Annotated in this window: 52 protein-coding genes and 1 pseudogene (1 of these 53 cut by a window edge); 29 read left to right on the top strand and 24 right to left on the bottom strand. The window is 70.5% G+C overall.

Going from position 1 to position 55,383, the window contains the following annotated elements; translation table 11 throughout:
• From ACIHAA_RS24020 to ACIHAA_RS24010, 3 genes are all read left to right on the top strand, one after another.
• Positions 1 to 682 carry the 3' portion of an endo alpha-1,4 polygalactosaminidase gene (locus ACIHAA_RS24020; protein WP_399820437.1) on the top strand. It extends 179 nt beyond the left edge of the window, so 682 of the gene's 861 nt are visible here — the last part of the coding sequence; the start codon falls outside the window, past its left edge; its stop codon occupies positions 680 to 682.
• A 35-nt stretch (positions 683 to 717) separates the two neighbouring features.
• Positions 718 to 1,275, top strand: coding sequence for a GNAT family N-acetyltransferase (locus ACIHAA_RS24015; RefSeq protein ID WP_399820435.1), 558 nt, complete (start codon positions 718 to 720; stop codon positions 1,273 to 1,275).
• A 203-nt stretch (positions 1,276 to 1,478) separates the two neighbouring features.
• Positions 1,479 to 2,054, top strand: coding sequence for a hypothetical protein (locus ACIHAA_RS24010; protein WP_399820433.1), 576 nt, complete (start codon positions 1,479 to 1,481; stop codon positions 2,052 to 2,054).
• Positions 2,055 to 2,085: 31 nt separating this feature from the next.
• Here ACIHAA_RS24010 and ACIHAA_RS24005 read toward each other — a convergent pair whose 3' ends face one another.
• Entirely contained in the window at positions 2,086 to 2,712 is a 627-nt protein-coding gene (locus ACIHAA_RS24005) for a hypothetical protein (protein ID WP_399820431.1), read from the bottom strand.
• A 344-nt stretch (positions 2,713 to 3,056) separates the two neighbouring features.
• The gene (locus ACIHAA_RS24000) at positions 3,057 to 3,488 is read right to left on the bottom strand and encodes a response regulator (protein WP_399820429.1); all 432 of its coding nucleotides are present in this window, start codon (positions 3,486 to 3,488) and stop codon (positions 3,057 to 3,059) included.
• Positions 3,489 to 3,697: 209 nt separating this feature from the next.
• On the opposite strand from ACIHAA_RS24000, the gene ACIHAA_RS23995 reads away from it, so the two are divergent.
• From ACIHAA_RS23995 to msrA, 3 genes are all read left to right on the top strand, one after another.
• A complete protein-coding gene (locus ACIHAA_RS23995) occupies positions 3,698 to 5,269 on the top strand; it encodes an ATP-binding protein (RefSeq protein WP_399820427.1) in 1,572 nt (523 codons plus the stop codon).
• Entirely contained in the window at positions 5,266 to 6,474 is a 1,209-nt protein-coding gene (locus ACIHAA_RS23990; RefSeq protein WP_399820425.1) for a PP2C family protein-serine/threonine phosphatase, read from the top strand. Before ACIHAA_RS23995 ends, ACIHAA_RS23990 begins: the two co-directional genes overlap by 4 nt.
• A gap of 556 nt (positions 6,475 to 7,030) precedes the next feature.
• The gene (gene msrA / locus ACIHAA_RS23985; RefSeq protein WP_399820423.1) at positions 7,031 to 7,543 is read left to right on the top strand and encodes a peptide-methionine (S)-S-oxide reductase MsrA; all 513 of its coding nucleotides are present in this window, start codon (positions 7,031 to 7,033) and stop codon (positions 7,541 to 7,543) included.
• On the opposite strand, the gene ACIHAA_RS23980 is transcribed toward msrA, so the two are convergent.
• Positions 7,486 to 8,433: a helix-turn-helix domain-containing protein gene (locus ACIHAA_RS23980; protein WP_399820420.1), complete on the bottom strand. Its 948-nt coding sequence runs from the start codon at positions 8,431 to 8,433 to the stop codon at positions 7,486 to 7,488. The two genes, msrA and ACIHAA_RS23980, sit on opposite strands and share 58 nt — an antisense overlap.
• Before the next feature lie 144 nt (positions 8,434 to 8,577).
• Between ACIHAA_RS23980 and ACIHAA_RS23975 the strand changes: the two genes are divergently transcribed.
• Positions 8,578 to 9,312: an SDR family oxidoreductase gene (locus tag ACIHAA_RS23975; protein ID WP_399820419.1), complete on the top strand. Its 735-nt coding sequence runs from the start codon at positions 8,578 to 8,580 to the stop codon at positions 9,310 to 9,312.
• An 88-nt stretch (positions 9,313 to 9,400) separates the two neighbouring features.
• Complete coding sequence (locus ACIHAA_RS23970; protein ID WP_399820417.1) at positions 9,401 to 10,987, top strand: Na+/H+ antiporter; 1,587 nt, start codon at positions 9,401 to 9,403, stop codon at positions 10,985 to 10,987.
• A 9-nt stretch (positions 10,988 to 10,996) separates the two neighbouring features.
• On the opposite strand, the gene ACIHAA_RS23965 is transcribed toward ACIHAA_RS23970, so the two are convergent.
• The 3 genes from ACIHAA_RS23965 to ACIHAA_RS23955 form a co-directional block, all read right to left on the bottom strand.
• Positions 10,997 to 11,230 (bottom strand): hypothetical protein, encoded by a 234-nt coding sequence (locus ACIHAA_RS23965; protein ID WP_399820415.1) that lies wholly within the window; start codon positions 11,228 to 11,230, stop codon positions 10,997 to 10,999.
• Positions 11,231 to 13,408: 2,178 nt separating this feature from the next.
• The gene (locus ACIHAA_RS23960) at positions 13,409 to 14,683 is read right to left on the bottom strand and encodes an IPT/TIG domain-containing protein (RefSeq protein WP_399820413.1); all 1,275 of its coding nucleotides are present in this window, start codon (positions 14,681 to 14,683) and stop codon (positions 13,409 to 13,411) included.
• A 149-nt stretch (positions 14,684 to 14,832) separates the two neighbouring features.
• Positions 14,833 to 15,579, bottom strand: coding sequence for an IPT/TIG domain-containing protein (locus tag ACIHAA_RS23955; RefSeq protein WP_399820411.1), 747 nt, complete (start codon positions 15,577 to 15,579; stop codon positions 14,833 to 14,835).
• A 1,043-nt stretch (positions 15,580 to 16,622) separates the two neighbouring features.
• On the opposite strand from ACIHAA_RS23955, the gene ACIHAA_RS23950 reads away from it, so the two are divergent.
• Complete coding sequence (locus ACIHAA_RS23950) at positions 16,623 to 17,696, top strand: alcohol dehydrogenase catalytic domain-containing protein (RefSeq protein WP_399820409.1); 1,074 nt, start codon at positions 16,623 to 16,625, stop codon at positions 17,694 to 17,696.
• A gap of 158 nt (positions 17,697 to 17,854) precedes the next feature.
• Here the strand turns inward: ACIHAA_RS23950 and ACIHAA_RS23945 are convergent, their stop codons facing one another.
• Positions 17,855 to 18,583 carry a GntR family transcriptional regulator gene (locus ACIHAA_RS23945; protein WP_399820408.1) on the bottom strand — a complete coding sequence of 243 codons (729 nt, stop codon included), beginning with the start codon at positions 18,581 to 18,583 and terminating at the stop codon, positions 17,855 to 17,857.
• Positions 18,584 to 18,997: 414 nt separating this feature from the next.
• On the opposite strand from ACIHAA_RS23945, the gene ACIHAA_RS23940 reads away from it, so the two are divergent.
• The 3 genes from ACIHAA_RS23940 (at position 18,998) to ACIHAA_RS23930 (ending at position 21,200) form a co-directional block, all read left to right on the top strand.
• Positions 18,998 to 19,186, top strand: coding sequence for a hypothetical protein (locus ACIHAA_RS23940; RefSeq protein WP_399820406.1), 189 nt, complete (start codon positions 18,998 to 19,000; stop codon positions 19,184 to 19,186).
• Complete coding sequence (locus ACIHAA_RS23935) at positions 19,183 to 20,577, top strand: MFS transporter (protein ID WP_399820404.1); 1,395 nt, start codon at positions 19,183 to 19,185, stop codon at positions 20,575 to 20,577. The genes ACIHAA_RS23940 and ACIHAA_RS23935 overlap by 4 nt, the downstream gene beginning before the upstream one ends.
• 203 nt (positions 20,578 to 20,780) lie before the next feature.
• Positions 20,781 to 21,200, top strand: a complete 420-nt coding sequence (locus ACIHAA_RS23930; protein WP_399820402.1) for a hypothetical protein — start codon at positions 20,781 to 20,783, stop codon at positions 21,198 to 21,200.
• A gap of 131 nt (positions 21,201 to 21,331) precedes the next feature.
• Here the strand turns inward: ACIHAA_RS23930 and ACIHAA_RS23925 are convergent, their stop codons facing one another.
• Genes ACIHAA_RS23925 through ACIHAA_RS23915 form a run of 3 tightly spaced genes read right to left on the bottom strand, consistent with a single transcriptional unit; the run spans position 21,332 to position 23,036 of the window.
• Positions 21,332 to 22,141: an SMI1/KNR4 family protein gene (locus tag ACIHAA_RS23925; protein ID WP_399820400.1), complete on the bottom strand. Its 810-nt coding sequence runs from the start codon at positions 22,139 to 22,141 to the stop codon at positions 21,332 to 21,334.
• A 35-nt stretch (positions 22,142 to 22,176) separates the two neighbouring features.
• A complete protein-coding gene (locus tag ACIHAA_RS23920) occupies positions 22,177 to 22,581 on the bottom strand; it encodes an ACT domain-containing protein (protein ID WP_399820398.1) in 405 nt (134 codons plus the stop codon).
• The gene (locus ACIHAA_RS23915; protein ID WP_399820396.1) at positions 22,578 to 23,036 is read right to left on the bottom strand and encodes an OsmC family protein; all 459 of its coding nucleotides are present in this window, start codon (positions 23,034 to 23,036) and stop codon (positions 22,578 to 22,580) included. The genes ACIHAA_RS23920 and ACIHAA_RS23915 overlap by 4 nt, the downstream gene beginning before the upstream one ends.
• 65 nt (positions 23,037 to 23,101) lie before the next feature.
• On the opposite strand from ACIHAA_RS23915, the gene ACIHAA_RS23910 reads away from it, so the two are divergent.
• The 3 genes from ACIHAA_RS23910 (at position 23,102) to ACIHAA_RS23900 (ending at position 25,293) form a co-directional block, all read left to right on the top strand.
• Positions 23,102 to 23,809: an ArsR/SmtB family transcription factor gene (locus ACIHAA_RS23910; protein WP_399820394.1), complete on the top strand. Its 708-nt coding sequence runs from the start codon at positions 23,102 to 23,104 to the stop codon at positions 23,807 to 23,809.
• A 150-nt stretch (positions 23,810 to 23,959) separates the two neighbouring features.
• Entirely contained in the window at positions 23,960 to 24,544 is a 585-nt protein-coding gene (locus ACIHAA_RS23905) for a sigma-70 family RNA polymerase sigma factor (RefSeq protein WP_399820392.1), read from the top strand.
• Positions 24,541 to 25,293: an anti-sigma factor domain-containing protein gene (locus ACIHAA_RS23900; protein WP_399820391.1), complete on the top strand. Its 753-nt coding sequence runs from the start codon at positions 24,541 to 24,543 to the stop codon at positions 25,291 to 25,293. The genes ACIHAA_RS23905 and ACIHAA_RS23900 overlap by 4 nt, the downstream gene beginning before the upstream one ends.
• A 295-nt stretch (positions 25,294 to 25,588) precedes the next feature.
• Here ACIHAA_RS23900 and ACIHAA_RS23895 read toward each other — a convergent pair whose 3' ends face one another.
• The 3 genes from ACIHAA_RS23895 to ACIHAA_RS23885 all read right to left on the bottom strand — a co-directional run bounded on the left by ACIHAA_RS23895 (position 25,589) and on the right by ACIHAA_RS23885 (position 28,810).
• Positions 25,589 to 26,248: a fasciclin domain-containing protein gene (locus tag ACIHAA_RS23895; RefSeq protein WP_399820541.1), complete on the bottom strand. Its 660-nt coding sequence runs from the start codon at positions 26,246 to 26,248 to the stop codon at positions 25,589 to 25,591.
• A gap of 97 nt (positions 26,249 to 26,345) precedes the next feature.
• The gene (locus ACIHAA_RS23890; protein WP_399820389.1) at positions 26,346 to 27,959 is read right to left on the bottom strand and encodes a sulfite oxidase; all 1,614 of its coding nucleotides are present in this window, start codon (positions 27,957 to 27,959) and stop codon (positions 26,346 to 26,348) included.
• Positions 27,960 to 28,183: 224 nt separating this feature from the next.
• Positions 28,184 to 28,810, bottom strand: a complete 627-nt coding sequence (locus ACIHAA_RS23885) for a CGNR zinc finger domain-containing protein (protein WP_399820387.1) — start codon at positions 28,808 to 28,810, stop codon at positions 28,184 to 28,186.
• 111 nt (positions 28,811 to 28,921) lie between these two features.
• Here ACIHAA_RS23885 and ACIHAA_RS23880 point away from each other — a divergent pair, with 111 nt between their 5' ends.
• Entirely contained in the window at positions 28,922 to 29,854 is a 933-nt protein-coding gene (locus ACIHAA_RS23880) for an alpha/beta fold hydrolase (RefSeq protein WP_399820386.1), read from the top strand.
• 87 nt (positions 29,855 to 29,941) lie between these two features.
• On the opposite strand, the gene ACIHAA_RS23875 is transcribed toward ACIHAA_RS23880, so the two are convergent.
• Positions 29,942 to 30,370 carry a YidB family protein gene (locus tag ACIHAA_RS23875; RefSeq protein ID WP_399820384.1) on the bottom strand — a complete coding sequence of 143 codons (429 nt, stop codon included), beginning with the start codon at positions 30,368 to 30,370 and terminating at the stop codon, positions 29,942 to 29,944.
• 188 nt (positions 30,371 to 30,558) lie between these two features.
• Here ACIHAA_RS23875 and ACIHAA_RS23870 point away from each other — a divergent pair, with 188 nt between their 5' ends.
• The 5 genes from ACIHAA_RS23870 to ACIHAA_RS23850 all read left to right on the top strand — a co-directional run bounded on the left by ACIHAA_RS23870 (position 30,559) and on the right by ACIHAA_RS23850 (position 35,936).
• Positions 30,559 to 32,142, top strand: a complete 1,584-nt coding sequence (locus ACIHAA_RS23870) for an FMN-binding glutamate synthase family protein (RefSeq protein ID WP_399820383.1) — start codon at positions 30,559 to 30,561, stop codon at positions 32,140 to 32,142.
• Positions 32,143 to 32,156: 14 nt separating this feature from the next.
• On the top strand, positions 32,157 to 33,917 hold the full coding sequence (locus tag ACIHAA_RS23865) for a thiamine pyrophosphate-dependent enzyme (RefSeq protein ID WP_399820381.1): 1,761 nt from the start codon (positions 32,157 to 32,159) through the stop codon (positions 33,915 to 33,917).
• A 180-nt stretch (positions 33,918 to 34,097) separates the two neighbouring features.
• Positions 34,098 to 34,571: a GNAT family N-acetyltransferase gene (locus tag ACIHAA_RS23860; RefSeq protein WP_399820539.1), complete on the top strand. Its 474-nt coding sequence runs from the start codon at positions 34,098 to 34,100 to the stop codon at positions 34,569 to 34,571.
• Between the two features lie 60 nt (positions 34,572 to 34,631).
• The gene (locus tag ACIHAA_RS23855; protein WP_399820378.1) at positions 34,632 to 35,402 is read left to right on the top strand and encodes a glycosyltransferase family 2 protein; all 771 of its coding nucleotides are present in this window, start codon (positions 34,632 to 34,634) and stop codon (positions 35,400 to 35,402) included.
• 198 nt (positions 35,403 to 35,600) lie between these two features.
• Positions 35,601 to 35,936, top strand: coding sequence for a WhiB family transcriptional regulator (locus ACIHAA_RS23850; RefSeq protein ID WP_399820376.1), 336 nt, complete (start codon positions 35,601 to 35,603; stop codon positions 35,934 to 35,936).
• Between the two features lie 84 nt (positions 35,937 to 36,020).
• On the opposite strand, the gene ACIHAA_RS23845 is transcribed toward ACIHAA_RS23850, so the two are convergent.
• The 4 genes from ACIHAA_RS23845 to ACIHAA_RS23830 form a co-directional block, all read right to left on the bottom strand.
• The gene (locus tag ACIHAA_RS23845) at positions 36,021 to 36,809 is read right to left on the bottom strand and encodes an SAM-dependent methyltransferase (protein ID WP_399820375.1); all 789 of its coding nucleotides are present in this window, start codon (positions 36,807 to 36,809) and stop codon (positions 36,021 to 36,023) included.
• Between the two features lie 120 nt (positions 36,810 to 36,929).
• Positions 36,930 to 38,171: a DUF2993 domain-containing protein gene (locus ACIHAA_RS23840; RefSeq protein ID WP_399820373.1), complete on the bottom strand. Its 1,242-nt coding sequence runs from the start codon at positions 38,169 to 38,171 to the stop codon at positions 36,930 to 36,932.
• Between the two features lie 915 nt (positions 38,172 to 39,086).
• The gene (locus tag ACIHAA_RS23835; protein ID WP_399820371.1) at positions 39,087 to 39,938 is read right to left on the bottom strand and encodes an NAD(P)H-binding protein; all 852 of its coding nucleotides are present in this window, start codon (positions 39,936 to 39,938) and stop codon (positions 39,087 to 39,089) included.
• The gene (locus tag ACIHAA_RS23830) at positions 39,935 to 40,360 is read right to left on the bottom strand and encodes a nuclear transport factor 2 family protein (protein WP_399820369.1); all 426 of its coding nucleotides are present in this window, start codon (positions 40,358 to 40,360) and stop codon (positions 39,935 to 39,937) included. Before ACIHAA_RS23830 ends, ACIHAA_RS23835 begins: the two co-directional genes overlap by 4 nt.
• 132 nt (positions 40,361 to 40,492) lie before the next feature.
• Between ACIHAA_RS23830 and ACIHAA_RS23825 the strand changes: the two genes are divergently transcribed.
• Positions 40,493 to 41,101 carry a TetR family transcriptional regulator gene (locus tag ACIHAA_RS23825; RefSeq protein ID WP_399820367.1) on the top strand — a complete coding sequence of 203 codons (609 nt, stop codon included), beginning with the start codon at positions 40,493 to 40,495 and terminating at the stop codon, positions 41,099 to 41,101.
• A 19-nt stretch (positions 41,102 to 41,120) separates the two neighbouring features.
• Here ACIHAA_RS23825 and ACIHAA_RS23820 read toward each other — a convergent pair whose 3' ends face one another.
• Positions 41,121 to 42,206, bottom strand: a complete 1,086-nt coding sequence (locus tag ACIHAA_RS23820; protein ID WP_399820365.1) for a DUF5937 family protein — start codon at positions 42,204 to 42,206, stop codon at positions 41,121 to 41,123.
• Between the two features lie 100 nt (positions 42,207 to 42,306).
• Between ACIHAA_RS23820 and ACIHAA_RS23815 the strand changes: the two genes are divergently transcribed.
• The 3 genes from ACIHAA_RS23815 (at position 42,307) to ACIHAA_RS23805 (ending at position 45,449) form a co-directional block, all read left to right on the top strand.
• Entirely contained in the window at positions 42,307 to 43,491 is a 1,185-nt protein-coding gene (locus tag ACIHAA_RS23815) for an MFS transporter (RefSeq protein ID WP_399820363.1), read from the top strand.
• A gap of 107 nt (positions 43,492 to 43,598) precedes the next feature.
• Positions 43,599 to 44,597: a 1-aminocyclopropane-1-carboxylate deaminase/D-cysteine desulfhydrase gene (locus ACIHAA_RS23810; protein WP_399820361.1), complete on the top strand. Its 999-nt coding sequence runs from the start codon at positions 43,599 to 43,601 to the stop codon at positions 44,595 to 44,597.
• A gap of 147 nt (positions 44,598 to 44,744) precedes the next feature.
• Positions 44,745 to 45,449, top strand: coding sequence for a hypothetical protein (locus ACIHAA_RS23805; RefSeq protein ID WP_399820358.1), 705 nt, complete (start codon positions 44,745 to 44,747; stop codon positions 45,447 to 45,449).
• 140 nt (positions 45,450 to 45,589) lie between these two features.
• Here ACIHAA_RS23805 and ACIHAA_RS23800 read toward each other — a convergent pair whose 3' ends face one another.
• The gene (locus tag ACIHAA_RS23800) at positions 45,590 to 47,152 is read right to left on the bottom strand and encodes an FAD-dependent monooxygenase (RefSeq protein ID WP_399820357.1); all 1,563 of its coding nucleotides are present in this window, start codon (positions 47,150 to 47,152) and stop codon (positions 45,590 to 45,592) included.
• 56 nt (positions 47,153 to 47,208) lie between these two features.
• Positions 47,209 to 47,601 (bottom strand): nuclear transport factor 2 family protein, encoded by a 393-nt coding sequence (locus ACIHAA_RS23795; protein WP_399820356.1) that lies wholly within the window; start codon positions 47,599 to 47,601, stop codon positions 47,209 to 47,211.
• Positions 47,602 to 47,969: 368 nt separating this feature from the next.
• On the opposite strand from ACIHAA_RS23795, the gene ACIHAA_RS23790 reads away from it, so the two are divergent.
• Positions 47,970 to 49,499, top strand: a complete 1,530-nt coding sequence (locus ACIHAA_RS23790; RefSeq protein ID WP_399820354.1) for an FAD-dependent monooxygenase — start codon at positions 47,970 to 47,972, stop codon at positions 49,497 to 49,499.
• Between the two features lie 42 nt (positions 49,500 to 49,541).
• Here the strand turns inward: ACIHAA_RS23790 and ACIHAA_RS23785 are convergent, their stop codons facing one another.
• The gene (locus ACIHAA_RS23785) at positions 49,542 to 50,012 is read right to left on the bottom strand and encodes a hypothetical protein (RefSeq protein WP_399820352.1); all 471 of its coding nucleotides are present in this window, start codon (positions 50,010 to 50,012) and stop codon (positions 49,542 to 49,544) included.
• Positions 50,013 to 50,440: 428 nt separating this feature from the next.
• On the opposite strand from ACIHAA_RS23785, the gene ACIHAA_RS23780 reads away from it, so the two are divergent.
• The gene (locus tag ACIHAA_RS23780) at positions 50,441 to 51,718 is read left to right on the top strand and encodes an alpha/beta hydrolase family protein (protein WP_399820350.1); all 1,278 of its coding nucleotides are present in this window, start codon (positions 50,441 to 50,443) and stop codon (positions 51,716 to 51,718) included.
• Positions 51,719 to 51,837: 119 nt separating this feature from the next.
• On the opposite strand, the gene ACIHAA_RS23775 is transcribed toward ACIHAA_RS23780, so the two are convergent.
• Positions 51,838 to 52,185 (bottom strand): VOC family protein, encoded by a 348-nt coding sequence (locus ACIHAA_RS23775; RefSeq protein WP_399820348.1) that lies wholly within the window; start codon positions 52,183 to 52,185, stop codon positions 51,838 to 51,840.
• Positions 52,186 to 52,394: 209 nt separating this feature from the next.
• On the opposite strand from ACIHAA_RS23775, the gene ACIHAA_RS23770 reads away from it, so the two are divergent.
• On the top strand, positions 52,395 to 53,579 hold the full coding sequence (locus ACIHAA_RS23770; protein ID WP_399820346.1) for a ferritin-like protein: 1,185 nt from the start codon (positions 52,395 to 52,397) through the stop codon (positions 53,577 to 53,579).
• A gap of 114 nt (positions 53,580 to 53,693) precedes the next feature.
• A pseudogene (locus tag ACIHAA_RS23765) lies at positions 53,694 to 54,280 on the top strand (ABC transporter ATP-binding protein).
• A gap of 166 nt (positions 54,281 to 54,446) precedes the next feature.
• Here the strand turns inward: ACIHAA_RS23765 and ACIHAA_RS23760 are convergent.
• Entirely contained in the window at positions 54,447 to 54,974 is a 528-nt protein-coding gene (locus tag ACIHAA_RS23760) for a hypothetical protein (RefSeq protein ID WP_399820344.1), read from the bottom strand.
• Positions 54,975 to 55,383: the final 409 nt, after the last annotated feature.

Genomic DNA, 55,383 nt, shown 5'->3' with positions numbered 1-55,383 from the left:
CCAGCTCGGCGGGGCCTACCCACCCGCCCCGGGCGTCCGCGCCGTGTCCCGCGACCGGTCCGCGAAGCCGGTGCCCGGGCTGTACAACATCTGCTACGTCAACGCCTTCCAGGCCCAGCCCGACGCCCTGGGCTGGTGGCAGAAGAACCATCCCGACCTGATCCTCAAGAACAAGAACAAGCGCCCGGTCATCGACGAGAACTGGGACGAGGCACTGCTCGACACCTCCACGGCCGACAAGCGCGGCCGTCTGGCCGCGATCGTCGGCGGCTGGATCGAGGGATGCGCCAAGAGCGGCTTCCAAGCTGTCGAACCGGACAACCTCGACTCCTACCAGAGGTCCGGCGGCCGCCTCACCCAGGCGGGGAACGCCGCCTACGCCACACTCCTCGCCCGCACGGCTCACGCCTCGGGGCTGGCCATCGGGCAGAAGAACACCGCCGAGATGCTCCCCGACCGCAAGAAGACCGGTTTCGACTTCGCCGTCGCCGAGGAGTGCGCCGAGTACAACGAGTGCGGCGCGTACGCCAAGGCGTACGCCGACCGGGTCTTCGTCATCGAGTACGACACCCGGAATTTCAAGAACGCCTGCACCCGCTGGGGCAGTTCGCTGAGCATCGTCCAACGCGACCTCGACGTCACCCCCCGCGGCTCCGACGGCTACACCTACCGGTCCTGCTGACACCCCGTCCGGCCGCCGCGCGTATCCTCCGGGGTGTGACGATCACCGTGCGCCGGTCGCGTCCCGACGACCATGCCGCGATCCTGTCCCTGATGGACACGGCGCGCGGAGAGGGCCTCAGCGACGAGGAACGCGCGCGGCGGGGCTTCGTCCAGGGCGCCATGGACCAGGAGGTCCTCGATCGTCTCCAGGCGGGCCCCGGCATCTTCGTCGCCGAAGTGGCGGGCGAGTTCGCCGGGTTCGCCATGACGAGCGAGCCGACCGGCCTTCCCCCCGGACACCCGGCCGCGGCGGCCGTCGAGGCCGTCCGGGAGGCGTCCGAGAGGCGCGACCCCGGAAGGCTCTTCCTCTACGGCCCGGTCGCGGTCGACGAACGCTTCCAGGGCCGTGGACTCCTGACGGCACTGCTCACGGCACTCGGCCGGGCACTGGAGGACTCCTACGACCTGGCCGTCGCCTTCGTCGAGCTGTCGAACGAACGCTCCCTGGCCGTGCACCGGCACTACGGGATGACCGAGGCCGCGCACTTCGAGACGGGCGGCCGGTCCTACGCGGCCTTCACCTTCGCACCCGGGACCTTCGCACGGCGATAGCCCGAGGCGTCCGCCCCCGCTGCGCCCGTTGTCCGCGCCCTGCGCGCCCTCCGAACCGGTGGAATCGGTGGATGTGCCCGTCGTACGGGTGCGGCCCGCGGCAAGCTCGGAAAGGCGACCGCGCGGGTGCCGCCCCGGCACCCGCGCGCGGGGCGCCGAGGAGCGGGCGGGTCCGCGGCCGACCGCGGGAGGGACAGGGCGAGGTGGGTTGGCGGACTGAGGACTTCGGAGAGTCCCACGAGGGCATCGCGGGAGCCGTCCTCGCCGACGGCTCCGAACCCGGACCCGTGTATCTGGACATCGGCGGCGGGTTCGCGGGACACCCCACGAGCGAATGGTGGGCGTACGACGGCCGGTTGCACCGGCCCAGGGCAGCCGCCTGCCGGGGTGCCTGCGCCTGCGGCTGGCGCGGTCGCAGCCATCGGATCGACTGGGACCGGGTGACGGACGGCCGACTGGACGAGGTGGATGTCTCGGGCCCCTACGACGACTGGTGCGAGCACATCCGCGCCGTCGAACGCCGGACGGTGCCGCTGCCCAGGGATCTCGACGAGACCATCGAGCAGTTGGAGACCCGGCTGACCACGCTCGTCCGGCAGGCACCGATGGCCGCGCTGAGGGCGGTGGTCCGGCTGGAGCGCCTCGCCGCCTCCGCCGGCCGGGACGCCGCCTGCGCCGCGGAGGCCGACGAGGTGCCGCCCGAGACCGTCGGTGAGGCCCTCGGCCTCAGCGCCGACTCGGCCGGATCCCTGCTGACCGCCTACCTCCAGTGCTTCTGACCGGCCGCCAGGTCCCGGAGAAGGCCCCCGCTCACAGCCAGCCCAGCGCGCCGAACAGGACCAGGGCCAGGGCGTCGACGCCGAAAATCGCTCCCACCGTGATGACCTTGGTCCGCACCCGGGGCATGTCGTGGACGACGAAGCACGCCACGAAGAACGGGGCGTACCCGATGAGGAAGATCAAGTAGGGGACACCGGCCCGCCACCAGCTCCAGTCCCAGGTGAGCACACCGGCCCGGTGCAGCAGCACCTCCACACCCACCGCGGCGGCGGAGTTCACCGCGACCAGCACCGGCCGGTTCGGCAGCCCGAGCAGACGAGTCCCGCGCGGCGGAAGGAACTTCGCCGCCACGACACCCATGACCGCGAACATGAAGCAGATCTCGATGTTCAGCCCGATGAGGATCTGGTACGCCGTGTGCCCCCGGGCACCCCAGACCGGCGCGCGCCCGCTGAAGTGGAAGACCAGCGCGTTCCCTATCTCGTTGAACCAGTCCATGCCCCACAGGGCGAGACCGGCGAACAGCACGTTCCAGTTTCTGCGTTCGGCTTCCACCGCGTACACGTACAGCACGAGCAGGAGCAGCGGGATCACGTACCACTGGAACTGGCTCGCATCGCGCAGATGCTCCAGTGCCGCCCGGGCGTTGTCCGTCATGCTCTCCCTCTCGCATCGGCTTCGCCCTGCACATCACCGGTGCGAGCGCGCCGGACATGGGCGGCGCGGCGACGGCGGACGTGACGCGGATGGCGAGGACCGGCCTGTTACTGGCCGGTAAGAATGATGCCGGGGGAGGTGGCCCGTCAAGATGTCGATCACGCCCGGGTCCGCTGCGGACCTCTGTTCCGGTGTGATCTGGAGCACACCACATCGGGTCTTCCGATCGGGCCGCGGGAGGCGTACGTTCCGGTTTACCTCGCGATGGCGTCCTTCGGGGCGCCGGTCCGCCGGTTCCGGGACGGCGGGCCACGCGGGGCCCAACTGAAAGCGAGCCCTCCGCGCTACTCCTTCGGGGGCTTGACCGCGATGTCGAGGTAGAAGGCGTCGATGCTGCGGACCGCGGCCTCGAATTCCTCCAGGTTCACCGGCTTGGTGACATAGGCGTTGGCGTGATGGCGGTAGGCGCCGGTCACGTCGTCGGGGGCGGCGGACGTGGTCAGCACGACGACCGGAATGGTGCGCAGATCCGCGTCCTCCTTGACCACCGCGAGGAATTCCCGTCCGTTCATGCGCGGCATGTTCAGATCCAGCACAATGAGGTCGGGCCGCTCGTTGTCCGGATCGTGCAGATAGTCCAGGGCCGCGATGCCGTCGGCGACCTGGGAGAGATTGCGGGTACCGCGCTCGGTCAGGGCGTCCTGGATGAGCATGGCGTCGGCGACGTCGTCCTCGACCAGTAGCACGTGGTACGGGCGGATTGCAGCGGCAGCCATGATCACGAGCTCCGGTGTGTGAGAAGGGAAGCCGGGCGGCCGCGACAGTCTCCCCGCGGGACGGCGGAGGCGGAGAGCGGACCAGGCATGACAGCACCCTACGGCGTTGATCTCCTCCGGGACAACATGCGTTGTCAGGTCACGGGTAGAGTGTGCTGGCCGCGCACCCCGTCGTGGCCCGGATCGCCGAGGGAGAGATTCGAACCGCGATGAACAGCAAGCCGTCCGACAGCGAGGGTGTCGTCTCCGGCTGGACCACCCGGCGCTGGCTGCGGGCCGGGGTGGCCACCACCCTGGTCGTCCTGGCCGTGCTGGGGTCGCTGGGTGGCTGGGCCATGTGGCGCACCTCACAGCTCACCGGTGAACTCGTGGACAAGCGTTCTCCCGCCCTGATCAACGCGATGCGCGTGGAAGAGGCGCTGGTCAACCAGGAGACCGGAGTCCGCGGCTACGGACTCTCCGGCCGTGCCGACTTCCTCCAGCCGTACACCCAGGGCGTGGCCGACGAGAAGGCCGCCCTCGGCCGTCTGCGGCCCCTGACCGCTGGCGACGACCACGCCCGCGCCGACCTGGCCGAGGTGGAGAAGCGCGCCGACATCTGGCAGAACCGCATAGCCCTGCCCATTTCGTCCGCCTCCCCCCAGGAGGCCGTCAAGGTGGCCGCGCAGCGTACCGACGAAGGCAAGGCCGCCTTCGACGCGCTGCGCGGCGCCATGGCCCGGCAGCAGTCCCACCTCCAGAGCGCCCGCTCCGACGCCACCCGGGAACTGCGCCGGTCGATGACGCTGCGCAACTGGACGTTCGTCATCATCGCTGCCGTCATCGCTCTGGTGGCCGCCCTGGTCTTCGAGGGACTGCGCCGCGGCATCACCAGCCCGCTCACCCGGCTCGGCTCGGCGGCCCGTGAGGTGGCGCAGGGCCGCTTCGACCGCTCCCTCACCGGCACGGGCCCCGCGGACCTCCGCCAGCTGGCCGCGGACGTGGAGTCCATGCGCCGCCGCCTGGTGGAGGAGCTCCAGTTCAGTGAGGCCTCCCGCCGACTGCTGGACGAACAGGCGACCGACCTGAAGCGGTCGAACACAGAACTCGAACAGTTCGCCTACGTCGCCTCGCACGACCTCCAGGAGCCGCTGCGCAAGGTGTCCAGCTTCACCCAGCTTCTCCAGCGACGGTACGGGGGCCAGCTCGACGAGCGGGCGGACCAGTACATCGGCTTCGCCGTCGACGGCGCCAACCGCATGCAGGCCCTCATCAACGACCTGCTGGCCTTCTCCCGGGTCGGCCGCGTCCACAACGACCACCAGACCGTCGACCTGGAAGAGGTGCTGGACCGGACCCTCGACACCCTCAGTGTGTCCGTCGAGGAGAGCGGGGCCGAGATCACCCACGAGGCACTGCCCACCGTGGTCGGGGACGCCGCCCAGCTGAGCATGCTCTGGCAGAACCTGCTGTCCAACGCGGTCAAGTTCCGCAGCCCCGACCGGCTGCCGCGCATCCACATCGGCGTGGTGGCCGAGGGCGACCTGTGGGAGTTCGCCGTGACCGACAACGGCATCGGCATCGCCCCGGAGTTCCAGGAGAAGATCTTCGTGCTCTTCCAGCGCCTGCACACCAAGGACGCCTATCCCGGCACCGGAATCGGCCTCGCGATGTGCAAGAAGGTCGTGGAGTTCCACGGCGGTACGATCAGGATCGACTCCGACTACAAACTCGGCACCCGCGTTGTCTTCACCCTTCCCGCCAACGCGCCCGCGCTCCAGAAGAGAGAGGCGCACCAGTGACCGAGCAGCACCTCGCGGGCGCGGAGCAGTACCACATCCTGCTGGTGGAGGACGACGACGGGGACGCCCTCCTCGTGGAGGAACTCCTCCACGACACCGACCTCCCGCACACCCTCGCACGCTGCCGTACCGCCGCAGAGGCGCGCACCGCACTGCTGGCGGGCCCCGTCGACTGCGTCCTGCTCGACCTGCACCTGCCCGACGCGTCCGGAGTGGACACGGTCCAGGCGGTCCAGACCGACACCCCTGCCGCCATCATCGTCCTGACCGGACTGGACGATGCCCGCGCCGGAGTCGACTCCCTCGCCGCCGGCGCCCAGGACTACCTGATCAAGGGCAAGGTCGAACCCGACCTGATGCAGCGCGCCGTCCGGTACGCCGTCCAGCGAAAGCAGGCCGAACGCGCGAACGCGGCCCTCCAGATCGGCCGGCTCCGCGCCGAGGAGAACGCGCGCCTGGAGCGCGGCCTGCTGCCCGAGCCGCTGCTGTCCTCCGCGTCGGTGAGGGCATCCAGCCGCTACTACCCCGGCCGCGCCCAGGCTCTGCTGGGCGGTGACTTCCTGGATGTCGTCCAGACCGAGGACGGCCAGGTTCACGCCATCATCGGCGACGTCAGCGGCCACGGTCCGGACGCCGCGGCCCTCGGCGTCTGCCTGCGCATCGCCTGGCGCGCGCTGACCCTCGGCGGCCACCGCGACCGGCAGCTGCTGCATCTGCTGGAACAGATCCACACGGCCGAGCGTGCTGTGAGCGACCTGTTCACGACCTGCACCCTCATCACCCTCGAACCCGACGCGGCCACCCTCACCCTGCACCTGGCCGGCCACCACGAGCCGCTCCTGCTCACCCCGGACGGCGCCCAGGAGGTCTCCGCGGGCCACGGAGTGGCCCTCGGCATCGCCCCGGGGCTCGGCAAGTGGCCGCGCACCACCCTCGAACTGCCCCGGCGCGGCGCCCTCATCGCCTACACCGACGGCCTCGTCGAAGGCTATGCGGGCAACACCGGCCACCGCCTCGGAGTGGACGGCCTCCTGAGCATCGTCGGCTCCGTCACCACCGCGGACCCCGACGCCCACCTGGACCGGCTCATCGCCGAGACCCGCACCCTCAACGCCGACCGGCACACCGACGACCTCGCCGTGCTGCGCCTGGACTGGAACCTGGACGCACACATCCCCGTGGCAGCGGCGGGGAACGCCGTGTGAGAGAGGCCCTTCCGGGCGGCTGCGGTCACGAAAGCAACTCCCCTCCCGGGAAGCTGACTTCGTGACCGCAGCATCCGGCGGGACTGGCGCACTGCGGCGCGACGGGAGAGCAGAGAGCACCCGGCCGGGCATGGCTATGCCGACCACCGGGGCGGTGCGGGGCCGCAGCCCTCAGCCCGCCAGCACATGCCCCTCACCGAAGTCGAACGCCCGTGTGGCCTCGCTGAGGGGCGAAGCCCCACTTGATGTAGAAGCGCCGCCCCAGCCGTCGGGGTGCCCGTAGAGACTGTGGATCTCGGCCAGCCCCGGCCGGGTGGCGGACGGCGCGAAGGCGCACAGCTCCAGCGCCCCGTCCGTCCTGCGGGACCGTAGGGTCACCCTGCGTGGCCCGGCGGGCGCACGCACTCACCGGACGCTCCCGCCGGGCCCGGAATTCCTGGACACCTCTGTGCGCTGATGAAGCCAGAGAACGCCGATCAAGCCAGGCACCCGGGAACGCCGCCGTACGGCCGAGCAGCCCGAGTGACCGGGGCACGAGATTTTTGGAGGGGCCGACATGGCAGCGCAGACACAGAGGGCCGTGCTGGCGGGCGGATGCTTCTGGGGGATGCAGGACCTGATCCGTCGGCTGCCGGGTGTGAGGGGGACCCGGGTCGGATACACCGGCGGTGACGTGCCGAACGCGACCTACCGCAACCACGGCACCCATGCGGAGGCCATCGAGATCCTCTACGACCCCGAGGAGACCGACTACCGCGCCCTCCTGGAGTTCTTCTTCCAGATCCACGACCCGAGCACCAAGAACCGCCAGGGCAACGACATCGGCCTCAGCTACCGCTCCGCCATCTACTACACCGACGACGAGCAGAAGCGGATCGCCGAGGACACCATCGCCGACGTGGACGCCTCCGGACTGTGGCCGGGCAAGGTCGTCACCGAGGTCGAGCCGGCCGGTCCCTTCTGGGAGGCCGAGCCCGAGCACCAGGACTACCTGGAGCGCTACCCGGACGGCTACACCTGCCACTTCCCGCGGCCGGGATGGCGGCTTCCGTCCCGCACGGAGCGCTGACCGCCACCGCGCACGGCAGCTCCGGCCCCGCGCCCCGACCCGGCCGTCACCATCGGGGGTACGGCGGCCTGTCCGGCGGTGGCGTGGAGGGAACCCAGCAGCCCCAGGGCCCCGGCACTGGGGCTGCCCGGTTCGGCCTGGTAGACGATGAGTTGCTGGCCCGGCGCGTCGCACACGTCGAAGGCATGGTAGGTCAGGGTCAGCGGGCCGACGTCGGGATGCAGAAGACACTTGGCGTCCCGCGTCTTGCCCCGTACGACAGGGGTCTTCCACAGACGGGCGAAGTCCGCGCTCCCCTCGCCGAGAGAGCGGACGAGTTCCCGTAGCCGTGGGCTGTCCGGGTCGAGACCGGCCGCCTGCCGCAGATGACCCACGGCGGCCTCGGCGGTCGCTTCCCACCGCCTGTAGAACTGCCGCCCTGCCGGATCGAGGAAGATCATGCGGGCCAGGTTGTCCGCCCGCTCGAAGGGCGAGTGCAGGGCCTCGGCCAGGGAGTTGGCCGCCAGCACGTTCAGGGTTCCGTTGATGACGAACGCCGGGGCTCCCGGGTGGCCGTCCATCAACTGCCGCAGACCCGGACCGACCCGGTCCGTCGTATGGACCGGCCGACGGCCCGGCGCGGTCCCGGCCAGCCGGTGCAGATGCACATGGGCCTCGGGGGACAGCCGCAGGGCGCGGCCCAGCGCGTCGAGTATCTGCGCCGAGGGATTGCGCTCGCGCCCCTGTTCGAGACGGGTGTAGTAGTCCGCGTTCACCCCGGCCAGAACGGCGATCTCCTCCCGCCGCAGCCCGGCGACCCTGCGCACACCATGGCTCACCAGCCCGACGTCCTCCGGCCGCAGGGCCGCCCTGCACGAACGGAGGAACTCTCCGAGATGGTTGCCCGTCATGCCCTCAGCCTAGGCGGCCGCCGCGCTGCGCTGCCTGGGTGCCGTACACCCAGGCAGCACACGTCCTGGTCGGCGGTCCTCGCCCCGTCCAGACTCGGCCGGGCGGAACAGCTCCGCACCCGACGACCGAGAGGGACAGCAGGAATGACGCACACAGCCAAGATCGTGGCAGTCACCGGAGCGAGCAGCGGCATCGGCGAGGCCACCGCCCGGCGCCTCGCCGCCGACGGCCACCAGCTGTTCCTGGGCGCTCGGCGCACCGACCGCCTCGACGCACTCACCAAGGAGATCACCGGCGCGGGCGGCACCGCGGCATCCCGGCGGCTGGACGTCACGGACGCCGCCGACGTCCAGGCGTTCGTCTCCGCCGCCCGCGAGCGCTACGGCCGCGTGGACGTCCTGGTCAACAACGCCGGGGTGATGCCGCTCTCGCCACTCGAAGCACTCAAGGTCGACGAGTGGGACCGGATGATCGATGTGAACGTACGAGGAGTCCTGCACGGCATCGCCGCCGCCCTGCCCATGATGCGCGCCCAGGGCGGCGGACACGTCGTGAACATCGCCTCCGTCGGCGCCTACGAGGTCTCTCCCACCGCGGCCGTCTACTGCGCCACCAAGTACGCGGTCCGCGCGATCTCCGAAGGACTGCGCCAGGAGACCGCAGGCGACATCCGGGTCACCCTGGTCTCCCCGGGCGTGACCGAGTCCGAACTCGCCGAGGGCATCTCCGACCCCGCCGCCCGGGAGGCCATGAAGACCTACCGAGCCGTGGCCCTGCCCGCCCCCGCGATCGCGGAAGCCATCGCCTACGCCCTGTCCCAGCCCCCGGAGGTGGACGTCAACGAACTCGTCATCCGCCCCACGGCAAGCGCCCAATGAGCGGCTGCGCCACCGCCCCCGGTCGGTTACGTTGGGAAAGCACCAGGTCAGAGGGGGGTGACAAGCCGTAACCCACCGGGGACGCTCCATGACCGGCCTGACCGTCATTCTGCTGCTCGTGGTCCTGGCCACGGCTGTGGCGACCGGTGCCCGGCGCTGGAGCCTGCCCGCCCCCTCCCTCCTCGTGGTGGCCGGTCTGGCGGTCGGGCTGATGCCCTGGATCCCCGAGGTGCGCCTGCCGCCGCATGTGATCAATGTGCTGGTGCTGCCGCCCCTGCTCTTCGCCTCCGCCGAGGAGATCTCCGTCCGCGACCTGCGCACCGTCTGGCGCCCGGTGACCGGTCTGGTCTTCGGACTGGTCGTCGCCTCCGCCATCGCGGTCGGCTACGTCGCCCGGGCGATCACCCCGCTCACCGCCGCGACCGCGTTCATCCTCGGCTCCATCCTGGCCAGCACCGACCCCGTGGCCGTCACCGCGCTGGGCCGCCGCCTCTCCCTGCCACCCCGGGTGCAGGCCATGGTCCAGGCCGAAAGCCTGTTCAATGACGCCACCTCCCTGGTCCTGTACAAGGTCGCGGTGGCCACCGCGGTGTCGGGCAGTGTCATCACCGTCTTCGGGACCGTCGAGCAGTTCCTGATCCTGGCCGGCGGCGGTGCCCTCATCGGCGCGGCGGTCGCCGCAGTGGTGTCCCTCATCCGACGACGGACCGAGGATCCCATCCTGGAGACCGTCATCGCACTGGTCACCCCGTACGCCTCCTACGTCGTCGCGGAGGAGTCGCACACCTCCGGCGTGACCGCCGTCATCGTGGCCGGAGTCGTCCTCGGCAGCACCAGCCACCGACACAGCAACGCTCCCATCCGGCTCCAGGTCCACGCCGTCTACGCCACCGTGACCTTTCTGCTGGAGAGCGTCGTCTTCGCCCTCATCGGCCTGGAGCTTCCCTCCGCCGTGCGGCAGCTCGCGCGGGACGAGCACGGCTGGCCGCTGTGGGTTCCGGTGATCACGTTCACCGTGCTCACGATCCGCCTCCTGTGGATCTTCCCGCTGTCCGCCCTGATCCACTACCGGCGCGGGGAGGGCGACAGCCGGCTCTCCTGGCGTGTCCCGGCCGTCCTGTCCTGGGCGGGAACCCGGGGTGTCATGCCGCTGGCCGCCGCGCTCTCCATCCCCCTGACCACCCAGACGGGAGCGCCGCTGCCGCACCGGTCGCTGATCCTCACGCTCACCACCGGGACCATCGCGCTCACTCTCGTCTTCCAGGGCTTCACCCTCGCCCCCGTGGTCCGCCGGTCCGGTATCGCCCTGGAACCCGAGCACACCGCCCGCGAGGAGGCCCAGACCCGTCGGCGCATCGCCCGCGCCGCTCTCGACGAACTCAAACTGCTCGGCGATCCGGAGCAGTTCTCCGATCTGGGCGCCGCCTCGGAGGCCGCCCTGAGACAGGCCCGCCGCCAACTCGAAGCGCGCGTCCAGCAGGCGGACGAGGCCCACTACAGCGATCCGGACGCCAGGCCCGCCGACGCCTACCGCGAAATACGGCGGACACTCATCGCCATCGAGGCGGCCGAACTCCAGCGCCTCTACGAGGCCAACAAGATCAGCAGCGCCACCCGGCGCCGGATCCAACGCGAGCTCGACCTCGAAGAGGCCAGCCTCCGCGCACGCGGCTGACACCTGAACCTACGGCGCGCAGTAGACAATCGGCGTGATGGAGTACTCCTGGTCGGTCGACAGATTATGGAAGTTCACCGTCCAGCTGTCATTGGGATTCGAACTGGTGGAGCGGAAGCTGTTGACGGGGATGACCTCGTCGCCCGCGAGCCACCCGCCGGAAATCGCCGTCTGCCCGTTCGGACAGACCGCGGCCACGGCCGTCGTGGCTTCCGGCTCGATCGTTGTGGTCGTTCCGAACACGGGTGTGACACTGGCGGTACCGGAGGGCCCCTGAGGCCCGGTGGCTCCGGTATCACCCTGGGCCCCGGCTGCTCCGGTGTCGCCTTGAGGCCCGGCGGTTCCCTGGGGCCCGGTTCCTCCTTGGGGTCCGGTGGCTCCGGTGTCGCCTTGGGGTCCGGCGGTTCCTTGAGGCCCGGCGGTTCCCTGGGGCCCGGTTCCTCCTTGGGGTCCGGTGGCTCCGGTGTCGCCTTGGGGTCCGGCGGTTCCCTGGGGTCCGGTGGCTCCCGTGTTGCCCTGGGGTCCGGCGGTTCCCTGGGACCCGGTCTGGCCCTGGGGTCCGGTCTCTCCCTGGGGTCCCGTGGTTCCGGGAGTTCCTTGAGGTCCAGCGGCGCCGGTGCCCCCCTGGGGTCCGGCGGTGCCGGTGGCGCCCTGAGGTCCGGTGCTGCCCGTGTTGCCCTGCGGTCCGGTGGCTCCGGTTCCTCCCTGGGGTCCCGTGGTTCCGGGAGTTCCTTGAGGTCCAGCGGCGCCGGTGCCACCCTGGGGTCCGGCGGTGCCGGTGGCGCCCTGAGGTCCGGTGCTGCCCGTGTTGCCCTGCGGTCCGGTGGCTCCCGGGTCGCCCTGAGGCCCACTGGCCCCGGTGGCTCCGGTCCCGCCCTGGGGCCCCGTCAGTCCTGTGTCGCCCTGGGTGCCTTGGGGCCCGGTGGCTCCGGCGGAGCCCGTTGCTCCCTGCGGTCCCGTAGCACCGGCGCTGCCCTGAGGTCCGGTGCTTCCCGTGTCGCCCTGCGGCCCGGCGGGTCCGGTGGCTCCCGTTCCTCCCTGCGGTCCAGGAGATCCGGTTCCTCCTTGGGGTCCGGTGGCTCCGGTGTTGCCTTGGGGTCCTGCGGTTCCCTGGGACCCGGTCTGGCCCTGAGGCCCCATTCCTCCTTGAGGCCCCGCAGCTCCGGTACTTCCCTGAGGTCCAGCAGGGCCGGTGCCCCCCTGGGGCCCAGCAGTTCCGGTGGTGCCCTGGGGCCCCGCAGAACCCGTAGCACCCTGAGGCCCCGCAGTTCCGGTGGTACCGGTCTCGCCCTGCGGCCCTGCGGGACCGGTAGCTCCGGTGTTGCCCTGAGGGCCCGTAGGTCCGGCAGACCCGGTGGCTCCCGTGTCGCCCTGCGGTCCGGCAGCTCCGGTGCTGCCTTGCGGTCCGGCGCCCCCGGTAGATCCCGTAGCCCCTTGAGGACCGGCGGACCCGGTGTTGCCCTGAGGTCCCGCGGGCCCCGCGTCTCCCTGCGGCCCGGCACTTCCCGTGCCTCCCTGAGGCCCGGTCGGCCCCGTGGCCCCGGCCCCACCTTGAGGCCCAGCAGGCCCGCTGCTGCCTTGAGGCCCGGCGGCCCCTGTTCCACCTTGAGGCCCGGCGGACCCGGTGTTGCCCTGCGGCCCAGCTGGCCCCGTCCCACCCTGCGGCCCGGCGGACCCGGTATTGCCCTGCGGCCCCGCAGAACCCGTAGCACCCTGAGGTCCCGCAGGACCAGCCCCACCCTGTGGCCCAGTGGCCCCGGAGCTCCCCTGAGGCCCGACAGCCCCTGTATTCCCCTGAGGTCCGCTCGGCCCCGTAGCTCCCGTGCCGCCCTGAGGCCCTTGTGCTCCGGGAGGGCCCTGGGGGCCCGGTTCGCCGCACACGGGCACCGTGCTGGAGACTTTGACATAGCGGGCAGCCACCCAGCCCGGGCGGTTCGCGAGCCTGTACCACGTCGTATTCCCGTCGACGCTTTCCCCACGCGCCGCGCACCAGATACTGATCCATGCATCCTTGGGGTAATAACCCAGCTCGGCAGAGTGACTTGTCGGCAAGGCGCGGATACTGACACCGTTTCGGGCCGTAACAGTCCCCCGGACGCCGTTCGGTGAGGGGTCGTGCGAGTCCCTCGGAGCCGTAATCCCTGACAGTGCGGGGCCCTTCGGCCCCGGAGCTGCCGCGGCGGACTCCGACAACTCACAGGTCAGCCCAAGACTCACCGCTCCCAGAACAAGCGATGAAACGACAATCCTTCGCATTGGGAACCACCACGCCTTCCACCGCTCACACGCAACCAAGGGAGATGTGAAGAGAAAAGCGCATATGCCGCCGAGATGCGCGTTATGACACGAACAGATAGAATGATAATTTTTCTGCGTTCCGTTCGGCCCCCGCCAATAGGCGCGGAACTGCTCCGGGCCCGGTCAGATCGCGGGGCTCGGAACCCGGGTGTACGTCAGTCCATTGCTGACCCCCGCGGTGGTGGTGACCGTGAGGGTGACCGCCCCGGCAGTTCCCGCCGGGGCGACGGCGCTGACCTGAGTGGGGGACAGGACGACGAATGACGCGGGAGTGCTGCCGAACAGGACGCCGGTGGTGGTCGTCAGACTGGTTCCGGTCAGCGTGACGACATCGCCCAGGAAGGTCGGCCCCTGGTCGGGTGCCAGCCCGCTCAGGGTGGGCGTGTCGAAGTAGCCGTAGCCGACCGGGTTGCTGGTGCCGCCCGGGGTCGTCACCGTGACGGCCGCGGAACCCGCCGCGTGGGCGGGGGTCACCGCGGTGATCTGGGTGGCGGAGTTCACGGTGAACGAGGTCGCCGCCGTCGCGTCGAAGCGCACCGCGGACGCGCCGAGCAACCCGTCCCCGGTCAGCGTCACGCTGGTGCCGCCCGCGGTGTTGCCCGAGGTGGGGGCGATGGACGTCACCGTCGGCGGTGGGGCGTAGAAGAAATACACGCTGGGACTGTCCGGGTTGTTGGTGCCGCCCGGGGTCGTCACCGTCACCGCGGCGGAACCGGCTGTGTGGCCGGGCGTCACCGCCGTGATCTGCGTTGCGGAGTCGACCGTGAAGGTAGCGGCCGCGATGCCGTCGAAGCGCACCGCCGTCGCGCCGGAAAGGTTGGTGCCCGTGAGGGTCACCACGGTGCCTCCCGCGACCGGCCCCTGACCGGGGGAGATGCTGGCCAGCGCGGGAGCGACCACATAGGTGAACGTGAGCGAGTTGCTGGTGCCGCCCGGGGTGGTCACCGTGACCGTGACGGCCCCCGCCGCGCGGGCGGGGGCCACCGCGGTGATCTGGGTGGGGGAGATCACGATGAACGAGATGGCCGCGGTTCCGCCGAAGCGCACGGCCGACGCGTTCGTCAGATTGGTGCCCGTGAGCGTGACCACGATGCCTCCCCCCAGCGGACCCTGACTGGGCGTCAGGCTCGTCAGCGCAGGGGCGACGACGTAGGTGAAGGTGACGGTCTGGGTGCTGGTGCCCTCGCCGGTGGTGACGGTGACATTGACCGCGCCGGATCCGGCGGGACTCACCGCGATGATCTGCGTACTGCTGACGACGGTGAACGAGATCGCCGCGGTTCCGCCGAACCTGACGCTTGTCGCACCGGTGAAGCCGGTACCGGTGAGCGTGACCGTCGTCCCGCCGGACAGCGGCCCCTGGCTGGGACTGATCGAGGAGACGACGGGGGCGGCCATGGCTGTACTCCTTCAAGCGGCACGGCGTACGGGTCCCGATGCGGACCTGCCCGGCACACCCGTCGGCGCCGGGCGGGCGCTGCCCTTCCGGGCGGAGCAAGGTGCCCCGCCCGGAAGGGTGTTGAACGACTGACCCTGGGGCTGCCGGTTCAGATGCCGGGGCCGGCGACGTAGGTGAAGCCGCCGACGTCCGTCGCGGATCCGGCGGGGTTGGTGACCACGACGTCGGCGGCACCGGCCGTGCCGGACGGAGTGACGGCCGAGAGCGTGGTGGAGCTGACCACGGAGAACGGTGCGGCGACTCCACCGAACGTGACCGACTGGGTGCTGCCGAAGTTCGTGCCCGTGATGGTCACCGCGGTGCCACCCGAGGTCGGGCCGGAGGACGGGTTGACCGTGGTGATCGTGGGTGTGTCGATGTAGGTGTAGGACAGGCCGTTGTTGGTGCCACCGGCGGTCGTCACACTCACCGACACGGGCCCGGCCGCAGCACCGGCCGGCACCGCCACCGAGATGGACGCGTCGGAGATCACGGTCGGGGTCGCGGTGACACCGCCGAAGGACACACTGGTCGCCGTCGACAGACCGGTGCCGCTGATGGTGATCGTGTTGCCGCCCGCCAGGGGCCCGGAGGAGGCGCTCAGGGAGGACTTGAACGGGGCGCCGACGTAGAAGAAGGACACCGGGTTGCTGGTCCCGCCCGACGTCGTCACGGTGACCCCGACCACACCGGTCCCGGACGGCGAGACCGCGGTGACCTGGGTCGGCGAGACATTGGTGACGTTCGTGGCGGGCTTCGTACCGAATGTCACCGCGCTGGTGCCGGTGAGGTTGGTGCCCGTGATGGTCACCAGTGTGCCTCCGCCGGTGGAACCCTGGGTCGGAGAAATAGGCATGGGACGCTCCTTCTTCCTGCTGGGGTGGGGGTGTGAGGAACCGGCGGAACGGCCCGGGGGCAGCGCGGACGGACGGCGCCGTCAGCTCTGGCCGGCCACTCCGGGTGGAGGGGGAATACGGTTCGGGAATGCTGCCGGACTACGGCGTGGGAATGGACGATCGTCCTGGAACCCAAGGCCTGGCGCGCAGCAGCCCCTGCCGTCTCTCTGGGCATGCGAAAAACCGGCAAACGCTGCCCGTCTGAACGTTCTCCCGGCACGGGGATGGGCAGCCCGCCGGTTTCACGACCTCAGTGACGCATGCCCCCGTTCGAGTTAACAAGGGACCGTCAAATCCATCACTCGAATGGAGTAATTTCACGGCTCCCACCCCGCACTCCACACGGCGGCCGCCGCCCCGGTCACCCCTGCCACGGGCGTCGACTCGGAGGGTCGGGCCGACAGCGTGCGAACCTCCGGACCCTACTCCGTCCGGCGCTGCTCGGTCTGGTGCTACTCGGTCCGACGTCACTCGGTTGACGGCGGTCCGAGGGAATGCCCGCCCCGTCTTTCGCCCTCCGTCCGGGGTGTCCGGCCTTTTCCCTCGCAATTCGGCGGGCCGGTGCAATGGGGCTTCGAATGCGGAAGCGGGCCAGGGCTGAAGTCCCGTGCGTGGTAAGGGGATTTGAAACGCGGCGGAGTGGGACCCGGTGGAGGAGAGCAATGAGGCAAGTGAAACGATTATGCTCACCTGTTCGAGTGATGGGTGCAGAATTTACTTGCTGATGCCCTGGCCCGAGAGATTGGATGTGAATATCCAACCGGTGGGCCGCCCATCCTCTCCGGGGGAAGCGGCAGTTCAGCCGATTTGCAGTGCCCCTCGTGGGCAGCGCGGGAGCTGGTTTGTCGCGATGGGCACCTCCGTTGAGGAAAATGGATCCGGTCAGCCGGTGCCGTCCAGGCACCGGCTGACGCGGCTTGCGGGCTGTCGCGCAGATGAACAGCCGGGCAACCTGTCACTACACCCCATTGATCCCACTGGTTTTTCATGACAAGTTCGATCCATGACGTATCCCCAGACGACGGTCCCGGTCCGCTACGCCCGATGGGACGGGGTGGGCCGGCCCTTCACTCTCGTATCGAGCAGCACATCCCTGGTCCCCGAGCGCGGTGCCCTGCTGGTGCGCGTCGACCTGGCCACCCTGTGCGGCAGCGATCTGCACACCGTGGAAGGACGACGTCCCTCACCGGTACCCGCGCTGCTCGGCCATGAGCAGGTGGGGACCGTGGTGGGCGTGGGGGAGGGAGGCGTCCGCTGCATGGACGGGACGCCGGTCGTGCCCGGTATGCGGGTCGTCTGGTCCGTCACCTCTTCCTGCGGCGCCTGCGAGCGGTGCCTCAGAAAGCTGCCGCACAAATGCCTGCGACTGCGCAAGTACGGACATGAACCGCTCCATGAGAACGCCCCGCTGACCGGCGGATTCGCCACCCACTGCGTCGTCCTCCCGGGTACCGCCGTCGTCGCGGTTCCGCGCGACCTGCCCGACGAGGTGGCCAGCCCCGCGTCCTGCGCGACGGCGACCGCCGCGGCGGCCGTCTCCGCGGCCGGACCCCTGGACGGGCGTCGCGTGCTGGTCACCGGGGCGGGCATGCTCGGGCTGACGGCCATCGCCATGGCCGCCACCGCGGGCGCCCGAGTGGTCGCGGTCGACCCCAATCCCGCTCGGCGCGACCAGGCCCTTGTGTTCGGTGCCGCCGATGCCGTCGACGGCTCCGGCGCGCCCGCCGCGGCCGACGCGGCCATGGACTTCTCGGGCCAGTCGGCGGCCGTCCAGCACTGCATCGACGCGCTCGACGTCGGCGGCAGAGCGGTGCTGGTCGGATCGGTCTCGCCCGGCGCGAGCGTGGCCCTGGACCCCGAGCGGGTGGTGCGCGGGCTGCACACCGTCGTCGGCGTGCACAACTACTGCCCCGAAGACCTCGCGACCGCGGTGCGCTTCCTGGCCGCGCACCACCGCACCTTCCCCTTCGCGGACCTCGTCGGCCATACGTACGCGCTGGACTGTATGGAGGAGGCGATCACCGCGGGCCGCCGCGGCGAAGCGCCCAGGCAGGCCGTCGCTCCCGGACTGCTGTAGAGCCTCTCGTGTGGATCAGGCCGGGCTCGCGGGCCCTGGCACCGCGCCTCGCGGCGTTGTCGTCGGTTGCCATGGCTCCGCCATGACGCCCTCCACCGCCTTGCGACGCTCGGCACCGGACCCCGCTCCCTGGCCCGGCCCGATCCAGACGAAAGACCCTAGAGCCCCGCGGTCCGGGCCGCGCGCGTATTGGTGACGGTCACGGTGGCCACGTCCGGCCGATAGCGGTCGTCGGACCACTCGATCGGCAGGCCCTGGGAGTCGGTCGTCAGGCGCCGTTCCCTCAACAGCGGTGTCCCCGGCGCCACATCGAGCAGTTCGGCGTCGACGCTGTCGGCCGCGACGGCGTCGAAGGTGTGCCGGGCCGAGGCGAGGTCCACGCCCTGCTCGGTGAGCAGGGCGTAGATCGACCCCGCGTCGAGGTCGGCGCTCAGCAGCGGTCGGCCCACGGCTTCGGTGTAGGTCATCCGCTCCAGCATGGCCGGCTGACCGTCGAGCAGTCGCAGCCGCAGCAGTTGGACCGCCAGTGCGTCCGTGTCGATCTGAAGGGCCGCCGCCACGGCGGGGCCCGGGCGGCGCAAGGCGATCTCCTGGAGGCGCTGGCCGGGGGCACGGCCGGTCAGCTCGGCGCGCATGGTGAAGGAGAGAAACGACTCGAAGGGCTGGGACGGCACCGCGTCCAGCACCAGCGACCGCTTGCCCTGGCCGCCGCCGACCAGGCCCTCTTCGCGCAAGGCCGCCAACGCCTGCCGTACGGGTGTGCGCGAGGCGGAGAACTCCTCGCACAGATCCGCCTCCGAGGGGAGGAACTCCCCGACTTCGATGGCACCGCTCCGGATGCGCTGACGCAACTGTGCCGCAATGACGCTGTGCAGAGGCTCCTTCACACGCCTGACCCTACAGGTGAGGACCTGTGGACCGGATCACGGCCAGAAGTATCGAGAGCCGATCAACATGTCACTACAACATTGCCGACTCCCCGGCCCTCCATGCCTCTCCAGTTGCCCGCGATCAACGGATCCACCCATTTCCCCGGCTTTCCCCGGTCCTGGCGACGCGCAGGCAAGATGAACAATCGGTGACCTGTAAGTACAAGTCGTTGACGGGGTCCGCGGCCGACTGCGAGAGTCTCGCCAAGCCCCCGGACAGGCGCGCTGAGCCGATGCCGTCGCTCCGCGGCGGTCACCGCGTGCCGCCGCCCCGAGTCCCGAGGGCGTACTCGTGCCTGGTCGGCGCCCGCCCACCGGACAACATCCCGCAGCTGACTGCCCCCGGCCACCCTCCGAACTGCAAGGACAACCATGCCCACACCCACCCGGCCGGTCCGCCCCGACACGGCAGGCGCAGCCGTCGAGGACGGCGGTGCGGTACTCACCGCCGTCCACGGCGCCCTGCCCGCCGCGAGCCTCGCCCCCGACGCCCCCGAGCGCGCGGCCGCCGCGGACCGTCCCGCCGTATTCGACGCCCACGACCACGGAGGCACCCGGTGACCACCGACATCCGGCCCGCAGACGTCCGGACCACCCTGGACGATGCACCGCTGAGCACCTTCCACCTCAAGGCCGCCGTCGTCGCGGGCGCCGGATTCTTCACCGACTCCTACGACCTGAACGTGATCGGCACGGTGATGCTGCTGGTCAAGCCGCAGTTCGGCCTTGACGCCGGCCAGGTCTCCCTGGTCACCAGCTCCACCCTGATGGCCGTCGCGATCGGAGCACTGGTCTTCGGCCGCCTCGGTGACCTACTCGGCAGACGACGGGTCTACGGACTCGAAGCCGTCCTGATGATCGTCGGAGCCCTGGTCTCCGCATGCGCCCCGAACTTCGCCGTGCTCCTGCTCGGACGGCTCCTCCTCGGTCTGGGAATCGGCGGCGACTACCCGGCCAGCGGCGTGATCATGACCGAGTTCGCCAACCGCCGCAACCGCGGCCGCCTGGTCGGCCTGACCTTCCTCTTCTATGTCCTGGGCCAGGTCGCCGCCTACCTCGTCGCGCTGCTGGTCCTCGCGGTCGGCGTGCCCGACCACATGGCCTGGCGGATCGTCCTCGCCCTCGGCGCGCTGCCTTCGCTGTTCGTCCTGTGGAACCGCAGGCACATGCCCGAGTCGCCGCGCTGGACCCTGGCCGTCGCGGGCGACGCCGTGCAGGCGGCCGAAGACCTGGCCCACTACTCCGGCCGGAAGGTCACCCGCGAGGCGGACCGGACGACGCCCCAACGGCCGCCGCTGACCGCGATACTGCGCGGACGCCGCTTCCTCCTCGCCCTCCTCGGCACGGCAGGAGCCTGGTTCTGCTTCAACGTCGCCGTCTACGGCAACTCCGTCAGCCAGCCCCTCCTGATCGCCAGCATCGCCCCGGGCACCTCGACCCTCCGGAACATCGCCCTCAACGCCGCACTCGTCCTCTGCTTCAGCCTGACCGCCGCCGTCGTCGGACTGGCGCTGCTCGACCGCGTCCCCCGCCGAAGGCTCCAGATCCTCGGCTTCTCCCTGAGCGCCCTGTCGATGCTTCTGATCGCCGCCATCGGCGGTCTCACCCACACCGTGGTGCCCTTCGCCCTTGTCTTCGGAATCTCGCTGTTCGGTATCGCGCTCGGCCCGAACTACACCACCATGCTGCTGGCCGCCGAGAGCTATCCGACCGCGGTCCGCTCCACCGGCCACGGCCTGTCCGCGGGAATCGCCAAGATCGGCGCCTTCCTCGGGGCGCTCATCACCCCGCTGGCGCTCTCGCACTACGGCCTGCGCGTTGTCACCCTCATCGCGGGCGTGTGCTTCCTCCTCGGCATCGCCGCCACACTCGTCCTCCGCGAACCCAAGGATCTGGCGCTCAGCGACCTGGACGTGAGTGCGCCGGACACCAAGGAAGCCGCACTGGTCTGAGGGCGATGAGCCATCGGCGGGCCCCACGGTCCCGAGCCGGGCCGGGGGAGCGGCTCCGGGCTGATCCCGCTGTTGCGAGACAGTGACAAACCGCCTGCAACGCATCCGACAGAAGGGACATCTTTTGGTGTGAGAACGCGCTAATCGCGCAATGCCGAACCTTCGGTGCAAAACCGGATGTTCTTCTTGAGAGGTATGGATTCATGATCGTCACCAAGCGGCACTCCCTGCGTATCGCTGCTGTCGGCGTCCTCAGCGCCGCCTCCGTTGCCCTGGCGGGCACCGCGATGGCCGCCGCTCCTGCCGCGCACTCCGTGCCCTCCGCCGTGGCGCAGAAGACCGTGGCCGCCAAGGCCTCGATCACCGCCAAGCCGTCCGTTTCCTCGGTCTCCGCCTGGCAGCTCTTCCGGGTCACCGGCACGACCACCGGTCTGAAGGCGGGCAGCAAGGTGACGCTCCAGCAGAAGCAGCACGGCAAGTGGGTCACCCTGCCCGCCTCCGCGCCCGTCTCGCGCACCGGCTCCTACTCGCTGGGCGTCAAGCTCGGACTGAAGGGCAAGAACGACCTGCGCATCGTCAACGGCACCACCGCTTCCCCGGTCTTCAACGTCACCGTGCGCTGAACCGTGTCGCCGGGTCGGGCACGGGCAACCGCCACACCACATCCGCGACTGCCCCGCCCGACCCGCCGACCACCACACCCCGGATGCCCGGACGAGAGCCTGACGGCCCCCTGTCCGGGCATCCGCTGCGCCTACCGGTCCCCCTCGATGAACCCGTCTTCCTCTGTCTCTGACTCGCTCGGCGACCCCAGGGACGCAACCACCGGAGCCGGCAGGGGACGGAGTGCACCAAGTGAGCGGCCCAACAGCCGACCAGTGGGCGCGGCAGGCCGGAGAGGCGAGTCGACCCGGCGGGGCGTCGGCCAGTCCCGCATGCTCGCCATCGTGGTCGAGCCGCCCCAGCTGAGGCGGACGTGTCCTGAGGGCAGTTCGTCGGGGGAGGGGCAGTCGCCTTGGAAGGGTTCACCCGACTCCAGGCACGTTGCCAGGCCGTCGAACAGTGCGGCCAGGCTGAGTGCCCAGTGGGTGGCGTCGATGATCCCGCACCCAATGCCCATCTCGTAGACATGTCCGTAGCCCGGGCCGGGGTGATGGTCGACGAAGACCATTCCGGCATCGATGGAGTGCGCGACGGGGACCCATCGGTGGGCATGGCCGTGGAGATCGTCCTCCTCCCGCCCCATGGCGAAGGCATCGCTGTCGGCCGCCAGCCACTCCTGCACATCGGCGATAAGTCCCGTTCCGCTGAGCCGGTATCCCAGTGGGAGGAAGGCTCCCGCGTCACGATTGTCCGGCTCCGGATGTTTGAGGACGCCGTTGTGGCGCTCCAGAAGGATCCTCAGATGAGGGTGGAGCGGGAAGCCGAGTTGTGTTTCGAGCGTCGTGATCTCCTCGGCCGTGGCAGGCGGTTGCAGGGCCGCGTGGTCAATCGGACAGTGCGCGACCAGCCAGGACGCGAAGCTGTCCCAGGCCGCACCGAATGCGAGGACTTCTCTGGTCATGCCTGGACCGTAGATCCTGTCTCCCGCCCCCGGAGTCAGCGGTTCTCCCAGTGTGCGACGACGGTGCGGCATGCTTCCCGGTGCTGCTCGGCGACGACCAGGACGAGATGACCGGCGTGATCGCTGTACTGGACCAGCACATTGACCGCCGCATCACTCAGCAGCCTTGCCAGCGCACCGAGTTGCCCCGGCGTCTCCTGGTCCAGCCGGGTCATGACGACATCCCGGACGGCTGCCCCGCCAAACCCGGTCTCGGTGACGGCCCGGAGGGCGAGCGAGCCGTTGTCGACGAGGTAGTGCGCGATGGCCCCGCCGTCATGGGTGAACACGCCACCGCCCTCAAGGCTCACTCCGGCGCGGCCGAGGGCTTGGCCCAGATCGGCCAGCGCACCGGGCCGGTCGGGCAGTTGGACCTCAAGATCCTTCAACTGAGCGGTCATGCGATCACCACCGTGGTGGTCACTTCCACGGGCACCGACAGCGAGTTGGCCACGTAGCACTCGTGGTGAGCCTGTTCAGCCAGCTCCTGGACCGCGACCTCATCTGTCCCGGTGGCCACCGTGACGGTGACGGCGAGACGGATCACGCCGAGGCGGGTGGGTTCGGCCGTCAGGTCGAGGTGACTGGTTGCCTCGTCCTCGTAGTCCAGGACGTTGACACCGGCGCGGGCGGCGACGGCGAGGAAGGACAGCATCTGGCAGGAGGAGGCGGCCATGACCACCAGCTGCTCCGGGTTGAGCCGCTCGGGGCTGCCCCGGAAAGCCGGATCCGCGCTCAACGCCACCTGCGCAACGGCCGGTGGTGCGGTGGCGACGTGGTCGCGGGAGTAGGAGCGGATACCGGCGGCGGTGGAGCCGTCCCAACGCAAATGGGTGGCATAGGTGTGCGAGCTCATGGTGCGACGGTAGCCCCGGTTCGCTTCGGCGGTTGCCGAAACGTCGCCGTCGTACCGTGGTCCCCATGAGCAGGGACCGGGACTTCACACGACTGGGCAAAGCACTGTCCGCTCCGGCGCGTTCGGTGTTTCTGAACCTGCTGATGGACGGCACCAGGCGGCCCGCCGGTGAACTCGCCCGGGCGGCAGGAGTGGGCCCCTCTACGGCCTCGGAGCACCTCGGGGTGCTGTGCGACGCGGGCCTGCTGGTCTGCGAGGCGCACGGACGGCATCGCTATTACTCGCTGGCCGCCCCGGAGGTCGCCGCGGCATTGGAAGCCCTGGGCGCACTCGCCGACGCCGCTCCGGCCCCGGGCTACCGGGCAAGCCGTCAGGCCGAGCAGCTGGCAGCGGCCCGGTTCTGTTACGACCACCTCGCCGGACGCCTGGGCATTGTCCTGGCGGATGCCTGGGTGCGGGCCGGGTGGCTCAGCGGCCCTGATGAGTTCACTCTCACCGATGCGGGCATGGACGGTCTGCACGGGATCGGCGTCGACGTCCACGGTGCGATCAGGGCTCGGCGCGCCACGACACGGGCCTGCCTGGACTGGACCGAACGGCGACCGCACCTGGCGGGCGCACTCGGTGCCGCCGTCGGCAAGCGGTTCCTCGACGCCGGATGGGTAACCCGCCACCGGTCCGGCCGAGGCCTCAACGTCACTGGAGCCGGGCGCGAGTTCGTCCAAGGGGCCTGGGGTGTCGATCTTCCTGGCTCGGTCCGGCCGAGGGCGTGAGCGGGCGTCACCGCACGCTCCACGCGTGACCCATGGGCAGGCGGTCCTGTTGACGTCGTGGGGGACTCGGCCGTGCGACCAATCCATGAGCTGTGCGGCCTCGGATTCCCCGGAGATGTACTGGTCCGTCGCACCCTGGGGAGATCCGTTGTGAAGGAAGCCGTCTACATCGGCCGGAACCCGTCGTCCACACCTGATCTCCAGCAGCTGGTGCACGAGGTGGCCCTCGGAGATCAAGAGGCATTCGCCGCCGTCTACGACACGGTGGCCGGTTCCGTGCTCGGTGTCGTCCGGGCCGTGCTGCGTGACCAGGCGCAGTCGGAGGAGGTCGCCCAGGAGGTGCTGGTGGAGGTGTGGCGTACCGCGCCGCGCTATCGGCCGGAGCGCGGCACCGCCATCAACTGGATCCTGACCCTGGCTCACCGGCGCGCGGTGGACCGGGTCCGGTCGGTGGAGGCCGCCGCCGCCCGCGACACCAAGGCCGCCCTGTTGGACCGGACACCCGAGTACGACCAGGTGACCGAACAGGTCGAGACGCGGCTTGAGCAGGAGCAGGTGCGCCGGTGTCTGCGGACCCTGACCGACTTGCAGCGCCAGGCGCTCACCCTGGCGTACTACCGGGGCCTGACCTACCGACAGGTCGCGGAAGCGCTCGCGCTGCCCCTGGGCACGGTGAAGACCCGGTTGCGGGACGGTCTCATCCGGCTCCGTGACTGCCTGGGGGTGACGGCGTGACCACGGCAGACCTGCATCTGCTGACGGGTGCCTACGCGCTGCACGCGCTGCCCGGTGAAGAACGGGCCGTCTTCGAACGCCATCTGTCCGGCTGTGCGTCCTGTGTGCAGGAGGTGGCGGAGTTCACGGCCACGGCCGCCCGGCTCGCCTCGGCCTCCTCCGCGCCGGTCCGTGACCCCATGCGTCGCCAGGTACTTCACCGCATCACCGGTGTCCGTCAGGTGCCTCCGGGCGCCGCCACGGGTCCGGACCAGGTCAGGCATCGCGCGCCGCGTGGTCGTGGACCGGCCCGGTGGGCGCTGGCCGCGTGTCTGGCGGCCACGGCGGCCTTCGGCGGTACGGCGCTGTGGCAGTACGAACGCGCGCAGGACGCCCGGCAGCAGGCGGCCCGGGCCGAGCGCCAGGCCGACGAGGTGGCCGGGGTGCTGGGCGCGTCGGACGCGAAGACGCGGTCGGCCCGGATCGCGGGGGGCACCGGCACCCTGGTGGTGTCCGCCGACCGCGACCAGGCCGTGTTCGTGGCCTCGGACCTGCCCGCACCCCCTCGGGGCAAGGTCTACCAGCTGTGGTTCGCAGACAAGGGAAAGATGCGCTCGGCGGGCCTGATGAGCCCCGGCCGCGCTAGTCAGGCCGTGCTGATGCGGGGGCGGGTGGACGGCGCCTCCGGTGTCGGGGTCACCGTAGAGCCGGCCGGAGGATCGCCACAGCCGACCACCACGCCCCTCGGTCTGCTGAACATCCCCTCCTGAGCGTCACGGCGAAGGGGTCGCCCAGGTATCGGTATCCGTACCACGGGGCGACCCCTTCGCCGTGGCGATGGTTCCGGCAGGATCGGGGGAGTGTGCGGCAGTGGCGTACGTCCCGTGCGGAGCGACGCAGCAGGGCCGGTCCGCGGCGCGAGGCCCCGGACCGGCCCGCCATCCGGTGTTCGCCCTGCCCTGCCGACGGGACGGGGCGAAGCACCGGAGCACTAGGGGAGGCGCGCAGCACCGGGGTCACCCGTTCTCAGTGACCGTGCCGCGCGGCTCCCTGCCTGGAGGGGCGTCAGCCCTTCGGCATCAGGACCGAGTCGATGATGTAGACGTTGGCATTGGCGGTCCTGACGTTGCCGCAGACCACCTTCGCGGAGCCATTGACCGTGTAGGACTCGCCGGAGCCCGAGGTCATCACCTGCGACTTCTCCAGGGTGGCGAAGGAGCCGTTCTCCAGGTCCTTGGGCGTGAGCTTCTTGCCGACGACGTGGTAGGTGAGGATCTTCGTCAGCTCGGCCTTGTCGTTCAGGACCTTGTCCAGGGTGGCCTTCGGGATCTTCTTGAAGGCGTCGTTGGTCGGCGCGAACACGGTGATGTCCTGCGCGTTGTTGAGGGTGTCGACCAGTCCGGCCTTCTGCACGGCGGACACGAGGGTGGACAGCGCGGGGTTGTTGGAGGCGGCTGTGGCCACCGGGTCCTTGGCCATGCCGTCGAAGGAGCCTGCGCCGTTCTTGGGCACGGCGGAGCAGGCGGGGCCGAAGGGCTGGTCCATGGCGGTGGTGTCGCCGGTTGAGCCACCCATGTCGCCGCTGCTCTGCGAGGCGGAGGGCTTGCTCGACGAGTTCGAGTCGCCGGAATCACCGCTCTTGTCGCCGGAACAGGCGCTCAGCGTCAGGGGGAGCACCGCGGTCGCGGCAAGCGTGACGGCGAGACGGTGGATACGGGTGTTCATCATGGGAATCTCCTGTTGAGAGCGCGCGGCGAGCTGCCGCGGTCAAGGGGTAGGGGCGGAAAGGGTTGTTTCGGAGCAGGCGTGGAGCCGCAGGGGATCACTCGACGGTGACCACCACCGAGTGCCAGCCGCTCGCGCCGTCGGGAATCGTGCGCGTACGGCGTTCGGTCTGGAGGAGGCCGGTACGGTCGGTGGCGCGCACGGTCAGGGTGTGTCCGCCCTTGGCGGCCTGCCAGGGGAAGGACCACTGCCGCCAGGTGTCGCGGCCGGCGTCGTCCGCCAGCCGAGCCTCCTGCCAGGGACCGTCGTCGACACGGACCTCGACCTTGTCGATGCCGCGGTGCTGGGCCCAGGCGACACCGGCGACCATCACCGGGCCCGCCCGGGGCCGGGCGAACGGCTTCGGGGTGTCGATCCGCGACTGGGTCTTGACGGGAGCCCTTCGAGCCCAGCCCCGCTTGACCCAGTACGGGTCGTAGGAGTCGAAGGTGGTGAGTTCGAGGTCCTCGATCCACTTGCAGGCGGAGACATAGCCGTACAGCCCCGGCACCAGCATGCGTACGGGAAAGCCGTGTTCGAAGGGCAATGGCTCGCCGTTCATACCGAGGGCCAGCATCGCGTCGCGGCCGTCCATCACCTCCTCGACCGGCGTCCCGAGCGTCATACCGTCGACCGAGCGCGCCACCAACTGGTCGGCCGGCCCGCCTTTCGACGGCGGTCGTACCCCGCACTCGGCGAGCAGGTCCGCGAGCCGCACGCCGACCCAGCGGGCATTGCCCGCATAGGGGCCGCCGACCTCGTTCGAGACACAGGTGAGGGTGATGTCGCGCTCGATCAGCTCCCGGTGCAGCAGATCGTCGAAGGAGAGGACGACCGGCCGCCGCACACCTCGGCCGTGCACGCGCAGACGCCAGGTGGTCGCGTCGACCTTGGGCACCAACAGCGCCGTGTCGACACGGTAGAAGCCGGTGTTCCCGGTGATGAAGGGGCTGATCCCGGCGATGCGCAGCGCGGCACGGGCCGGGACGGCCCGCGCCGGTGAGGCGGGCCGGGGCAGCACCACCGCCTCGCGCGAGGCGACCGCGTCCTTGCCGCTCGCTCCGGTCAGCGACCTGCCGACGGCCCCGGCGGCAGCCGACGCGGCCGCAGCGGCCACCGCCGTCAGGACGAAACCTCTGCGGTCGAACGAGCCGGATGCGGCGGCCAACTGCCCGATGCAGGGCTCCTGTTCGCTCCTCTCCGCCAACCCGAGACGACCCGCGAGGGTGTACAGAAGCAGTGCCCCCGCGACGGCACCGAGTACGGACGGCAGGGCGTCGGCGGGGCTCGTGGAGTCGGGACGGCCGGTCGCGGCCACCGCTCCGATGGTCCCGAAGGCAAGGACCCCGGCAGCTCCCGCCCGTCTGAAGCGTGAGGCCAGCACCCCCAGCCCCACCGCGATGACGGCCAGCACGGCCACGATGCCCCCTTGGAGCACCAGCTTGTCGCTGGTCCCGAAGTGACGGATCGCCCAGTCCTTCACCGCGGCGGGGGTCATGTCGATGGCCGCCCCGCCCACGGCGACCACAGGACTGGCCTGCGGCCGGACTGCGACCGAGGCCAGTTCGGCGGTTGCCAGCGCGCAGAAACCGGCCAGCAGCCCGCTCAACGCACCGAGCGCCGGGCGCAACAGCCTCCGGGGTCCCGCCGGTTCCTTCTCGTCGTCCCTCACGCCGGGAATCCGGTGCTGCGGCCGGGACGGATGGGTGACGTCCCCGGATCAGGTGAAAAGAGCTCTCCCACCCATCCGCCGCACCCCACGGCGACGTATTACCTTTTCAGGGCGCAGGGCGCAGGGCGCAGGGCGCAGGGCGCGCCCCGCGAGGCGTAAGGCGCCCGGCAAGGCCGGGCGCGTCCGATGCCCAAGAGGACGGGAGGTCGACGCGGACGACGGAGTCACCCGCTCCCCGCACCCTCCCCGGCACCCGCGTGCGCCGCCTTGAGGTTGGCCTTCTTGACCTTGTTGCCGCAGGTCGACATCGAGCACCAGCGTCGGCGGCCGCCCCGGCTGGTGTCCACGAAGAGGCCGCCGCAGGTGCGCTGCTCACAGCGCTTGATCACATGGTCGCCGCCGAGGGTCGCCACCGCATTCACGGCGACGACGGCGAGCGCGGCACGCGCCGGGTCGCTGTCCGGAAGGCGCCACCTCGCCCTCCCGCCGGTCAGCACGAGGTGGGCCCGGTGGCGGGCGGTCCAGCGGTTGAGCAGCTCCTCGTCGGCCGGATCCGCCGTGCCGCCCTCCGCGGCGGCGACACCCGCCCGCTGGATGGCCTCACGCAGCTGACGCGCATCACGCAGCAGGGCGTCGGAGACCGGCATGTCCATGGCTCCGAGTCCATTGACCGTGAGCCAGGCGCTCAGCTGAGCCGGTGCGGCGAGGCGCTCCACGGGGTCACCTCGACGATCCCCGAGCGTGGCGACGAAACGGAACGCGAGCACCTCGTTGCCCAGGCGGAAGTCCTCCGCCCGGTGCCGCGCCCCCGCGGCGGGCGGCGTGCTTCCGACATCAAAAGAACCGGTCATGGCGGTTCATGATACGCGCCTCCCGCCGGTGGGGGCAGAGCTTGACGGCTCCAAGTGAACCGCTTTAACTGGTTCACTCAGGTCGAATGAAACGGTGGAGGGAGAACACATATGACGTCCACGACGGCCCCCCGGCCGCTCACCGGCTTCGGCACCGTGAGCGGCGTGCCATGGCTCCCCGAGGGCTTCACGGACATCTACGGCAGCACCCTGGTACAGGTCGGCGAGACCGCACTGCACACCGTCCAGGGCGGCACCGGCAGGCCGCTGCTCCTCGTCGGCGGCTGGCCGCAGAACTGGTACGTGTGGCGCTTCGTCATGCCGCGCCTGGCGGAAAACTTCCGCGTCATCGCGGTCGACCCGCGCGGCGTCGGACGCTCCGACAAACCGCACGGCGGCTACGACACCGGGACCGTCGCGGCCGAACTGGCCGCCCTCATGCGGGTGCTCGGCCATGAGCGCTTCGCCATGGCCGGGCACGATGTCGGCATGTGGCTCGGCTACGCGCTCGCCGCGGACCACGGCGACAGGGTCGAACGCGTCGCCCTGATCGACGCGAGCATCCCCGGCCTCGCCGCCGACATCCCGGCCTTCGGCTCCGAAGCGCAGAACGACCTGCTGTGGCACTTCGCCTTCAACCGCAAGCGCTCCGTCAACGAACAACTGGTGCGTGGACGCGAGCACATCTACTACGGCGACCAGTTCCGCCACAAGGCGGCCCGGCCCCTCCCGGACTCCGCGGTCGACTTCTACATCGAGACGATCGCCCGCGACCCCGAGGCACTGCGCGCAAGCTTCGACTACTACCGGGCCACGGACGACAACATCGCCCAGAACCTACGGCGCAGACAGCGCCCCCTCGCCCTGCCCGTCCTCGGTGTCGCCGGGGTCCGCGGCCAGGGCGAACGCCTCGACGCGATGCTGCGCCCGGTGGCGGAGCGGTACACGGGCGCCGTCCTTCCCGACTGCGGACACTACGTCCCCGAAGAGGCCCCAAAGGCCCTCCTCGACCGCCTTCTGCCGTTCCTCCTTGAGGGCCTCTGATCAGGGAAAACACGGCAAAGCAGCACGGTGGCCGCCTCCCGTCGGAACGGGCGGCGGTCACCGCTGTGGGTCGCGCGCGGGGCTCCGTCAGGCGCGCTGCCCCCTGATCATTTCCTCCAGGGTGGCGGCCAGCGGAAGCTTCCCGTTCGGAGTCAGCTTGTCGACGGCCTTCGGCAGGGAGTTGGCGATCTCATCCGCGGCCTGCGTCGTCGATACTCCGGACTTCTCCGCAACTTGCGTCAGCGTCTCGGACGGCAGCGCTTCCTTGATCTGTGCGCCGCTGACAGGCTTGTTCTCGCCCGTTCCGATCCAGGACTGCGCCTGTTCCACAAGCCCCGACTTGCTGAGCCTGTCCATCAAGCCACTGAGCGGATTGTCATTGGACTGGGTGCGGTCACCGCTGAACGCGCCGATCAGTGCGCCCAGAATCTTTCCGGCGCCGCCCTGTCCGCCCTGTCCGCTCTGACCACCGCCCAGCACCGAGCCGAGAAGGCTGCCGAGATCGTTTCCCGCCATGGTCCTAGCCTTTCGATGACGAAAAATGGGGATCACCGCCAATGTCACCCAAAAAGCGCAATGACGCCACTTGGGCGACGGAAGGTCCCCGGAACACGCCGTACCAGCCGATCGGCGGCGGTGCGTCCATGGGGTCCTCTTGACGAAACCGAAGGACTGGGCGCCGATCACCGGGCAATGAGGGAGGGGTGACACGCATTGCATTCGTCCTCCTGACCCTGGTCACCGGCCTGATGGCGGCCGTTGCCGCGGTCGGGATCTCGCCCTGGTGGCTGTTCGCCGCCGTACCGCTCACGCTCCTGGGCCTGCTGGGAGTCCGGGACCTGGTGCAGCGCCGCCACTCCGTGCTGCGCAACTACCCGGTCCTGGGCCACGCCCGCTTCCTCCTGGAGCGGATACGGCCGGAACTCCAGCAGTACTTCGTCGAGCGGAACTACGACGGCCGTCCCTACGACCGTGATGTCCGCAGCATCGTCTACGAGCGCGCCAAGGGCACCGCCGCGGAGGAGCCCTTCGGCACCGAACGCGACGTGTACCAGCCCGGCCACGAGTTCCTCGTCCCGTCGATGGCACCCCGCGCCGTCCCGAAGACACCGCCGCGGGTGCGCGTCGGCGGCCCCGACTGCGCCCGCCCCTACGACATGGCGCTGCTGAACGTGTCGGCCATGAGCTTCGGCTCGCTGTCGGCCAACGCGGTCCTCGCGCTCAACGGGGGCGCCGCGGCCGGTGGTTTCGCCCAGGACACCGGCGAGGGCGGGATGTCCGAGTACCACCTCCGCCCGGGCGGTGACCTGATATGGGAGATAGGCACGGGCTACTTCGGCTGCCGCACCGGGGACGGTGACTTCGACGCCGCCGAGTTCGCCGACAAGGCCGCCCACGACCACGTCAAATGCGTCTCCCTGAAACTCTCCCAGGGAGCCAAGCCCGGCATCGGCGGAGTCCTGCCCGGCCCGAAGGTCAACGCGGAGATCGCCCGGGTCCGGGACGTTCCCGCGGGCCGAACGGTCATCTCACCGCCGTACCACCGGGTGTTCGCCACGCCCCGGGAACTCGTCCGTTTCACGGCCCGTATGCGGGAGTTGTCCGGCGGCAAGCCGACCGGGTTCAAGCTCTGCGTCGGATCGCGCGCGCAGTTCCTCGCCGTGTGCAAGGCCATGCTGGAGGAGGGCACGGCGCCCGACTTCATCGTGGTGGACGGGGCCGAGGGCGGGACCGGTGCGGCGCCGCTGGAGTTCGCGGACCATGTGGGCACGCCCCTCACGGAGGGGCTGCTCACCGTGCACAACGCACTCGTCGGCACCGGGCTGCGCGACCGCGTCAGGATCGGGGCTAGCGGCAAGATCGCCACGGGCGCCGACCTGGTCAAGCGCATGGTGCAGGGAGCCGACTACGGCAATGCCGCGCGGGCCATGATGTTCGCCGTCGGCTGTATCCAGGCCCAGCGCTGCCATACGAACACCTGCCCGACCGGGGTGGCGACACAGGACCCCCGGCGGGCCCGCGCCCTCGACGTCGGCGACAAGACGGAGCGCGTGCGGCGCTTCCAGGAGGCGACCGTGGCCAGCGCGATGCAGATCATGGCGTCCATGGGCGTCACCGACCCCGCTGAGCTGCGCCCCCACATGCTCCGTCGGCGCGTCGACCCGCAGACCGAGCGCTCCTATGAGGAGCTGTACGAGTGGCTGCAACCGGGGCAGTTGCTCGCCGAGCCCCCCATGGCCTGGGCGGCCGACTGGAAAGCCGCCGACCCCGACCGTTTCACCGTATGACCTGGAGGATTCAAGTGGCCCGTACTGTTGCCCGCGTCATCGTGGACGCGCTGAGCGAGCTGGGTGTGCGCCAGGTGTTCGGCGTCGTGGGCGATGCGCTCAATCCCGTCACCGACGCCATCCGCACCACCGAGGACCTGGAATGGGTGGGCTGCCGGCACGAGGAGGCGGCGGCCTTCGCCGCGAGCGCCCAGTCCCAGCTCAGCGGCACCCTGGGAGTCTGCATGGGCACGGTCGGACCCGGCGCGGTCCATCTGCTCAACGGGCTGTACGACGCGGCGAAGAGCCGTACCCCGGTCCTGGCGATCGCGGGGCAGGTCCCGCTCGCCGAAATCGGCAGCGACTACTTCCAGGAAGTCGACAACGACGCCCTCTTCAGCGATGTGGCCGTCTTCCGGGCGACCATCACCTCCCCCGACCAGCTCCCGCAGCTGCTGGAGACAGCGGTGCGCACCGCGCTGGGCCGCAAGGGAGTCGCCGTTCTCACCGTGCCCGGTGACCTGGGAGAACAGGAACTGACCGCGGACCGTCCGAGCCGGTTCTCCCTCAACGCTCCCGTCAGCCGGCCCGACGGGGAAGCCGTCCGCCGCGCCGCCCAGCTCCTCGACACATCGGAACGGGTCACCCTGCTCGTCGGGGAGGGCGCCCGGGCCGCCCGGGCGGACACCCTCGCCCTCGCCGACCGGCTGGCCGCGCCGATGGTGCTCACCCTGAAGGCCAAGGCGGGCTTCGAGGGCGACACCAACCCCTTCCAGGTCGGCCAGACGGGACTGATCGGCAATCCCGCGGCCGCCTCCGCCCTCCAGGACGCGGACACACTGCTGCTGCTCGGTACCGACTTCCCCTACCGGGACTGGTATCCCGAGGGCCGGACGGTCATCCAGGTGGACACCGAGGCCACCCACATCGGACGCCGGGTGCCCGTCGACGTCGGTCTCGTGGGCGACGCCGGAGCCACCGTACGCGACCTCCTGGACCACCTCGCCGCCGCACCCGCCGGTACCGACGGCGCACGCGACCGCTCCCACCTGGAGAAGGCGCGGGAACGCTTCGAGCAGTGGCGCGCCGGACAGGCCCGTCTCGCGGACCCCGCCCACGACAAGGGCCTCATGGGCCGTATCCGCTCCACCTTCGACAACCGCGCCCACGACATCCGTCCGGAGGCGCTCGCCGCCCTCGTGGACCGGGTCGCGGCCGACGACGCCGTCTTCACCTCCGACACGGGCATGGCCACGGTCTGGCTCTCGCGTTTCGTCGAGATGCGCGGTGAACGGCGGCTGATCGGCTCCTACAACCTGGGCTCGATGGCCAACGCGATGCCGCAGGCACTCGGCGCCCAGTGCCTGGACCGGCAGCGCCAGGTCGTGGCCTTCTGCGGGGACGGCGGACTGAGCATGCTGCTCGGCGACCTGATGACCCTGAAGACGTATCAACTCCCCGTGAAACTGGTCGTCTTCGACAACCGACGGCTGGGCATGGTGAAGCTGGAACAGGAGCAGGCCGGTCTCCCCGAGTTCGGCACCGTCCTGGACAACCCCGACTTCGCCGCCGTCGCCGAGGCCATGGGCGTCACCGGAATCCGGGTGACGGACCCCGCGGAACTGGAGGATGCCGTGCGGCGCGCCTTCCGCAGCGAGGGCCCGGTGCTGCTCGACGTCCTGACCAACCCCGACGAGATCGCCGTCCCGGCAAAGCCGACCGTCGAGCAGGGCTGGGGCTTCGCCGTGGCCAAGGTCAAGGAGGTCGTACGCAGTTACGGGGAGGGCGACCACTGACAGGTGCGGGGCAGACCCACGGGCAGGCGGCGGCCACGGCAGAGCCACGGGCTCACCGGCCGGGCCGCCCGTGGCCTCCGCCGTACGAGATCAAGTGCCGGACCAACTCACTGCCGCTCCTGCTAGGTTCGCGGTGTGAGCGGTGTGAGCGGTGTGAGCGGTGTGAGCGGTGTGAGCGATGTGAGCGATGACGGCGGGATCCGGATCCGGCGCGCGGCAGCGGAGGACGCGAGCGTGATCGCACGGATCCACCTCACCTCCCGGTCCGTGACGATGCCCTATCTGCCCCCGCAGAAGCGCAGCCACGGGCAGGTGACCCAGTGGGTCGGGGACGTCCTGCTCGGGCAGTGCCGCATCTGGGTCGCTGTGCACGCCGAGGAGGTCACCGGCTACGCGGCCCTGGACGGCGATATGCTCGAACACCTCTATCTGCGCCCCGACTTCCGTCGGCGGGGTATCGGCACGCTGCTGCTCGGCGAGGTCAAGCGGCACAGCCCTGACGGAGTGTCCCTGCATGTCTTCCAGCAGAACACCGGTGCCCGCGCCTTCTACGAGCACCACGGCTTCACCGTCGTCGACATCGACGACGGCGAAGGCAACATGGAGCATCTGCCCGCCATGACGCTCCGCTGGACACCGGGCGGCGTCGGGTAGCCTGCGCCGCCCGGCCGGGGCAGGGCCTCACCACCGCGGGAGACCTCTTGGAGACCTGTTATGGACAAGCTCATCTCGGTCGTCACCCCCGTGCACGGGGCGGCGCTGCGGTTCCTTCCCGAGGCCTGTGCATCGCTGCGCGCCCAGAGGCTCCCTGACGGCTGGTCATGGGAGTGGTGCGTGCAGGAGGACGGCAGTGGTGTGGACGCGGCGGCCCACCTCCCGACGGCGGATCTGCGCATCCGTGTCTCGACGTCCCGACGTGGCGGCCCCCATGTGGCGCGGACCATGGCCTTCGCCCGCTCGACCGGCGTGTACGTCAAGAACCTGGACGCCGACGACCAGCTCACCCCCGGAACCCTCGCACGCGACATCACCGCGCTGGAGGAGCGGACTTCGGTGGGATGGACCACCTCCCGGGTGGTCGACCTCCTCGCGGACGGCAGCACGGTCTCCTTCGAACTCGGCGACCCGGAGCCGGGTCTGCTGCCACGGGGGAGTGCCTACGGCTACTGGGCCGAGCACCGTCGCCCCCGGATCCACCCGGCCACCCTGTGCGTGCGACGCTCCCTGCTGGCGCTGCTCGGCGGCTGGATGGCCCTGCCGGCGTCCGGTGACACGGGCCTGCTGCTCGGCCTGGACTCCCTGGCGGACGGCTGGTTCATCGGCGACGTCGGCCTCAAGTACCGCAAGCACGACGGCCAGATCACCACACACCCCCAGCACCGGGCCGGGCCCGAGTGGGAGGCCCGGATGTCGCTGATACAGGAGCGCGCGGACGCACTCCGGGCCTGGACCGGGAGCCCGTCCCCTCCGGACCACCGGGGATAGACGGCCGGATCTGCGGGGCAGCTGCCGGGCCCCAAGTCCCTTATGCCCTGGACACCTTGAGGCACAAGTCCGGTCGCTCGAAGGTGTGACAACGAGCATCACGTGGTGACGATCCGCGGAGCACGACGTACTGTCATATGCCATCCGTCATCGACAGAGACGGTCACATCCGGACCTGGGGGAGAGGACGGCACGAGGATGCACACAGAGGCGGACTGGGCCGAGCGAGGGGCATGCCGTGCAGGAGATCCCGAGGAGCTCTTCGTCGAAGGCGCCGCACAGCACCTCGCCAAGGGCATGTGCACGGGCTGTCCGGTGCGCACCGAATGCCTGGCCTATGCGTTGGACCAGCGGATCGAGCACGGCATCTGGGGCGGCATGACCGAGCGTGAACGCAGGGCCCTGCTGCGCCGCCGCCCCACCGTCACATCCTGGCGGCGCCTGCTGGAAGCGGCGCGGGAAGACCACGAGAGCCGACGGCACCAGGCCGTGGCCGAGTCGGCCGCCTCGGTCCCGGTCTCGCGCATCGCGTGAGCGCACAGCATCGCCGCGGGGGGACTGCTCGGCCCGGAAGCCCGGGAGGGGTCCTACGGCGGAATGGCTCAGAGGCGGAATGACTCAGAGGACGCGTGCCACTCCGGCGTAGATCCCGCTCTCTTCCGGCGCGGAGGCCGGAGCGGAGGCGGCCCACTCCGTGACCGTCACCAGCCCCGGCGGCACGAGTTCCAGGCCGGCGAAGAAGCGTTCCACCTCCGCCCGGGTGCGGAAGCCGAGCTGGATGCCGCCCCTGGCGTACTCGGCGGTGACCTGGGCGGCGAGTTCCGGAAACAGATCGGAGGCCGCGTGGGACAGCACCAGATAGCTTCCCCGGGGCAGCTCGGCCACCAGATTCCGGACGATCTCGTGGGCGTCCTGCCCATCGGGGACGAAGTGCATCAGCGCGATCAGTGACAGCGCGATCGGACGGTCGAAGTCCAGGATCTGCCGGGCATGCCGGACTATGCTGTCCGGCTGCCGCACATCGGCCTCGATGTAGTCCGTCGCTCCCTCGGGACGGCTGACCAGCAACGCCTCGGCATGCCGAAGGACGATCGGGTCGTTGTCGGTGTACACCACCTTGGCCGTCGGCAGGATCTCCTGGACGATCTGGTGGAGATTGGGCGCGGTCGGAATGCCGGTGCCGATGTCCAGGAACTGGTCCACCCCCTGCCCGGCGAGCCAGGCCGCCGCCCGGTGCATGAACTGGCGGTTCTGCCGGGCCGCGTCCTTCGCCTCGGGCGGCAGCTGCTCGCCCACCGCCTCGTCGACCGGGTAGTTGTCCTTGCCGCCCAGCAGCCAGTCGTAGACCCGCGCGGGATGTGCCTTGCCGGTGTCGATCGGCATGGACGGCTGTGAGGCGGTCGGCATAGCAACTCCATGGCGCCGGTGAACGAATCAGACCAGTACGCGGTCACCTTACCCGCGGGTGTAGGGCAGTTGTGCCGGAAGAGGAACCGGAAACGACCGCCTCGGTGCGAGGCGGTGCGCTCAGTGGCCCAGGAGCAGCCCTGCCCCCGCTACGTCGGCGTGGATGCCGTCGTCGTCCACCGTCACGCCCTGGAGCCGCAGGGAACCCGTGGGCGGCTTGGGGAGTTGGAAGGCGAAGGAGAAGCGGTCGGCGACATGGGGCCGGGTGAGCTTGGTCAGCGCGGTGAGCAGGGACGGGTCCAGGCCCAGCCGTCCGAGCAGCTGCGGGTGGGCGAGCGCCGCGTCCACCAGGTTCACCCGGGTCAGATCGTGCAGGAAGCGCGGTGCGCCGGTGAGGCTGTGCAGCTTGTCCTCGTCGCGGAGGGCGGTGCGCACCACGCTGTCGGGGACGCCCAGCCGGTGCACGATCTCCGGTACGGCCAGCATGGCCTTGATCTTCGCCGTCTCCTCTGTGAGACGGCGTGCCGAGTCGCGGGTCAGATGGAGGCCGTCGGCGGGCCCGGTGCCGGGCCGGTACGTCGCCAGGTCACCGATGTCGAGCCGAATGCTCCCCACGGTGGTGGCGATGCCGCGCTCCCCCTCCTGCCGGATGCCGACATCGGCCCGTACGCGCAGATCACGGTTCGCGACCCGCAACGCGCCGCGTGCCTGCACCCCGTGCGGCCCATGGGCGGTGAAGGACACCTGCGACGCGCCGAGTTCGCGGTTCATGTCGGCGAAGGACAACACGGCCCGGCCGTGCACCTGTTGGACCAGCGCACCGCGTACCGCGGTGGGTGTGTCACCGTCCAGGCGCACATGGTCCGCGGTGGCGCTGACCTCGGTCAGGGTGACCCGGTCGGCCGGGATGTCGGGCACCGTGATCCGGACCGAGTCCAGGCGCCGTGCGGCCAGCTGCGTCAGGAAGGGAAGACCGCCGATCCGTACCTCGGGCGCGGCGGTGAGATGCAGCTTGTCCTTGAGCTGGTCGGAGGCTTTGTGCTCGGCGTAGAGCACCGCCCAGCGGTCGGCCAGGGTGACCAGGCAGGCCAGGGTGAGGGTCCAGGCCAGGACCCTGACCACGGTGGACAGTCCGGTGGCGCGATTGCGACGGCGGCTGCCGCGCCGGTGGTTGGGCGGCGACCAGGGCTCCTCGTCGTCGTCCCGCGGGATCGGCGCGGTCTCCTCCGTGAGGCGGCCGTCCACCGGATCGTCTGCCAGCGCGGCCAGTTCGTCATAGGGATTGCGGCGGAGCGGAACCCTTTCGCCGGCAGACCCGTCCGACTGAGCGGGATGATGCGTCTGTGTGTGGGGGGTACGCATCGCAAGATTTGATCATATGAGCGTACCGGTTCGGCAAGTCCGCACGGAATCCGGCAGACGTCGCCCCTCGAACCGCCAGGGAGCGGGACCGTTGCACTGCCCGAACTTGTCGAACTGATGATCCAAGGGCTCGGGCTGTGAATCTCGAGGTCAGACGCGTGGCGTGGGCGGTGGCGCTCTCGCTTGGTGTTGTCCCCGCGTCTGCGTGCAGCAGTGGCAGCAGGGTGGTCCAGGCGACCAAGCCTTCGTCGACTGCCGCACAGCAGTCGATGCAGCCGAGTTCCCGCCTCGCCGCCTCGCCGACCCCGAAGTTCGCCGTGAGCTCCGGAGGGCCGGTGTGCACGGAATTCCTGAACGCTTCCACCGCGTCCGCGGACTCCTACCATCCCTCTGCCGAGGTCACTCGGGCCTTCACGGCCGACACGACCGACGGGGCGCTGGGTATCAGGGTGTCCCTGGTCGGCCATGACTCGTGGGCCGATGCGCAGAAGGTCATCAGCGAGACACGCAGTTCCGCCAAGGCATGCAGCTGTCTGGCAGAGGGGACAGAGCGCATGCACTTGGCCCCGCTGCCGCAGCCGGTGATGGGCGACGACTCCACCGTTACCCGTGTCGGTATGATCTCCGGCAGCCGAGGCGGCTGCGTGATCCTTGGTCTGGTGCGCGTGGGGTGTCGCTCACCACCACGGTCGCCGCGCGCGACGGGTATTACACCAACGTGCTCCAAGATGTGGCGAAGGTATCCGTGAACAAGCTCCGCCAAGCCGAGCGCTGGATCGCCGCCTCTCCTCCCCTACCCGGCCGTGATGTTGCGACGCGTCGCCGATGTCCCGCTGTTGCGAGCGGTAACTGGCCATATGCGTAGCCGGGATCAGGAGAGGCTTGTGGAGCGCTCATGCCGAACGCCTCGAAACTTCAGCCGCCGTGTCCCATCTCCCTCTCCACCAGAGTACGGAAGGTCCGCGCGGGGCGGCGGGTGAGGCGGTGGACCGTGTCGGTGACGCGGTCCTCCGAGCCCTCGGCGATGGCGTGGTCCATGGCGGCCAGCATGGAGGCGAACTCCGGGGGCATCAGCGTGGCGAGACGATCGCGCAGGGCGTCGGGGGACAGCGGGCGGTGGACCACACGGCGGCCGGTGACCTCGGTGATGGTCGCGGCGATGTCGTCGTAGCCGAGCGTCTCGGGCCCGGTGAGGACGAGGTCGGTGTTGGGGGCGGGGTCGCAGGTCAGCGCGTGGACGGCGACGGCCGCGATGTCCTCGGCGTCGATGAAGCCCACCCGGCCGCTCCCGGTGGCCGTCCAGAGGGTGCCGTCCCGGCGGATGTCGAGGGCGTGCGCATGGGCGCCGGTGAAGTTCTGCATGAACCAGGAGGGCCGGAGCACCGCCCACTCGTCGAACAGCCCGGGCAGCGCCTGGTGCACCGCGCCCACCGCAGGGCCGCCCGCGGGGATGGCTGAGGAGCTGAGGAGTACCGCGCGGTGCGTACCGGCTGCGCGGGCCGCGCGGAGGAAGGGCAGCATGACCGCCGCCGGGTCGGGGTCACCTGTGGGCGGTACGAGATAGACGCGGTCGACTCCGTCGAGCGCGGGCGCGTGGGTGGCCGGGTCGTACCAGTCGAAGGCGACCGGTTCGGTGCCGGGGACCGGGACGGCGGACCGGCTGGCGGCCCGGACGCGGTGACCGGCGGCCGTCAGCTGCGCGGCGGTGCGGCCGCCGGTGGTGCCGGTGGCGCCGGTCACCAGGGTGGTGCCGGGGGGAGTGGTCATCGGTTGCTCCTGGTGAAGTCGGTGCCGGCGTCGAGGACCGCGAGGGGGTTCCAGTAGTCGCGGTAGGAGGTGATGTGCCCGTTCCGAACGGTGACAACGGCGATATAGGTCATGTCGAAGGGGCGGTCGCTCTCCACCAGGCGGCCCGTGCCGCGCATCTCGACCACGATGGTCCCGGGCTCGGTGGTCTGGTGGATCCGCAGGTCGGGGAAGTCGTGCAGATCGATGTGGTCGGGGTAGTGCGCCATATAGGCGGCGACGGCCTCTCTGCCCTCCAGGCGGCCGGGCCAGCCGTCGGGAGCGAAGGGGAACTCCATCACGCCGTCCTCGGCCCACAGGGCGACCCACCCCGGGATGTCCTTGTCCAGCAGGAGCCGCAGGCTGCGGCGGAAGAGCTCCGCGGGGGCAGTCGGTGCGGACATGGGTGTCCTCCCTCTCGTAGAATCCGGACCCGAGGTCCGGATTTTGAAGATACGGACCCCGGGTCCGTTTTTGCAAGCGGGCAAGTGAACGGACGAACAAGTGTCCAAGTGGACAGGTGGAGGAGTGGCAGCATGGCCGAGCGCAAGTCCCGCGTGGACGCCGTCCGTAACCGGGAAGCCGTCCTCGCGGCCGCCGATGCCCTCTTCGCCCGCCGCGAGAGCCCCGAGGACGTCACCATGGCCGATGTCGCGGCTGCGGCAGGGGTGGGCAAGGGAACACTCTTCCGAGCCTTCGGCGATCGCGCCGGACTGCTCCGCGCGCTGTACCAGGCGCGGCTCGAACCGATCAGCCGGGCCGTCGACAGCGGACCGCCGCCCCTCGGCCCCGCGGCACTGCCCGAGCAGCGCGCACTGGCCCTGCTCGACGCCCTCCTGTGCTTCAAAATCGACAACCGCCGACTGACCGTGGCCCTGGAGGAGAGCGGGAGCAGCAGCCCCTACCAGGCGGAGCACTACGAGCGATGGCACGGCCTGCTGCGCTCCGTACTGGAGCAGATCCCGGGCCTCACCAACAGCGACTTCACCGCACACGCCCTGCTCGCCGCCACCCGGGCGGACCTTGTCGAGCATCTGACCGGGCAGGAGCGCGTATCGAGGGACGGACTGCGGGCGCAGTTGGCGGACTTCACCACCCGGGTCCTGGGCACGGGCTCCCCGCGGGAGGCGGCCGCCGCGGACTGACCGGGCGAGCCGCCGCCGTTCAGCGCAGTACGGCCGCCAGCAGATCGGTCCCCAACGCCGTCACCTCGGGAAGGCTGAGGGAGTAGCGGACATAGCGGCCGTGCCGCCGGGAGGTCAGCAGACCCGCGCGGCGCAGCACGGCAAGGTGGCGGGAGACCTCCGGCGGGGAGAGTTCCCAGGCATGGGCCAGTTCACCCGTGGTGTGCGGGCCGCGGGCCAGGGTGCGCAGCAGCCGAAGCCGCAGCGGATGGGCGAGCGCCTCCAGCCGCAGCGCGACCGTGTCCAGCGGAACCGGCTCCGGGGAAGTCGGTTCGGCCACGGGGTACTGCACCACCGGCTGCCACCTCGGCGCGTGCACCACCACCAGATGGGGGCGGCCGAAGGCACTGGGCAGGAAGGTGACACCGGTGCCGCGGGCGTCGGTCGCGTTGTCCTGAAGCTTGTCCACGACGATGCGGCCACCGTCCGGCGCCAGCGTGACGGCACCGGACACCGATGCGAGGGCGGCCCCCACTCCCTGGCGCTTCAACAGGTCGTTCTTCAGGCGCAGATCGGTCGCGAGCGGCACCGCGACGTCCCGCCAGGCCTCGTCGAAGAAGGCCTCGGCGCACTGTTCGAGCGTGTCGCGTATCCGGGCCCGTACGGCACCGGGATCCGCGAGCAGCCGTTCGGCGAAGGCCTCCTGGAGCGCACCGCGGGCCTGCGCCAGGTCCAGGGCCCGTTCCCGCGCCGCGGTGTCGGCCAGCGGTGACGGTCCGGCGAAGTGGACCCGGTTGCTGCCGCAGGTGGTGACGAGCGCCGCGGTCACATATCTCTCGTCGTCGATCCGGTCCACGTCGTCCAGTTCCTCGGCGAGAGTCGGCCGCGGCCGGGCGGGGACCAGGAAGTCGGCCCGTGAGGAACGCCAGAGGAACTCCGCCTCCCGCAACCGCTCGGCCAGTTCCGGCCGCAGCCCTGCCCACACCTTCCCTGCCCAGTCCGCGAGTTGCGGATGATGCCCGGGTTCGGCCAGCACATGCAGCATCGCGGTCAGCTCGGCCAGCGGGGAGGCCGCGAAGCGCAGCCGCTCGGAGGGCAGCCCGGTGATGTCGATCCTCAGGGTCATCCCCTCATCATCACCGGCCGGACCGCCGGTGACCTCGTCGATTGACGGTGTCCGTCAACCCGCGTGCCGCCGTCGGGCGCCCGAACGCAGCGTGGGCGCCATGGCCCTCACCACCACGATCCAGCCCCGCTCCCTCGTCCGCGCCTTCGGAGGCCCCCGCTACGCCGTCGCCCTGGCCGTGGACGCGCTCGGCACCGGCCTGCTGCGGCCCTTCCTCCTGCTCTACGGAGTCATGGTGCTCCACCTGTCCGCGCCGGTCACCGGAACCGCCATGACGGTCGGCGTGGCCATGGGCCTGGGATGCATGCCCGTGGTGGGCCGATGGCTGGACCGCGGTGCACGGAGTACGGCGGTGGCGGCGTCGATGCTCGTACGGGTGCTCGGCGTGGCGCTGCTGCTCGCCGCCCCGGCCGGCTGCGTCTGGCTGTTCGCGGCTGCGGCACTCTTCCTGGGTATGGGCAATCAGGCCTGGCCGGCCGCCCATGCCGCCCTCGTCGCCACGCTCGCCCACGGCCGGGAACGCGACGCGGCCCTGGCGGCGGGCCGCTCCCGGCGCAACGCCGGTCTGGGCCTGGGCGCACTCCTGGCCGCCGCCTGCCTGACGGGCGGCACCGCGGCGCTTCAGGCGCTGGCGGCAGTCACCGGACTCAGCTGTCTCGCGGCCGCCGTCCTGGCCTGGTCGGTTCAGGTGCACGCGGATCCGGCCACCGCCCCCGCCAGGTCCGCCGAGGGCGAGCCCGCACCCCGGATGCGCACACTGCTGGCCGCCAATGTGGTCTACGTCTTCTGCCTCAACGTCCCCGAAATCGCGCTCCCCCTGATCCTGGTGTCACAGCTGCACGCCTCCCCGGTGTGGTCGGCGGCCGTCTTCGTGGCCAACACCGTGCTGGTGGTCACCCTCCAGGTCCCGGTCACCGTCCTGATGTCCCGCATCCCCCGCCGCACCGCCCTGGCGCTGGCCGGTGTGGTGCTCACCGTGTCGTATCTCGGCTTTCTCGTGGCCGCCCTGCTGGGCAGCGGCTGGGCCGCCCCGGCCGTCGCCGCGGTGTCCGTGGTCTGCACCCTCGGAGAGATCATCTACGCGGGCAGCGCCACCGCCCTGGTCACCGCACTCGCCCCCGCCCACGCCCTGGGACGGGCCCTCGCCCGCTTCCAGCTCTCCACGGGTTTCGGCCTCGCCGTCTCCCCGGCGGTGATCACCGGCCTCGCCCCGCAGGGCCCGGCCGTGCTCTGGGGCACCCTCGCCGCCGCGACCCTCCTCTCCGCGTCAGCCGTCGCCCGCTGAACCGGCACCGTCCCCTTCCCCTCAGGAACCTCTGCCGACGCGACCGTAGGCGCAGGGTGCAACCCCGCCTAAAATCACAGGAGTTACCCGGTGGAGGGGGCGCATGCATGAGCCGTCCGCTGCTGCACGGACGCTTCCCCGAAGTGGCCGACACGCTGCCCCACCTCCGGCTCGGCTGGGCACCGACGCCGGTCCGGCGCCTGAGCGGGCTGACCGACGCGGTCCCGGTCTGGTGCAAGGACGACAGCGTCTACGGGGAGGGCGGCTGGGGCGGCAACAAGATCCGCAAGCTGGAATGGATCCTGCCGGACGCCCACCGACGGCAGGCGCGCACTCTCCTCACCGCGGGCGGCCTCGGCACCAACTGGGGCCTTGCCGCAGCCCTCTACGGCCGGGAGCACGGCCTCACCACCGCGATCGCCCTGGTCGACCAGCCCGTCGACGACCATGTGCGGGGGCAGTTGGCCCGGCTGCGGCGTTCGGGCGCCGTACTGCACTTCACCCGCACCAAGCGGCGGACCATCGCCACCGCCCCCTGGCTGTTCCTGCGGCACACCACCGGCCACAGGCCTCCCTACGTCCTTCCCGCGGGCGGCTCCTCCGCTGTCGGCACCCTCGGCTATGTCGAAGCGGCCCTTGAACTCGCCGATCAGATAGCGGCGGGGGAGCTGCCCGAGCCCTCCCATGTGGTCACCGCGGTCGGTACCGGGGGCACGGCGGCCGGACTGGCGCTCGGCCTGCGGCTGGCGGGGGTGCGGAGTCGGGTGGTGGGTGCGGTCGTCAACGACTCCCTGCGCCTGGACGGCCCGGCCGTCGCGGCACTGGCCCGCCGGACGGAACGTCTGCTCCGGGAACGGGGCGCGGACTTCCCGCCGGTCGGCCTCGCCGCGGACGAGGTGACCATGGTCAGGGACTGGCTGGGCCCGGGCTACGGCCACACCACACCCGAGGCCGAACGGGCCCGCTCCCTCGCCGCGGCCACCGCATCGCTGCACCTCGAAACCGTCTACACCGCCAAAGCACTGGCGGCACTGCTCGCGATGGCCGACGACGGCCGTCTGGGCCCCGGCCCCGTGCTGTTCCTCCACACACATGGCCCGCGTTGAGCCCTACGACGGCCGTCCGGACGGACCTACGGTGAATTCCGAGGCGGAGTCGGGCAATGACGCCTCAGTCCGCAGCCTCAGCTCCGGCGCAGCCTGATAGCCTGCGGCCTTCGCCGGTCACCCGGACGGAGTCCCCAGTGGGGCGCCATGTCACACCATCAGCACCTCATGACAGCCCTCGATGCACTGGACCGCGCCTTCGCCTCCGAAGAGCCGTTCCCCGTCGGCGGTTGCACGTACTGCTACGGCGAGGAGGGACTCGCCGAACTCTCCGGGCCGCTGCATCTCATACCCGACGACATGGTGTCCGCGGCCGCCGGAGAGGTGCCCAGCCACTGGGACGACTTCCCGCGTCTCTACCGCCGTCTCGTCCCGCGCATCATCCGCCCCCTTGTCGCAGGTGAGTTCCACGTCTCCGAGGAGCTGATCGCCAGCCGCCTGGTCGAGGCGGGCTGGAGTACCTGGGACGCGCCCGTGGCCGATGCTCTTCGCAACGTCTGGACCGCATGGTGGCATGCCACCCTGCACACCCATCCCAGCCCGGTGTCCATCAGGGACACCCTTGCCCTCGTCACCGTCGCCACCGACAGCCTGCGCCCCTGGCTGGACAGATGGACCGCCACCCGCACCCCGGCCGCCGACGCGCACCTGGCGGACCTGATGGCCGACGTGCTGTTCGAGTACGAGATCTCCGACCTGAGCCTGGGGTTCTACAGTGAGTACCACGCCACCGCGGAGCTGGTGGAATGGCTCCTCATCGATGTGCGCGACCGGGTCACCGACTCCCGTCTCGACGACCCGGACCTCATTCACCACCTCCGGCAGCTGATCAGCGCTCCAGCTGACGTCTGAACCGACACGGTTCACAACCCGGCGGCGCCAGGAGCCGCCCCGCACGCGGGGCCGGTGTGTGTCCACGCCGGTCCCACGTGAGGGTGCGGTGCGCCACAGGGCTCATCCGACGTCACCGTCCCGGCCCGCATCCGACGGGGTCAGTAACGGAGTCCCGTCGAGCCGCCCGGCACCAGCATGGTGCGCACAGCGGCGGCGGCACCCCGGGCGCGGCGCTGCGGATCGTGGTCCGTGCTGGCCCAGGCGATGCGCGCGTCCGGCCGGATCAGGACACTGGTGACGTCGTGCCACGGTTCGGCGGCCAGGACACGGTCGACGGCGGCCCCATGGTGTGCCACATCACCGGCGCCCGTCGCGCCGGTCAGCGGGGTGTGCCCGCCGTCGAGGTCGAGCAGCACCATCCTGCCGTCGTGCAGGAAGGGGTGTGGGGCCATGGACGGAGTCGTGTCGGAGCGCAGGACGAGACCGGCGAGCCGTGTCCCGGCCAGGGGATGCGCCGGACCGCCGTCGGGTTCGGCGGGGATGCCGTATCGAGGGTCGCCGAACCCGGCCACCCGTCGGGCCCACAGCAGATTGGTCTCCGGCTGTGCCAGGGCTTCCGAGAAGGCGTCGCGCAGGGCGACCTCCTCCGGCGATTCGGCGCAGAACAGCGCGACCTGGGCACGCGTGTTGTCCATGACCGCGGCTGCCGCCGGGCGCCGTTCGACGTCGTAGCTGTCGAGCAGGGAGGCCGTGGCGCGCCCCTGCACCGTCGCCGCGAGCTTCCAACCGAGGTTGGCGGCGTCCTGGATACCGAGGTTCATGCCCTGGCCGCCCGCGGGGAAGAACATATGGGCCGCGTCTCCCGCGAGCAGCACGCGCCCCGAGCGGTACGTGGCCGCCTGCCGGGTGGCGTTGCCGTATGTGGAGAGCCATCGGGGCGAATGCATGCCCAGGTCGTGGCCCACCACCGCCCGGGTGTACTCCCGTGCTTCCTCCAGCGTCAGGGGAGCGCCCGTGCCCTGACGCATGGTGGCCGTGGAGATGCCCGCGAGGCGGTGCACCCCGTTCCCCAGTGGAACGGAGATGACGACACCCGCGGGTCCCCTGGTCATCAGCGGCTCCTGGGACGGATCCTCCAGGACGGCATCGGCCAGCCAGCCGGTCAGTGTGGTGTCGGAGCCCGGGAAGTCGATTCCGGCGGCTTCGCGTACGGCGCTCCGGGTGCCGTCGCACCCGACGACCCAGCGGGCGTGCACGGTGCCCAGCCTGCCGCCGGAACCGACGACGAGCTGGACCCCGTACTCGTCCTGTGCCAGTGAGACCAGCTCCTGGCCGCGGCGGACCTCGGCCCCGACCGACGTGGCGTACTCCTCAAGGAGCTGCTCGGTCTCACACTGGCCCAGCGCCAGCGAGAACGGGTGCAGGGCCCCCGTACCGCGGAAGTCCAGCCGGGTGCCCGCGGCACCGAAGTGCCCGGTGGGAACCGGTATTCCGCGTTCGATGAAACGCTCGGCGACACCGCGCGTGGCGAAGGTGTCCAATGTCCCGGCCTGCATGCCCACCGCACGTGAGCGGGGATCACGTGTCGCGTTCTTCTCCAGGACGATCACCGACACATCGCGCAGCCGCAGTTCGGCGGCGAGCCAGAGCCCGACCGGTCCGGCTCCCACCACGACCACGTCGGCGTCCGCTCGGGCCTCGGTGCCTAGGGCATTCCTCACTGGGTCCCACCTTCCTTCTGTCCGGGGAATGAAGAGCTCGACGAATCCGCGGTGGCTCAGCGGGCGCTGCCGAGATTGCGGTCGTCGTCCGAGCCCTGGAGCATCAGGGTGGTCTCCTCGATACGGCTGAAGCGGCCGTCGGACGCCAGGTCGGCGAACACATAGACCTCCATGGTCACGGTCGAGCCGTCCTTCTTGGTGATGTAGCAGGTGTGCCGGTCGGCGTACTTGGTGCCGTCGAACAGCTCCTCGTGGACCTCGACCCGGCCGTCGGCGACCAGGGTCCGCAGGTGGCTGATGTGCTCCAGGAATTCGGCGCGGTCGGCCCACTCGCCGTCCGTGCGCTGGCGGTACTCGGGGGCGAAGTGGCGGTCGGCGGCCTCGTCCAGGGTGATCGTGTCGTTGAGGAGCAGGTCGGTGAGGGCGGCCTGGATGCCGGTGCGGGTCATGGGAGTTCCCTTCGGGGCGAGTGCGTTCGCGATGCGTGCGCTGCGCACGCTTCGCCTTCACTGTAGCACCCAGTGCGTGCGGCGCGCACGCGTCTTGGGTGACGCGGATGCACTGCCCCGCGTTGTCGCGGCGGTGTCGCGCGGCTGTCGGCCGAGGGAGCGCCGCTACGAGTGCAGCCCTCGCGACCGCCCGGCCGTTCTCCGGCCTGCCGGGGGTTCTGCGTTGCTGCGAGTGGCTCGTCCAATTCCCCGAATGGGGCATGAAATTAGGCTGGGAGAGTGGTAATTCTCCTTTACCGGATGGCCCTGCCCTGCCTCGTGCTGCATTCTTTTTTAATATAAAAGGATAACTCCGGAAGGGAAGGCCGATGTCGGACGAGGTCATAGTGGTCGGGGCGGGCCCGACGGGGTTGATGCTTGCCGCAGAACTGCGGCTGGCGGGTGTGGCCGTCACCGTACTCGAGCGCGCAGCCGGGCGTGGCTCGTACTCCAAGGCGCTGGCACTCCACACGCGCACTCTGGAGATATTCGCGATGCGCGGCATATGCGAGCGATTCGCCAGCAAGGGCGCTCGGCTTCCTGTCTCCAACTACGGCGGCCTTTCCACGCCGCTGAACCTGTCCGTGCTGGACAGCCGTTTCCCCTTCACGTTGATCACCAGTCAGGTGCGCACCGAACACCTGTTGGAGGAGTGGCTGCGGGAGCTGGGCGGGGAGATCCGGTGGCAGCACCAGGTGCGGGCGGTGCACCAGGACGCGGACACCGTCACCGTGGAAGTGGAGACTCCCAGCGGGGTCCATACGATGCAGGCGGACTGGGTGGTGGGCTGCGACGGCGCCGGGAGCACCGTCCGCACCTCGGTCGGCATCGAATTCCCCGGCACCTCGTCGACCGTTTCCGGGTTCCTGGGTGATGTGCTGCTCGAAACCCCGCCCACGGCGCCCGCGCAGCCGTACCGCAACGAGCACGGCGGTATCAACATCTTCACTCTGGAAGACGGGTATCACCGGATCGTCGGTACTACGCGTGACCTCTCCACCATCCCGGCTTCACAGGAACTGACCTTCCAGGAGCTGCGCTCAGCCACGATCGCGGTGGCCGGCACCGACTTCGGTATGCGGGACGCCCGTTGGCTCTCCCGCTACGGCAACGCCGCACGACAGGCCGCCCGCTACCGTGAAGGACGTGCCCTGCTCGCCGGCGACGCCGCGCACATGCATATGCCGTTCGGAGGCCAGGGGCTCAACGTAGGACTACAGGACGCCTTCAACCTCGGCTGGAAGCTCGCCTCCGTCTGTCACCACCGTGCACCGGCCGAATTGCTGGACACGTATCACAAGGAGCGCCACCCCATCGGGGCCGCGCTGCTGGAGAACACCCAGGCCCAGACGGCCCTCGGCGCCATCCACACGCCGGACATGCGGATGCTGCGCACGGTCGTGGACAGAGTCCTCGCCCGCCATCCCGAAGTCAATCGCGAACTGGCCAGTCAGGTCGCCGCCCTGGACGTCTGCTACCCCTCCGCGGAGGGTGGCCCGCTGATCGGCATGCGCGCCCCCGACATCGGTCTGGAAGGCGCTTCGGCCCCAAGTCTCTATCCTCTGCTGGCCGATGGACGCTTCGTCCTGCTCCACCTGGTGACGGCTGATGCAGCCATGATCGACCCGGACGCCATCGCCCTCAGCGGGAAACTCGCAGGCGGTGCGGAGCGGGTGCGGACAGTGGTCGCCTGCCCGACCACTGCGCACCAGGACTGGGACAACCTGGGCACAGTCCTGGTGCGTCCCGACGGCCACATCGCTTGGGCGCGCACCACCGCAAGCGCTCCGGATCGGATCCCAGCGGAATACGGAAGGGCAACGGCCGAGTCCGACCTCGTCGGCGCGTCCTCGGAGTAACACCGTGTCCCATGCGGTGGGGCGGACCGGCAGCAGCGACTTCTACAGCGTCACCGTCGCGCTGTACTTCTCGTCGGTGGCCGTTGCGCCGCCGTCGTACCCGACATAGGTGGAGACCCCGCCCGTCTTCCATTTCCCGCTCTGATACGCGGTCTGGGCGGTCGTACCGCCGAATGTGGTGTTGTACACCGTCACCTGACTGGAGGTGATCAGACTGCCGTTGCGGTACAAGGCTGCGACGACATTGATCGACGCGGACCTGCCGTTGCAGCTGACGCCCACGCCGCCGCCCACGCCGCCGCTGGGAGTGCGGTACGGGTTGTAGGCGGTGACGGAACACGTCGTGGCGTCCTTGGGGGAGGCGTGCACCGATCTGACGACGGTGACGCTCGCCCCCTCCAGGCTCATGGTGGCGCTGCGTTGACCGGCCGGGATGGTGAAGGTGCCGGTGTGGGCCGCGGGCCGGGTGGCGGCGTGGGCGGCGGGGGTGCCGAGTACGGCGAAGGCGGTCATCGCTGCCGCGCCTGCCAGGCAACCCGATAACTTCATGCGCATACGGCCTCGATTCAAAGGGAACGTGCGCGGCATGTCGGGGTGCGAAAGGTGAAGTCCGGCCTTGCGCAACGACGGAGAGCGAGCCGCACCGTGGAAGGCATTAACCGTCACGGTCTTTGCATCGGGTGAACGGACAACGCATTCGCAAAGAGGGCACCATGGTTCTCGGACTTCACTCACGAGACAGAAGTCCGAGGCAGAAGTCCGGGACATGTCAAAGGTGTCGCGGCCTGCTTTACGTCGTCCATGCCGAGGAGGGAAACCCATCTGCCGGGGTCTCGAGGCCGCGAAGATGTACGGCCTGTACGGCCCCAGGGTTATCCCGGGGGCGATGTCAGGGTCTTCCCCGATTCGAGAGGAGCCGCCGGGACGTCACTCTGTGTGTCATGACGAACCATCAGCCCTTCGCCCACCGGGGCATGTCCGTTCTGCGTGTGGTCACCACCTGCGCGGTCGCGGCGGTCTGTGCCCTGGCCGGTGCCCTCCCCGCCCGGGCGTCGGCCCCCGCGGACCCCGCGACCCATGCTCCCCAGTCGGCCCACCGCCCTGTCCTCCCCGCCCCCACCGGCCGGTACCGGGTCGGCGAAGTGGCACTGCACCTGGTCGACCAGTCGCGCCCCGATCCATGGCAGTCCGGGCAGAGCCACCGCGAGCTGATGGCCGGTGTGTACTACCCGGCGGGGCGCACCGCCGGCTTCCCGGCGGCCCCGTACATGCTGCCCGCGGCGGCCGCGCACTTCGACGGCGTCACCGCCAACACCTACCTCGGGCTGCAACTGCCGACCGGCCGGACCGACTGGGCGGACACGGTCACCCATGTGGCGCAGGGCGCACCGGTGGCCCCCGGACCGGACGGCCGACTGCCGGTGGTGATCTACTCCCCGGGCCTCGGCGAACCCCGGACCTGGGGCACCTCCCTGGTGACCGACCTGGCCAGCCGCGGCTATGTCGTGGTCACCCTCGACCACACCTATGAGTCGCCCGAGGTCCAGTTCCCCAACGGCTCACTCGCCACCATGCTGCCGCCGACCGATCCCGACTCCTTCATCCGGAAGGCTCTCGCCGTCCGGGTCGCCGACACCCGGTTCGTGCTGGAGCAACTCCAGCTCCTGACCTCCGGCCGGAACCCGGATGCGGAAGCCCGGCGGCTCCCGGACGGCCTCGCCCGGCGGCTGGACCTGTCCAAGGTCGGCATGTTCGGCCACTCGATGGGCGGCACCGCCACAGCGATGACGATGGACGCCGACCCCCGGATCGCCGCGGGTCTGGACATGGACGGCAACCTCACCAACTTCGACGGCTCGCTCATGCCGGTCGCGCAGCACGGCCTCGACCGGCCCCTGATGCTTATGGGCAAGGACGGCACCACGGACACCGGCCCCGGCTGGCAGGCATTCCGCGACAACACCCGGGGCTGGACCCGGCAACTCACGCTGCGAGGTTCGGAGCACGCCTCGTTCACCGACGCGGAGGCCCTCCTTCCGCAGCTCGGTCTGTCCCCCTCCGTACAGACCGCCGACCTCGGCACCATCGATCCGGCCACGGCGATACGCACCAACGAGGCCTATACGGCGGCATACTTCGATCGCTGGCTGCGCGGTCGCCACTCACACCTGCTGGACGGCCCGTCGGCCGAGTATCCGGCCATGGAATTCGTCAACTGATGCGCTCCCCGGGGAAGTCCCCGGGGCAACACCGCGCCGCAGCGAGGCGACGCGGGCCGACAGCCGCGCGGCCCGCTGCGGGAGAACGGTCGCGGGAGTACGGCCGCGGGAGAACGCCGTCAGCGGTGGGACAGTACATTGACGACCCGCCCGTTGGGGTCGCGGACGAAGAACCGCCGCACGCCCCACTCCTCGTCCTGCAAGGGGTGGACGATCTCCGCGCCACTGTCCCGCACGGCCGCATAGGCCGCATCCACGTCGTCCACCTCGACACTCATGTCGGGGGTGACCGGGGCCGTCCTGTCGCTCGTCATCACACTGATCTGCGCCGCCGGACTGGACGGGGAGGCCAGGGTCATGATCCAGCCATGGTTCATGACCTCCTCGAAACCCAGCAGGCCATAGAACTCCCTGCTCTCCTGCCCTGCCTCCGACTGGATGTTGGGCACCACACGACGTACGGCCATCGACGACTCCAGGTGAGAGCGGACATGTCTCCGGGACCCTCCACCAGTACTACGGCACACCCGCCGCCGCACAGCCCTCCCGCTGGGCCGTCGGTGTGGCAGGCGGCCCTCCCGGCCCCGTGCGCCGGGGGAGCGGAGAGGGCTGCTGCTAGCTTCGCCAGATGTCGGAGGGGCACTGGCGAAGCAGGTCGGCGCCGGATCATGACTGGGTGCGGGAGGTTGCGATGTCGATGGAGGGCGAAGACCCCGGGGAGTCTGCCACCGCCCGGCTCAGACGGAGACACTTTCTGGCGGCGACCGGGGCGGCGGCCGCCACTTCGGTCACGGCGGCCGGTCCGGCTCATGCCGCCGGGCCGTCCCTCGCCGGGCCGTCCCTCGCCGGGTCGCCCTTCGACGGGCTGTCCGGGGCACCGCATCCGGGGACCGTGGCGCGGCTGCTCGCCGTCCCCGAGAGCGGCCGCGGTCTCGACTGGCTGAAGGCGTCCCTCCAGGTCGCTCTGGAGCTCGAACTCTCCACCATTCCACCGTACTTGTGCGGCTGGTGGTCGATCACGGACCGCGGCGGTGAGGCGGCCCGGTTGATCCGCCGCATCGTCGGCAATGAGATGTACCACCTGGGCGTGGTCTGCAACCTGCTGGTGGCCGTGGGCGGACGGCCACGCATCAGGGACTCGGCGCCCGCCTACCCCGGCCCGCTGCCCGGGGGCGTACGCCCCGGCGTGAACGTCTATCTGTCGGGCCTGACCCGATCATTCGTCTGCGATGTGATGATGGCCATCGAAGCCCCCGAGGAACCACTCACCCGGAGCGCGGACGACCCGCCGAGCGTCGGCGCCTTCTACGGTGACCTGCTGAACGCGTTCCGGGCCACGGCACCCGTGTTGTCGGCACGCGGACAGCTGTCCGAGCACATCGGCGCCGATCTGCTCAGACCGGTGCTGACGCCGAGTGATGTGGAGCGCTCCCTGGAGATCATCCGGGAGCAGGGCGAGGGCACCGACAGCTCACCCGACGACGCCCTCCAGGACGACCACCCGGCGCACTACTACGCCTTCGCGGAGATCTACCACGGGCGGCGACTGCGCGAGACGGGCGGACAGTGGGACTTCACCGGGACGCCCGTGCCGTTCCCCGAGACCCGCCCGATGGCCAGGGTCCCGGCGGGCGGCTGGGTTCGCCCGCCCACCCCGGTCCGCCGGCTCCTCAACGACTTCGACATCACCTACACCGCCGTGCTGGAGAATCTCGACGCGGCCTGGGCCAGGGGCGACCGCCGCGCCCTGAAAACAGCGGTCTCCGCCATGCACCGGCTGGAGTCACCGGCGGTGGAGCTGATGGAGATCCCCATCTCCGGCGGACGGGAGACCTACGGTCCCCAGTTCCGCCCGGTCTGACCGCGGCGCACGGTCTGAGGGCGGCACACGGTCCGGGTGCCGCGGCCCCGTCGGAGAAGAGGGGCCGCCGCACCGTCGCATGGGCCGGGGGAGGTCCAGTCGCTCACGGCGGGCTTGCTCCTCGCGAGCCACCGAGTCGTGCACCACGTCGACCTGACCGTCCCCGCGGGCCGGGTCGCCGTGATCGTCGGCCCCCACGGCTGTGGCAAGTCCACCCTGCTGCACCGCCCCGAATCGGGCAGCGTCCACGCCGACGGCGCCGACATCTGGAAACTGACTCAACGTCAGGCCGCCCGCAGGATAGCCCTGCTGCCGCAGTCGCCGCGCGCACCCGAGGCCGTCACCGTCACCAGCCTGGTCCGCTACGGCCGCCACCCCCACCAGGGGATCCTGCGCCCACCAGCGCCCTCGACCTCGGCGACCCCGGCCATGTCGTCGACGTCCTGGAGCTCGTCCGCCGGGTGGCCGCCGACGGCCGGACCGTGGTCATGGTGCTGCACGACCTGGCCTCCGCCGCGCGCTACGCCGACACCGTGATCGCCGTGAAGGACGGGCGGGTCCTCGCCCAGGGGCCTCCCCGCGACATCGTGGACGAGGCACTGGTCAAGGAGCTGCACCGGGTGGACGCCGACATCCTCCACGCGCTCTCGGACGGCGCACCGGTGGTGATACCCCGGAGTCGCGCACCGCAGCCCACGTGACGGTGAGTGACGGCCGGGCAGCTCGGCGCCGCGCCCGAAGTCGCCCGAAAATGAGCCATTCCCAGGACGGGGGGCGCCCGTGTGCTCCTCCCCTCGAAGGAGGCGGAGGAGCACACGGGCGCCGGGGCCGACCAGGCAGCCGTCGACGCGGCGGCCGGGGCTCGGGTCAGAACTGCAGCGGGTCGAGGAACGTCTTGTTGTCCTCGCTCAGCGACAGGCGGCTCTCGATGGTCGGCGCGAAGTCCCCGTCGGAGAAGTTCAGATCGAGTTCGTACCCGAACTTCCAGGTGTCGTCACCGTGGGGCTGGATGTTCAGCCGCAAGTGACCCGCCTGCAAGGCGTCCCAGGTGACACCCGGCCGCACCTTCAAGGTGATCGGGTGGGTCGTGCCGTCGCCGAACTGCCCGAAGAAGCCGGTCGCCGAGGCGGCCACCTTGTTGCCGCTGTCCAGAACCTGAACGGACAGCAGGGTGTCGCTGTCCTTGTTGTCGTCGAGGGTGAAGAACGTGATCGACGCGTCCGTCAGCGTCGCCCCCGTGGCCGCCGGGCGTTCACGGACGGACGAAGCCCCGTGCGACACCACGGCCGATGACGCCCCACTGGCGGCACTGGCCACCCCCGCCGATCCGAACACGACGGCGAGAACGGCGGCGACCGAGGCCGCGGCCCGCCCCGTGATTCTGCTGGTCCTCATGGCACTCCCCTTTGTGTGCGACGCGAGACGCGGTGTCCGGGTGGAACCCCCGTCCCGTCTTCGGTTCTCGGACGACGGCAGTGGCGAGCGTTCACATGGCCGTCCGCCCCCTTCCGACCGCACAGCGGAACGGAAGCGGAGCGCGGGCCGGCCCCCCGGGTTCCCGGGAGGTGTCCGTCCCCGGGTGCCCCTGCCGATCGATGGAGCCCAGTATGTGGTGCGGCCACACACCGCGGATCCGTAGAACTGACAGGTGAAACGGGCGGCCGTTCACCAGCGGAAAGGGGCCGGGGGGGGCCCCCCCCCGGCCCCCCCCCCCCCCCCCCCCCCGGGGCCCCCCCGGGGGGCCCGCCCCCCCCCCCCCCCCCGGCGCCCCCCCCCGCCGGGCGGCCCCCCCCCCCCCCCGCCC

Source organism: Streptomyces sp. NPDC052040, assembly GCF_044548405.1.
Classification (GTDB): Bacteria; Actinomycetota; Actinomycetes; order Streptomycetales; family Streptomycetaceae; genus Streptomyces.
Note: the sequence above shows the minus strand (reverse complement) of the source record. Positions and strands in the feature narration are given on the sequence as shown.

Bases quoted from the DNA above. Each gene is read 5' to 3' on its own strand.
- ACIHAA_RS24005 (WP_399820431.1), bottom strand. From the start codon at position 2,712: ATGACGGACAACGCCCGGGCGGCACTGGAGCATCTGCGCGATGCGAGC.
- ACIHAA_RS24000 (WP_399820429.1), bottom strand. From the start codon at position 3,488: ATGGCTGCCGCTGCAATCCGCCCGTACCACGTGCTACTGGTCGAGGAC.
- ACIHAA_RS23995 (WP_399820427.1), top strand. From the start codon at position 3,698: ATGAACAGCAAGCCGTCCGACAGCGAGGGTGTCGTCTCCGGCTGGACC.
- msrA (WP_399820423.1), top strand. From the start codon at position 7,031: ATGGCAGCGCAGACACAGAGGGCCGTGCTGGCGGGCGGATGCTTCTGG.
- ACIHAA_RS23980 (WP_399820420.1), bottom strand. From the start codon at position 8,433: ATGACGGGCAACCATCTCGGAGAGTTCCTCCGTTCGTGCAGGGCGGCC.
- ACIHAA_RS23975 (WP_399820419.1), top strand. From the start codon at position 8,578: ATGACGCACACAGCCAAGATCGTGGCAGTCACCGGAGCGAGCAGCGGC.
- ACIHAA_RS23970 (WP_399820417.1), top strand. From the start codon at position 9,401: ATGACCGGCCTGACCGTCATTCTGCTGCTCGTGGTCCTGGCCACGGCT.
- ACIHAA_RS23960 (WP_399820413.1), bottom strand. From the start codon at position 14,683: ATGGCCGCCCCCGTCGTCTCCTCGATCAGTCCCAGCCAGGGGCCGCTG.
- ACIHAA_RS23955 (WP_399820411.1), bottom strand. From the start codon at position 15,579: ATGCCTATTTCTCCGACCCAGGGTTCCACCGGCGGAGGCACACTGGTG.
- ACIHAA_RS23950 (WP_399820409.1), top strand. From the start codon at position 16,623: ATGACGTATCCCCAGACGACGGTCCCGGTCCGCTACGCCCGATGGGAC.
- ACIHAA_RS23940 (WP_399820406.1), top strand. From the start codon at position 18,998: ATGCCCACACCCACCCGGCCGGTCCGCCCCGACACGGCAGGCGCAGCC.
- ACIHAA_RS23930 (WP_399820402.1), top strand. From the start codon at position 20,781: ATGATCGTCACCAAGCGGCACTCCCTGCGTATCGCTGCTGTCGGCGTC.
- ACIHAA_RS23925 (WP_399820400.1), bottom strand. From the start codon at position 22,141: ATGACCAGAGAAGTCCTCGCATTCGGTGCGGCCTGGGACAGCTTCGCG.
- ACIHAA_RS23920 (WP_399820398.1), bottom strand. From the start codon at position 22,581: ATGACCGCTCAGTTGAAGGATCTTGAGGTCCAACTGCCCGACCGGCCC.
- ACIHAA_RS23915 (WP_399820396.1), bottom strand. From the start codon at position 23,036: ATGAGCTCGCACACCTATGCCACCCATTTGCGTTGGGACGGCTCCACC.
- ACIHAA_RS23910 (WP_399820394.1), top strand. From the start codon at position 23,102: ATGAGCAGGGACCGGGACTTCACACGACTGGGCAAAGCACTGTCCGCT.
- ACIHAA_RS23895 (WP_399820541.1), bottom strand. From the start codon at position 26,248: ATGAACACCCGTATCCACCGTCTCGCCGTCACGCTTGCCGCGACCGCG.
- ACIHAA_RS23885 (WP_399820387.1), bottom strand. From the start codon at position 28,810: ATGACCGGTTCTTTTGATGTCGGAAGCACGCCGCCCGCCGCGGGGGCG.
- ACIHAA_RS23880 (WP_399820386.1), top strand. From the start codon at position 28,922: ATGACGTCCACGACGGCCCCCCGGCCGCTCACCGGCTTCGGCACCGTG.
- ACIHAA_RS23875 (WP_399820384.1), bottom strand. From the start codon at position 30,370: ATGGCGGGAAACGATCTCGGCAGCCTTCTCGGCTCGGTGCTGGGCGGT.
- ACIHAA_RS23855 (WP_399820378.1), top strand. From the start codon at position 34,632: ATGGACAAGCTCATCTCGGTCGTCACCCCCGTGCACGGGGCGGCGCTG.
- ACIHAA_RS23850 (WP_399820376.1), top strand. From the start codon at position 35,601: ATGCACACAGAGGCGGACTGGGCCGAGCGAGGGGCATGCCGTGCAGGA.
- ACIHAA_RS23845 (WP_399820375.1), bottom strand. From the start codon at position 36,809: ATGCCGACCGCCTCACAGCCGTCCATGCCGATCGACACCGGCAAGGCA.
- ACIHAA_RS23840 (WP_399820373.1), bottom strand. From the start codon at position 38,171: ATGCGTACCCCCCACACACAGACGCATCATCCCGCTCAGTCGGACGGG.
- ACIHAA_RS23835 (WP_399820371.1), bottom strand. From the start codon at position 39,938: ATGACCACTCCCCCCGGCACCACCCTGGTGACCGGCGCCACCGGCACC.
- ACIHAA_RS23830 (WP_399820369.1), bottom strand. From the start codon at position 40,360: ATGTCCGCACCGACTGCCCCCGCGGAGCTCTTCCGCCGCAGCCTGCGG.
- ACIHAA_RS23825 (WP_399820367.1), top strand. From the start codon at position 40,493: ATGGCCGAGCGCAAGTCCCGCGTGGACGCCGTCCGTAACCGGGAAGCC.
- ACIHAA_RS23820 (WP_399820365.1), bottom strand. From the start codon at position 42,206: ATGACCCTGAGGATCGACATCACCGGGCTGCCCTCCGAGCGGCTGCGC.
- ACIHAA_RS23815 (WP_399820363.1), top strand. From the start codon at position 42,307: ATGGCCCTCACCACCACGATCCAGCCCCGCTCCCTCGTCCGCGCCTTC.
- ACIHAA_RS23810 (WP_399820361.1), top strand. From the start codon at position 43,599: ATGAGCCGTCCGCTGCTGCACGGACGCTTCCCCGAAGTGGCCGACACG.
- ACIHAA_RS23805 (WP_399820358.1), top strand. From the start codon at position 44,745: ATGTCACACCATCAGCACCTCATGACAGCCCTCGATGCACTGGACCGC.
- ACIHAA_RS23795 (WP_399820356.1), bottom strand. From the start codon at position 47,601: ATGACCCGCACCGGCATCCAGGCCGCCCTCACCGACCTGCTCCTCAAC.
- ACIHAA_RS23790 (WP_399820354.1), top strand. From the start codon at position 47,970: ATGTCGGACGAGGTCATAGTGGTCGGGGCGGGCCCGACGGGGTTGATG.
- ACIHAA_RS23785 (WP_399820352.1), bottom strand. From the start codon at position 50,012: ATGACCGCCTTCGCCGTACTCGGCACCCCCGCCGCCCACGCCGCCACC.
- ACIHAA_RS23780 (WP_399820350.1), top strand. From the start codon at position 50,441: ATGACGAACCATCAGCCCTTCGCCCACCGGGGCATGTCCGTTCTGCGT.
- ACIHAA_RS23775 (WP_399820348.1), bottom strand. From the start codon at position 52,185: ATGGCCGTACGTCGTGTGGTGCCCAACATCCAGTCGGAGGCAGGGCAG.
- ACIHAA_RS23760 (WP_399820344.1), bottom strand. From the start codon at position 54,974: ATGAGGACCAGCAGAATCACGGGGCGGGCCGCGGCCTCGGTCGCCGCC.